Genomic DNA, 57671 nt, shown 5'->3' on the forward strand with positions numbered 1-57671 from the left:
TCTAAATTCACATTTGTAGCGGCAATCATTCTAACATTAATCCGTACTGGTTTAGTTCCGCCAACCCGAATAATTTCATTTTCTTGCAAAACTCTTAATAACTTCGCTTGAGTATTTGCTGAAAGTTCTCCAATTTCATCAAGAAAAATACTTCCATTGTTTGCTTCTTCAAATAAACCAATTTTCCCGCCTCTTTTAGCTCCTGAAAATGCCCCTTCCTCATAACCAAACAATTCACTTTCAAGCAATGATTCGGAAATGGCAGCAAGATTTACGCGAATGAATTTGTTATACTTTCGGTCGCTTGCATTATGTATAGCATGGGCAAATAATTCCTTTCCTGTACCTGATTCACCTCTTAATAAAACAGTTGCTGGTGTTTTAGCGCCAAGCATAGCTTGTTCAATTGCAAGGAGCATTTCTTCTGATTTTCCAATAATATCTTCAAATGTATATTTTGCCTCAAGTGTTCGAATTATTTGCCTTGCCCGATTTAATTCTATGTTTAATGCTTTTATTTCTGACATGTCATGAATGACGCCAACACTGCCTTTTAATTTTCCTTGAACAATAATCGGGGCTACATTAACAATGACTTCACGTTTGTTTGGTCCGACACGCATTGTTACTCCTCTAACAGGTCTTCGAGTTTGCAGGACCTTCATATGCATGCTTTCTCCCTCTGAAATATCCGCAGTAGCTGGTTTTCCAATGACTTGTTCTTCTGTCAGACCGGTTATACGGGTATAGGCAGGGTTTATTAAAATCCCGATCCCTTTTTCATCTACAACTGAGATGGCATCATCACTTGATTGGATAATGGCTTCCAACATCGTTTGTATTTCTTTTAAATCAGTAATTTCCTCTGCAAGCTTAACAGCCTGCGTACTATCTTTAAAAATTGCAAAAGCACCCAAAAGCCTGCCATTCTCTTCAATGATGGGAATTCTGCTTGTAATGATCTTTTTTCCATTTTTTAAAACCATTTCTTGATTTGATTCGGTTCTTCTTGTAGACAAGATTAGGGGAAGACGGCTCTCAAAAATCACCTCTGATACAGCTTTGCCAAGGGCCTCTTCTTTTTTTATCCCCATTATTTCTTCAGCACGTTTATTAAATAGGGTAATGATCCCTTTATTATTGATAACAACCATTCCATCATCAGTGGAATTAAAGATTAAATTGTGAATGACATTTTCCATCAGCTTCCCCTCCTGTACTAATATTTCATCTTTTAAGCAAGTTATTTCAAACTAAGAAATTTATTTCAAGGTTTTTCATACGAAATCTGCAGTTTTTTTCAAGAATTATTTTAACGTTTTTTTCGTTAAAAGGAAATACACATTTTGATTCATAAAAATATCAGACTTTAGATATAAAATAGATGGGCTGGTGGTCCAACCTGATTTATATTGACAAATTTAATAGGTAGTCTATTATTTTTATATGATGATTTTTGCGAATATTTTTATTTGAGAAGGGATTTATTTATGATACGGATTATTGCTTTGGTAATTTTATTAATCCCTGGTTTTTTAGCTGCATATGGAATTAAGCTGATGCGTGATATGACCTTTGGAATTCTGCAGCCGCCCTTTCCGTACTTATGGTTGCAATTTCTGCTTGGACTTTTGTTTTTTGTTGGGGGACTTAGTTTTGTGGCAGGATTCATTTTTTATCGGGACCGTAAACGTAATAAAGTACAAACAAGATTTCAAAATAAAAAATAAAAGAGACCGCTATTGGTCTCTTCTGACAGATTGTCGAGAAAGGTATTTTTCTCGACAATTTTTTATTTTATTAGTATCTAAACTAATTGTACCTGCAAATAGGCCTGTTGATTTCCACTCCGGGCACTCGCTTTCCGCGGGGAGGTTCTGGAGCCTCCTCGGCGCCTTGGCGCCTGTGGGGTCTCCAGTGACCTCTTGATCCCGCAGGAGTCGAGTGCCCTCCGCTCCAATCAACAGGGAGGTAAAAAAACCTAAATTATTTTGCAACACACTTTTTCTAACCTTGCTATGTTGCAGAGTTTTTTGTATTTTGACTGACTAAAGTTAGAAAAACCTGTTCGCTTGCATTCTTCAATCCCCGTAACCGACAGAAGCGAAGCCAATAAAGCACGTATGATTCTGTCAATCTTCCCTCTATTATTTCCTTTTCATATTTATTATGTAATTTTTGAATTAGTATGGTGGATCACTATCATCCATGAAATAAGGACGGGTCTTTCCAGAAGAAACATTTTTTATCTTTATTTCTTTAGCTAAAGGTCTATTGAAAACACTCTGTTGATTGGCACGGAAGGCACGAAGACTCCTGCGGGAGTACGGGGCTGGGGAGACCCCACAGGCGCTTCAACGCCGAGGAGGCTCCCCAGCACGCCCGCAGAAAGCGAAGTGCCTGGAGTGCCAATCAACAGACCTATTGAAAGTCATAAACCAATAATATTGTACAAGCTGGAGAGTTTTTTGACTTTCTGTAAAAAAAGACCGCTATTGGTCTCTTTCGATGCCTTTCCTTAATTTTAAGGCCTTTACAGGGTCATCCGTAATAATTGCTGAACAATTAAGGGTAAATAAATACTTCATATCTTCTTCGTTATTAATGGTGTAGGGTCTAACGGAAATGCCATTTTCAATTGATTTCCTAATAATATCATTCGTTAATCCTTTATAGTTGGGGTGAATCGCTTTTGCCTGAATGGACTTAGCGTAGATCCACGGCATAAAAATTCTTCCTGAATAGAGTGGGGCAATTTCTATTTCCGGAGCTAATCGGTAGCAATAGACAATGCTGTAATGATTAAACGAAGAAAAGATAATTCTTTCCTCCAGACCATAATCTCGAACTAGTTTAATCACTTTTTCCTCCATACCCTCATAAGGAAAAAATCCATTTTTTAACTCAATATTACAAATTAGCCTATTGCCTTGCATCCATTTGAGGACATCCTTCAGTAAAGGGATTGGCTCTTTAGCTCCACCAGATTTATTTGCATTCAATTTACTTATTTCTTTGTAAGAAAAGTCCTTTACGAATCCATTTCCGTTGGTCGTTCGATTTAATTTTTCATCATGAATAACGACCATTTCGCCATCTTTTGTTAATTGAACATCAAGTTCAATACCATCAGCCCCTGCTTTTTCTGCTTCCTTAAAAGCTTTCATTGTATTTTCAGCAAATGACGCTGCATATCCACGATGTGCAAATACTTGAGTCATCCTTCCTCATCCCCTAAAAGTCATGATCAAAAAGCTTCATCCACTTCAATCCTCGAGTTTACTTTATCATATGCTTTTGTTCGTTCCAAAATAATTCCATAATAAAAAGCGTCCATTTTGTAAACGAACAAAATGGACGCTTTTCATCTGCATTACTTTCCCATTTACGATGCCTTATGCTCAAGCCGAAGCTTATCTGCCACCATCGCAATAAATTCTGAATTTGTTGGTTTTGCTTTTGACATACTTACGGTATAGCCAAATAAAGATGAAATTGAATCGATGTTCCCACGGCTCCAAGCAACCTCAATGGCATGTCTGATCGCACGTTCTACCCGACTCGCTGTAGTGTTGTATTTCTTTGCAATATCAGGATATAAAACCTTTGTAATGGAGCCTAGCAATTCAATGTCGTTGTAGACCATCGAAATGGCTTCACGTAAATATAAATATCCCTTAATATGTGCAGGTACACCAATTTCATGAATAATACTGGTTATGCTTGCATCAAGATTTTTTGGTTTCTGCTCCGCTTGGGAACGGTAGGTTGTTGTTTGTTTACGAGTAATGGAACTGCTGTTTCCGCTTACCTGACGAATATGATTTCCCAAGTTTTCCATATCAAACGGTTTTAAGATAAAATAGGATGCTCCCAGCTCAACAGCCTTTTTAGTTACATCCTCTTGGCCAAATGCAGTCAACATAATAACATTAGGAAGAGCTCCTTTTTTCATTTCACGAAGTCTTTCAAGGACTGCTAGGCCATCCAAGTGCGGCATAATAATATCCAATACGAGGACATCTGGATCTGTTCCTTCTAACATTTCTAAGCAATCTTGTCCGTTATGAGCTGTTCCTACTACTTCCATATCATCTTGGGCTGAAATATATTCTTCTAGTAAGCCCACCAATTCCCGATTGTCGTCAACGACACATACTTTTATTTTCTTCAAATCCAGTTTCCTCCTCAATCGATTCAATATCTATTTTGCCTAGTCATCTCTATTTTCTATTTTAAATAAGAAATTCGACAATGCAACAAAAATTCCTTTTAATTTTTTAATTTTTCTCAAAAAAGCTGTAAAATCTTATCTTTCCTTTTATTTTCTTTTATTTTCGACGAATTTCGCTAGAATCGACATTTTCCATAAGATGGATATGGTCTTTTTGACAAAACAAAATAGGCATTTGCCTATTTTGTAAAACCATTAACTTGCTTTCTCCATTGGTTTATCATAAATATTGATTCCCGCATCATTTAACATCCACTCTATATGAACACCATACCCGGATGTTGGATCGTTAACAAAAACATGTGTTACTGCACCGACAAGCTTTCCATCTTGAATAATTGGGCTGCCGCTCATTCCCTGAACAATTCCTCCTGTTTTTTCAAGAAGTTTTGGGTCTGTTACTTTAATGACCATCCCTTTTGTTGCAGGAAACTTCTGTGGTATTGTACTGACGATTTCAATATTGAAAGCTTCCACCTTATCGTTGTTGACTACTGTTAAAATCTTTGCCGGTCCTTCTTTCACTTGATTGGATAAAGCTATTGGCAGTGGCTCGTCCATTATACCATTTTTAAGCTCTTTATTTAGTTTTCCAAAAATTCCAAACGGACTGTTCTTGTTAATATTTCCAACAATCTCTCGGTCTGAAGAGAATCTCGCCAGTTTTTCACCGGGATCTCCATTGCTTCCTTTTTCAATTGAAGTTACTGTTGAGCGAACAATTTGGCCATCATCAACAACTATCGGCTTTTTCGTATCCATATCAGAAATCACATGTCCTAAAGCTCCATACTTTTTCGAACGCGGATCCATAAAAGTCATTGTTCCAATCCCCGCTGCTGAGTCACGAATATATAATCCAAGTTTGTACATTTCTTCCCCTTTATCCTTTAAGGGAGTTAATTTAGTGGTAAATTTCCCACTTTCACGACTTATCACCATATTCAATGGTTGGCCATTTTGTCCTGCGGTTTGTACAAATGGGGCTACGTCTGACATTTTATCGATTTTTGTACCGTTGATTTCTGTAATAATATCGCCAACTTTTATTCCTGCAATCTCGCCAGGGGATTTTTTGCCTTCTTCGGTATTTACTAAGTGGTGACCGACCACTAATACACCGACAGTATTTAGCTTAACACCAATTGATTGTCCGCCTGGAATCACTTTGAAATCTTTTAATACATTTACATCGACCTGTTTAACGGGAATTCCTGCAAATTCCATTATCATTTCATTTTTTCCTTGTTCATTTGCGGACACGGAAATTGAATGTCTTTCCTGCTTTAGAGAGATACTTTTATTGTGCATTTGAACTTCGGCTGCAACCGGAGCAGCCTTTTGAATCGTATATTGTTGTCCTTTAAAAACAGTAATATTATTGGGAATTGAAAGGTATTGTTGAAAAGGGTGAAAAAAAAGTAAACTGCTTAATGAAACAAGGAGAATTCCACCAATGATTTTTCTAATCGTTTCTAATTTCAAATCTTTTCACTCTCCTCGCTTCTGTCCAATTCAATAAAGGCGGTGATGAGCAGAGCCAAGCTTACACTTATCAAATCGCAAAGTGGTGTTAATACCCACTGCCATCCGATGTAATGACTTTCTTTTGCGGCGCTCCGCCCCTTTTCCTTAAAAAGAAATGGCTACATCTTTAATTTTGCCTCGTTCCCGACCATTTATAACAGGAAGGCATATAAAAAAAGCTACCCAGAATGGATAGCTTTACAAGTTTTTTTAAAAATGAAAAGGTATAGTGTTTGTTTTCCTACAAGAGGCTTGCACTTTTTTTATTTTCTTCAGCAAGCTGCAATAATTCTTCAGCATGTTTTTTTGTTAAATCGGTTATTTCAGCGCCAGAAATCATGCGCCCAATTTCTGTGATTTTTTCATTTAATTTAAGTGGTGTTACAGCTGACTTGGTTCTTCCGCCCTTTGTAACCTTTGAAATAAACAAATGAGTATCAGCCATTGCAGCCACTTGAGGTAGATGCGAAATACACAAAACTTGCGAGTTGATCGCAACTTTGTAAATCTTTTCGGCTATTGCTTGCGCCACTCTGCCACTTACACCTGTATCAACTTCATCGAAAATAATCGACGTTACTCCCTGATGTTTGGAGAAAATACTTTTTAAAGCCAACATGATCCTTGAAAGCTCTCCTCCGGATGCGATCTTAGAAAGTGGTTTTAACGGCTCACCAGGGTTGGTAGAAATATAAAATTCTACATCATCCATTCCATCCCTTGAAAAGTTTCCTTTAGGCTCAAAATGAATTTCAAAAACAGTTTTTGCCATATATAGTTCTTTTAATTCTTTATGGATCAACTTTGTCAGTTTTTCAGCCCATTTCTTTCGAATATCCGTTAATTGATTTGCTTCAAGGCTTAGATCTTTTCTTAAGGAGGACAGTTCCTTTTCTAAATGATCGATATAGGTCTCTTTATTTTGCAGTGTTTCAATTTCCTCTTCAATTTTAGAAGCATATTCCAATATTTCCTCAATCGTACTTCCGTATTTCCTTTTTAAATGATTAATCTCCGTTAACCTGTCTTCAATTTCATTTAATCTATGCGGGTCGTACTCTAATTGGTCCATTTCATTTCGAAGAGATCTTGCTGCTTCCTCAAGTAAATAATAACTATTTGCTACAGCTTCGTACGTATTTTTATAAGCTTCATCAAGTGCTGCAGCTGCTTCAAGGTGACCCATGACCAAACTCACCCAATCAAGGCCCTTTTGCTCACCTTGCAGTGCAGTATAACTAGATTGTACAGCTTCGAAAATCCGTTCGAAATTGTTTAATTTTCTTTTTTCCTCAAGGAGTTCATCGTCTTCATTTAATTTCAAGTTTGCCTTTTGAATTTCATCTAATTGGAATTGAATTAGATCAAGCCGATGGGCTGTTTGCTGCTCGTTCTCGCTTAAGGCTTTTAATTTACCGAGGGTCTGTTCATATCGATGAAATACAGTTTGATATTCAGAAAGAGAGACGGAAATTTCCTTATATCCAAATTGATCAAGTAAGGACAAGTGGTGTGTGTCATCCATTAATTCTTGATGTTCATGCTGGCCGTGGATATCTACTAATGTCGACCCTATTTCACGGAGAGTCGATATGGTAACCAGTTTCCCATTGACTCGGCAAACACTTTTTCCTGAACGCGAAATGTCACGTCTCAAAATTACCATGCCTTCCTCGATTTCAATTCCAAATTCTTGTGCTTTTTGATAACAAGGATGACGATCATGATCTAAATTAAACAGTCCCTCGATTTCCGCTTTTTCTTCTCCATGACGAACAAATTCGGAGGATCCTCTTCCCCCTATTAATAAGTGAATCGCATCAATAATAATCGACTTCCCTGCCCCGGCTTCTCCTGTTAAAACAGTCAAGCCTTTATTAAATGAAAGTGAAAGAGCTTCGATGATAGCAAAGTTTTTTATTGATATCTCACTTAACAAGTTTCATTCCCCCTTAGAGCATCTCAAGGAAACGGTCAGTAATTATCTCTGTTTCTTCAGGGGTTCTGCAAATAATTAAGATGGTATCATCACCACAGATTGTACCGAGGATTTCTTCCCAATCTAAGTTATCAATTAGAGCCCCTATCGCCATTGCATTCCCAGGCAGGCACTTCATTACTAGCAGATGTCCTGCGGCATCAATTTTTATAAATGCATCAATCAAGGCCCTTTTCAGTTTTTGCAATGGATTAAAACGCTGGTCAGCCGGCAGGCTGTATTTGTACCGTCCGTCTGCTAAAGGAACTTTAACAAGGTGCAGTTCCTTTATATCTCGGGATACCGTTGCTTGTGTCACATTAACACCTGCATTTTTCAGCTCATCCACAAGGTCGTCTTGAGTTTCAATGTCATTATTGGCAATAATATCCCTTATTTTGATATGACGCTGTCCTTTATTCATCACTTTCACCTCATAAACGTTTAACAAACACGAATAAAAATATTGTCAGATATACACATATGTTAGCCCATTTTGAAGTTCTTGTACATTTATTATTTTCTCATAAATCATAAAAAGGATAAGCAGCCGCTTATCCCTGTTCAATATCGTTGCCTTTTTTTAATTCTGCATGAGCTTCTTTAACTATTGTTTCCGGATCAGCAGGTAATAAAACTTCGCCTGCTTCACACTCTCCCTTCCATTTTAAATGAAGAAGGAATTCAATATTACCATCGCCCCCTGTAATGGGTGAGTAGGATAAGTTCATAACATAGTACCCTTGTGCAACAGCAAAACCAATAATTTTATTGATTACTTCAAGATGAATCTTCGGTTCACGGACTATTCCTTTTTTACCAACCTGTTCTCTTCCTGCTTCAAACTGTGGTTTTATTAATGCCACAATATCACTTTCACATACTAAAAGATTTTTTAAGACAGGAAGGATTAATTTTAATGAAATAAAAGAAACATCAATAGATGCAAAGTTAGGCATCTCACCGCGTAAATCTGCAGGTGTTACATATCGGAAATTAGTACGTTCCATGACAATAACACGTTCATCCTGGCGAAGCTTCCAGGCGAGTTGATTGTAACCCACATCAAGTGCATATGACATTTTTGCACCATTTTGTAAGGCACAGTCTGTAAAACCTCCTGTGGATGCCCCTATATCTAAAAGAACTTTCCCATTTACATCTACGTCAAAAACCTTGAGGGCCTTTTCGAGCTTAAGACCTCCTCTTGAGACATATGGGAGTACATTTCCTTTAATGGAGAGCGGGATGTCCTCATTTACTTTTTCACCCGGTTTATCGAGCCTCTCTTCATTTGTATAAACAAGGCCTGCCATAATAGCCCTTTTTGCTTTTTCCCGCGTTTCAATCAAGCCTCGTTCGACAAGTAAAACATCAACACGTTCTTTTCTTGTTTTCATAATTTATGCCCTTCGTTGTTTTTTCCGAGCAAGGATCGTTAATCTTCTAACTACTTCCCTTGATGTTAAGCCAATTTCATCAAGCAAGGAATCAACATCACCATGCTCAATAAAGCGGTCAGGAATCCCCATTCTGTCAATGACCGCATCATAAAACCCTTGGTTATTGGCAAATTCAAGAACAGCACTGCCAAATCCCCCTTGGAGCACAGCCTCCTCAATTGTTAAGATTGGCATTTTTTCTTTCAACAGATTTAGAAGCACTTTTTCATCAAAAGGTTTGATAAACCTTGCGTTTATTACTTTTATCGATATACCTTGTTTCTCAAGCTGAGCTGCTGCTTCCAAGGCCATTGGAATCGTTGTACCGAAAGTAAGGATCGCAGCATCCTCCCCTTCTTTTAGGACTTCCCATGTCCCGATTGGAATGGAATGGAATGTTTCATCCATTGGTACCCCAAGACCATTTCCGCGTGGAAACCTCATTGCAATCGGCCCATCATCGTATTTTAATGCAGTATAAACCATATGCTGCCCTTCATTTTCATCTTTTGGCATCATAAGAACAATATTTGGAACATGTCGTAAAAAGGCTATATCAAAAACACCCTGATGTGTTTCACCGTCGGCGCCAACTAATCCAGCACGGTCAATCCCAATAAATACATTTAAATTTTGCCGACAGATGTCATGGACAACCTGATCATAGGCACGCTGCAAAAAGGTTGAATAGATAGCAAGAAACGGCTTCATTCCTTGTGTTGCTAAACCAGCAGCGACCGTTGCTGCATGCTGTTCAGCTATACCTACATCAAACATTCGATCTGGAAACTCCCTTGCAAAGCCTTCAAGCTTCGATCCAACTGGCATCGCTGGTGTAATGGCCACAATCCGCTCATCTTTTCGTGCTAGCTTTCTAACTGTTTCACTAACAAGACTGCTCCAAGCCGGGGGAGCATTTAATGGCTTAACAAAAGCACCAGTATCAGTTTTATATGGACCAGTACCATGCCAAGTACCAACTTTGTCCATTTCAGCTGGCGAGAAACCTTTTCCTTTTTTTGTAATAACGTGAAGTAAGACAGGTCCGGAAATTTTTTTTGCATGTCCTAAGCTTTCAAATAGGGCTTCAAAGTTATGACCATCAACAGGTCCAAGATAGGTAAATCCTAATTCTTCAAAAAAGATTCCAGAAACCAATAAGTACTTAAGGCTATCTTTGATTCTTTCAGCGGTAGCAGCTAATACGCCTCCAACGGCAGGAACTTTTTTAAGCAGATTCTCTAACTCATCTTTTGCCCATTGATACTTTCCGGCTGTCCGCAATCTGCCAAGAACAGAATGAAGAGCACCAACATTAGGAGCAATTGACATTTCATTATCGTTTAAAACAACAATCATGTCTTTTTTCTCATGGCCGATATGATTCAAAGCTTCAAGTGCCATACCACCTGTCAGTGCGCCATCACCGATTACTGGAACAACATAGGATTTTTCCTTTTTTAAATCTCGGGCGATTGCCATACCCATTGCGGCAGATAATGAAGTAGAGCTATGACCTGTCTCCCAAACATCATGCTCACTTTCCATTCGCTTTGGAAAACCGCATAATCCCTTAAATTTTCTTAATGTATCAAATTCGCTAGCCCTTCCAGTTAAAATCTTATGGACATAGGATTGATGACCAACATCCCAAATAATCTTATCCTGCGGACTATTAAAGCATTTATGTAAAGCAATTGTAAGTTCGACTACACCTAAATTGGGTCCAATATGGCCTCCAGTCACAGAAAGCTTTTCAATTAAGAATTGGCGGATCTCCTCACTTAGCTTTTCCAACTCATTATTTGTAAGGCCTTTTAAAAAGGAAGGATTTTTTATTGATAACAGATCCATTTGGACCACTCACTTTCATACTTTTCTTGGAGGATTTGTGTGCATTTTTTTCTCTGTAAAAAAACCGCTAACACAAACGTGATAACGGTTGAATTACGCTTTTTCAATATAAGCAATTATATCATAATTAAAAGTCTGCCTCAAATGTACTTTTAATGATCTCTTGAGGCAACCAAATCCGTTATTTCAAGCAGAATATTTGTGTTTAAATTTGTTTTCTTTAAGTACTGCTTAGCAGCTTCAATATGCTTGCATAATGCTTCTTTTGCACCATCCATTGTTAAAATAAGCGGATATGTGCTTTTATGATTAGCCGTGTCACTGCCTACAGGTTTCCCAATTAGGTCAACATTTCCCTCTACATCAAGAATATCATCACGAATTTGAAATGCAAGTCCAAGATGGTAAGCAAAACCTGAAAGATTGGTTAATTCTGACTCATTTGCTCCTGCAATAATGGCTCCTGCCATCACACAGAACGCTAAAATTTTGCCGGTTTTGTGAACATGGATATACTCAAGCTCTGAAAGAGACAAATCTTTCTCTTCACCTAACATATCAGCCACTTGTCCACCAACCATACCTTCTGTACCCGCAGCCTTTGCCATTTCTATCATCAGCTTAACTTTTTTCTCAGAAGATACATATTCATTCAGTGTTTTACCGATTACTTCAAAGCTATAGGTAAGTAAAGCGTCCCCAGCTAACACTGCTACGGCCTCACCAAAAACCTTATGGTTTGTGGGCTTCCCTCTTCTTAGGTCATCATCATCCATACATGGTAGGTCATCATGAATTAATGAATAGGTGTGAATCATTTCGATGGCACTACCTGCCTGCAGTCCATAGATCGGGTTAACTCCAAAGGCATCCAATGTAGCAAAAATAAGTAAAGGACGAATCCGTTTCCCGCCCGCCTCAAGTGAATATTGCATAGCTTCCTTTATAATCGGAGGAGCATCGAGACCATTTACTAAGTTTCGAAGTTCAGAATCCAGCAGCTGCTTATATTCCTTTGAAAATGAATCCAACAACTTAGTTCCCAATTTTTATTCCTCCTCTGTTATGGAAAAGCTCTCCTTGCGACCATCTTCCGTAATAATTTGTGCCAATTGTTCTTCCACATTTTTTAATTTGTCATGACAAAGTTTGGAAAGTTCCATTCCTTCTTTATAAATGGCAATCGCTTCTTCCAATGGAACGTCACCTTCTTCAAGCCGCTCTACAATTCCTTCTAGTTTATTCATTGCCTCTTCAAAGGATAATTTATTCTCTTCTTCCATTTTACTCATTCTCCTTAATATCTTCGACCTTGCACAGAAGACTTCCATCTGTAAGTTGAACTTGAATAGGTTCACTTTTATTAACCTGCTTAATACTCTTGATCAACCGATGTTCTTCGGTATATGCCAGGCTATAGCCTCGTTCCATTATTTTCAATGGACTTAAAGCCTGTAAAGCGGTAATGATGCGATCATACTTCGTTTGGTTATTAAGTAAAATTTGCTGCATCGCTCGTGAAATCTCTTTTTGAGAACGATTGAATCGATCATTCGCTCCCTTAAGTAGCTCATTGGGATGATTTCGAACAAGCCGTTTGAACAGAACATCTTGTTCACTTGCTTTAAGCATTGTTAACCGCTCTGTCCCTTTTACGAGCCTTTCTATCATTTTATCTGCTTGTTCAAGCTTCTGCTGATAAAGCCGCTCAGGATAACGGAATGCATAGGATTTTTTTAATCTGTTTAGCTGTTCTTTTTCAAACCGCAGTCGATCTTTAACTGCTCGAACCAGCCTGGTTTGGCGTTGAAGAACTCTTTCTAATAATTCATCGATATGGGGAACAGCAAGTTCTGCAGCCCCTGTCGGCGTAGGTGCTCTTAGATCCGCAACAAAATCAGCGATCGTGAAATCTGTTTCATGTCCTACTGCAGAAATAATCGGTATGGTTGAAGTAAAGATCGCACGGGCAACTAACTCCTCATTAAATGCCCACAGTTCCTCAATCGATCCCCCTCCACGTCCGACAATTAAAACATCTATTTCAGACAATTGGTTCGCTTTTTCAATTGCCTTTGCTATTGTGGGAGCAGCATTTTCACCCTGTACAAGGGCTGGAAAAACAAGGATATTGGCGATTGGAAATCGCCGCTTAATGGTTGTGAGAATATCACGAATCGCTGCGCCTGTCGGTGAAGTAATAACGCCAACTGTTTTTGGGAATAATGGAATGGGTTTTTTCTTCTCAATGGCAAATAAGCCTTCTGCTTCAAGTCTTTGTTTTAACTGTTCGTAAGCTAGAAATAGCTCACCAATCCCTTCTGGACGCATTTCTTTTACATAAATTTGATATTGTCCGCTCGGCTCATAAACTGAAATTTCCCCTCTTACAATGATCTTCATTCCATTTTCAGGAATGAACTTAAGGGTCCGAGAAAAGCTTGAAAACATGACAGCCAATATACGTGCTTTTTCGTCCTTTATGGTAAAGTACATATGTCCACTGGAATGACGCTTAAAATTGGAAATCTCCCCTTTTACGTAAATATCCTGTAAGTGGGGGTCATAATCGAATTTTCTTTTTATGTATTTAGTTAATGCATAAACGGACAAATATTTCGGCTCTTGCATAATCTTACCCCTTATTAGGACATAAAAATGAAAAACAGTCCTTATTCAAATTCGGCATTACTTTAACAAGAGTAATGCCAAACCATAAACGATGTAGAACAAGGACTAATGAAATTGATGTAATTTTTTTACTGCCTTCTTAGTTGGAAAACATGACAGAATTACTTTTCAACCATTTGGGCAGCTTTTAATGTATTAAACATCAGCATGGTGATGGTCATCGGTCCAACCCCTTTTGGAACCGGAGTAATGAAACCTGATTTTTCTTTAACTTCTTCAAAAGCTACATCACCACAAAGCTTGCCTGCTTCATTTCGGTTAATACCGACGTCAATGACAACAGCACCCTCTTTTACATAATCTGCTGTAATAAAATTGGCTTTTCCAATTGCTGCGACAAGAATATCTGCTTGCAAGGTATGGTATTTTAAATCTTTTGTTCTTGAATGACAGTATGTTACTGTTGCATTTTGGTTAAGGAACAGTTGTCCTGAAGGTTTTCCCACGATATTGCTTCTCCCCACAATAACAACATGTTTCCCTTCAATCGAAATTCCGGTCTCTTCTAACATGACCATCACACCATATGGAGTGCATGGTAAAAATGCATCTTGTCCAGTCATCATTCTGCCAATGTTAATTGGGTGAAAACCATCTACATCCTTTAAAGGTGAAATGGCTTCGATCACCTTCGTGTCATCAATATGCTTTGGCAATGGGAGTTGTACAAGAATACCGTGAATGCTTTGGTCCTCATTTAATTCATAAATTTTATTCAGCAATTCTTCTTCTGTTATGCTTTCAGGGAATTCTACCAATACTGAATGCATGCCAAGCTCAAGGCAGTTTTTTTGTTTGCTGGTAACATACGTTCTGGATGCTTGATTATTTCCGACTAGTACAACTGCAAGCCCTGGTGTAATTCCTTTTTCTTTAAGTTTTTTAACTTCTTCTGCAATTTCCAACTTTTTTTTCTTTGCTATTTCAGTACCACTTATGATTTCCGCTGTCATTTTTTCTTCTCCCCTTTTATTGTTGGCTGTGTTAAATTTGTCTGTTGATTTCCGCTCCGAGCACTCGCTTTCCGCGGGGAGGTCCGGGAGCCTCCTCGGCGCCTTGGCGCCTGTGGGGTCTCCAGTGACCTCTAGATCCCGCAGGAGTCGAGTGCCCTCCGCTCCAATCAACAGGGTTAAAAAATCAACAATGTCCTTTAACACAGCCTTATTATTAAAAAAGGTGCTGTTTCACCTTTGATAGTACCCCATTGATAAATTTGCTTGATTGATCATCTCCGTAAAGCTTGGCAATTTCAATTGCTTCATCAAGTACAACCTTTTCCGGCACTTCGTCATGTTCGTATTTTAATTCAAATACAGCTATTCTAAGTAAATTGCGATCAACTGTAGCCAATCGCTCTAATGACCATTTTTCAAGATGTGCTTTTATTAATTGATCAATTTCGTCAAGGTGTTCTATCACACCATTAACAAGTTTTGATAGATAATCGTCACTGCGCTCCCCTTCTAAAACATGTTCAATTGCAGCAGAAGGCTCTGTACTGCTGATATCAATTTGAAAAAGAGCTTGCAATGCCTTTTCCCTTGCTGTTCTTCTTTTCATTACATTTAACTCCTTTATGTATATTTATTATCCTAAATGTACCATCTTGCAACTTTCATGCCAAACTGTCTATAGGAGTTTTTATTCATAAAAAGATAATAGCATAACTTTACATTGTTCGCACTGCACTGTGAAATTTTTTTACAAGAGAAAAACCAAAGGAAAAAATTCCTTTGGCTTCTTAGACTAGATCTCTTGTTCAACTTCAGTTTCCGCTTTTTGGTTTTCAAATTGAATACCAACAATATGAATATTTACCTCTTCAGCCTCTAAAGCTGTCATATTAAGCAAGGTTTGCCTAATGTTATCTTGGATTTTTTGAGCAACAGAAGGTATTGAGACTCCAAACTTCATCACGCAATAAACATCAACTTTAATACCTGACTTTGAAAGGTCTACTTTTACACCTTTCCCATGGTTTTTCTTCCCTAAACGCTCCACCACACCTGCAGCAAAATTGCCGCGCATTTGTGCGACACCTTCAACTTCAGAAGCAGCAATCCCTGCAATTACTTCAATTACTTCGGGAGCGATTTCTACCTTACCGTGTCCATCGTTTTCTTGATTCATCTCTAAGACATTATTCTCGCTCATTAAGACACCTCCAGATATTAGCTAAGAATTCATCACATCATTCAATTCAAGGAATTTAGTATTGAACTGTCCTTCAACGAACTTTTTGTTTTCGAGTAGTTTTAAATGGAATGGGATGGTTGTATGAATCCCCTCAACCACGAATTCACCTAATGCTCGTTTCATTCTTGAAATAGCTTCTTCTCTACTGCTTCCATATGTGATGACTTTCGCAATCATTGAATCATAATAAGGTGGAATCGAATACCCGGGATAGGCTGCGGAATCAATCCGAACTCCTAAACCGCCAGGAGGTAAATACATTTTAATTTTCCCTGGTGAAGGCATAAAGTTCTTTAGCGGGTTTTCTGCATTAATCCGGCATTCAATTGCCCATCCATTAAATGTTACATCATTTTGCGTCATAGACAATTTTTCACCGGAAGCAACCTTTATTTGCTCCTTGATTAGATCCGTACCTGTAACCAACTCTGTTACTGGGTGTTCAACCTGAATCCTTGTATTCATTTCCATGAAATAGAATTTCCGATTGCGATAATCATAAATAAATTCTATCGTGCCTGCACCTGAATAATCAACTGCTTTTGCAGCTTTTACAGCCGCATTTCCCATTTCTTCACGAATCTCTCCGTCTAATGCCGGTGAAGGTGATTCTTCAAGTAATTTTTGAAGCCTGCGCTGGATGGAACAATCTCTTTCACCCAGATGAATAACATTGCCATATAAGTCTCCAAGGACTTGGATCTCAACATGACGGAAATCTTCAATATATTTTTCAATATAAACCCCAGGATTTCCAAACGCAGTCGCTGCTTCCTGCTGAGTAATATTGATTCCTTTGATTAATTCTTCCTCATTTTTGGCAACGCGGATTCCTTTACCGCCTCCACCAGCGGTTGCTTTAATGATAACCGGATAGCCAATTGAATTGGAAAGTTCAATTGCTTCGTCGATACTATTAATAATACCTTTTGAACCAGGTACGATTGGAACACCTGCCGTACGCATTGTTTCCCTGGCAATATCCTTTGTCCCCATTTTAGTAATGGCTTCAGGGCTTGGCCCAACAAAGATAATCTTACATTCACGACATAGTTCTGCAAAATTTGCATTTTCCGCCAAAAATCCATATCCTGGATGGATGGCATCACAGCCGGTATGCGTAGCTACACTAATAATATTGGTGAAATTCAAATAACTATCCTTAGATAGTGTTGGTCCTATGCAATAGGCTTCGTCTGCGAGCTGGACATGTAGAGCTTCACGGTCTGCTTCGGAATAAACAGCTACAGTCTCTATACCCATTTCTCGGCAAGCCCGAATAACCCGAACTGCAATTTCACCTCTGTTTGCAATTAACAGTTTTTTAATCATCCTGTTATCTCGCTCCTTATTCTGCCTTTACTAAAAATAAAGGCTGCCCATATTCTACTAACTGTCCATTTTTAGCAAGGACTTCAACAATTTCTCCGTTTACTTCTGCTTCAATTTCATTAAATAATTTCATTGCTTCAACAATACAAACGATCGAATCTTTCGATACCTTTGAACCAGCTCTTACATAAGCATCAGTATCTGGTGATGGAGAAGCATAGAACGTTCCAACCATTGGAGAAGTAATCTTATGTAGATCTGATGTATCTACTTGGTTACTTACTTCTACTTTGGTTTCTACTGCAGCAATTTCTTGTTTTGGTGCTGGCGGTGCTGCAACTGGTGCCACCGCAGCAGGTGCAACACTAACTGGTTGGGCCTGAACGGCATGGACCACTGGTTTTACCGCAGCTACTGTGTCTACTACACTTTTTTTCATACTAATTTTTGATCCTTCATGCTCGTAAACGAATTCATCGATGTTTGATTGATCTACTAGTTTAATCAACTCTCGGATCTCTTGCACTTTTAACATTGTTAAACACCCCTCGTCTCTTGTGTATGTGACTAGCTACTAATACTATACGATAATACTTTGTTATAGTTCAATGATGATAAATAACCGCTTAGCATTTTCAGCTTTTCATTCCAATTACATATTAATATGTTTTAAGCAAAATGTGAACTTAAAACACATAATTTTTTATAAATTTGTTATATAACACCGAAAATTGGAGATTTTTGTCATTGAACTTGATAAAAAAAAGAAAACCAGCTCATTTCTCTGCTTGTTGAGAATTGTTTTTTTCTCGGCATTTTTTTATTTTGTCAGAAAGCTAGATAACAAATTTAATGATTGTCCCTGCAATTAGTCCCGTTGATTTCCGCTCCGGGCACTCGCTTTCCGCGGGGAGGTCCTGGAGCCTCCTCGGCGCTAAGGCGCCTGTGGGGTCTCCAGTGACCTCTGATCCCGCAGGAGTCGAGTGCCCTCCGCTCCAATCAACAGGGAGGTTAATAAACTTAAAGTATTTCAACACACTTATAGGAATATGTGGAGCAGTAGGGCGCCCTTTATCATCGCTGTGTTAAAGGACGGCCCTTTTCAAGAAAAAACAAAAAATTATTATATTTGTTATAAACATTGATTTCACCACTTATTCTTATTAATAATTAGTTGAGCCGAAGGTCTTTATTGAAAACACTCTGTTGATTGGTGCGGAAGGCACGAAGACTCCTGCGGGAGTACGGGGCAGGGGAGACCCCGCAGGAGCGCAGCGACGAGGAGGCTCCCCGGCACGCCCGCGGAAAGCGAAGTGCCTGGAGCGCCAATCAACAGACATGTTGAAAGCCAATATACTAATAATTATATACGTGGTGAATTATTCAATTATCGAATAAAATAAGAGGCTGCCGATGGTTCCGACAGCCTGAATAAGCATAGCTTTCTTTAAAAGTCTTTTTGCAAATAAATTCTATTTAGTTGGCTGGAATTCTACCGCCACGTAGTTTGTTTCACCGATTTCTTTCTTTACCAATTGGATAATATCATTTGCAGCAGATGGTGAATGTTTTTTCTTTGATTTAACAGTAATATTCACTTTTTCCCCATCGGCACGAACAAGAGCATCATCATAGCCCATTGTTTTAATTAACGTTTCAAGCACTTCTTCCTTTTGAGCTGTTTCACTTAACTTTTGCATTTGATCGTATGCTTCACTTCGCTTGTCAGCAGGGAGATTGGTCGATGCAACCTCTGCCTCTAATTCTGCCTTCTGCTTACTGCGCTCGTCTTCTAGCTGCATCCGAAGCTCATCAAATGCACTGTCTCCAGCAACCGTCGTAACAACCGTATTATTGCTCTTTGTATCTGTCTTTTTACTCACCGATGTATTTTTAGCTGCCGTTTGATCTTTTGTCTTTTGCTCCACGGCAGCCATATCATTCCCTTTTTGTTCGGGGAGGTAATATAGTAAACTGACAAAACTACCACCAAACTTAACATTGTTAATAACCATACAGTTTGTTTTTTCAAAAGCATCTTTTATGTCCTCCTTTTATTTTTTCGGCATTACAGCTACACGATAACTCGGAACGTCGAGTACTCTTGTTACTGCATCAACAATCCATTTCTTCACCTCAATATTCTCCGCCCCTTTGGCAACGACAAGAACTCCACGAATTTTTGGCTTTTTTGTTTGTACAACAATTGGGACTTCTTGATCCCCATTTCGAATAATAACCATCTGTTCATCAGTAGAAGAATCCTGTACTTTTCGCTTACCGCCATTTGTATCTGTTTCGTTTGTAGTTTGATTTTTTGAGTTCTTATTGGTCTGAAGTACTTTTTCTTCTGAACTATCTACATTCACGACTACCCTTGTGTCTTTAACACCTAACATCTCATCAAGGGACGTTTTCAATTGGCTTTCATACTGCCTCTCGTAATCAGTGATATCTTTATTACCTGTACTCTTACTAATGCCAAAAGCCGGCACATCTTCCCCGCTTGATTGTGTCATTTTTACTGCTGGCTGACTTGGAGCTTGTGCTTGTCTCTTATAAAAGATATTTCCAGCAAGCATGAAGGCTGCACCAATACATAAAACAAGTATCATATAACGATATTTACCAGCTTTATTTTCTGGCTGATCTTTTAAAATCCATTTTTTTAAACGTGTAATTGGACCTTGTTTTTTATCCATTCTTGTTGGCGTCCCCCCTTCAATCGAAACTTCAATTGTTTTTTCATCTACATTCCATTTTTTCGAAAGAAACGCTGAGATTTCTGCGCTTTTCTCTACCTTTTTTTTAGATGAAAGAGGTTTTTTCGTATTAATCTCAATAGGCTTAACAACTTCGACTGTAAGGGCATTGTCCGCTGGTTGTTTAAGATGCACAGTTAACTTTTGCAGGTTTTTAGGGAATGTTTGATTACTTTTTTCATTGGTTGAAATTTCGACTTTATCAATTTCTAAACTGTACTTTTTCATCAACTCCTCTGCTACGCCCTTTTTCAGTTGGACAGCCATTTGTTCTAAAATATATGCATGTTCAGTCGCTTGTATTTCTTTTTTCTTCATTTCTATTGAATTTTTCATATTATTTTCATTTACTGAACTAAAATTGGGCAGTGAGGCTAGCATTGATTCAAAATTCGTAGAGGTTAGTTTAAGAATAGGTGTCAAGATGATTGCGATTAATAGTAAGCCGGTAACTAGTTTGGTATACTTCTGCATGCTTGAGTTCGGTAAAAGCATATCGATCACAGTAGCAAGAAGAATAAATAGAATGATATTTGTAACCCATTGTATTAAAAAAGACATGTCCAACCCCTACCTCATCATCATTGTTACATTGCCCGCTGCAATGATCACCGTTATGCTTAAAAAGAACATGAGTGAGACGATTGCTAAGGCTGCAAACACGTATATAACACTTTTGGAAATAATATCTAAACACTTAATAATAGGCCCTCCGCCTAAAGGTTGGAGTAGTGCAGCTGCAAATTTGTATATAAAGGAGATCATTAAGATCTTTATGGCTGGAAACGCAACAATAATTAATAATATGGCTACACCGGCAATCCCTACTGAATTTTTTAGAAGGGCAGATGCGCTTATCACCGTGTCTGTTGCATCTGTAAACATTCTTCCGATGACAGGAATAAAATTCCCTGTAATAAATTTGGCAGTTTTGATCGTAATTCCATCTGCAACTGCTGTTGAGGCACCTTGAACCGAGATCACACCAAGGAAAACGGTTAAAAATAGTCCCATCAACCCAATACTCCAATTACGTAATAAACCAGCTAACTGAGTGACCTTGTAATTTTCACTAATAGTACTTACGATACTTAATAACGCTCCCAAAAATAGTAAAGGTAAGATCACATATTGTATTAAAATCCCGCTCGTGTTCATTAAAAATAAAATAACAGGGTGAAAAAAAGAGGCAGATACAATCCCTCCAGATGCTGCCATTAGGGCTAGTAATAAAGGGATTAAGGCTAGCACAAAGGAAATCATTGTGCCTATTGTTTCATTGGTATAATCCATAGCAATATGAAAACTATTTAAGGCCAAAATCACCAGAACCATATAAACGATTGAATAGGCCACCTTACTTACTGTGCTTTTTTCAAATGAGTTTTGTAAGGATTGCAAAAACATACTAAACACAGTTAACAGTATTAATGAACCTAATAATTTTCCATTTGCGACAAATTCCTGAAAAACAAACTTTAAAAGTCCCTGCCCCCACTGGTTAAAAGAAAAATTCTTCCCCTCTTTGATAAAATCATAAAGACTTCCTTTTTGACTTTCAGGAAGAAAACCACCATATTTACTAGTAATATCTCCCCAAAATTTTTTCAACTCCGTCAAGTCTAGTGATTTTAGCTGAGTATCAACTAATGATTGGGGAGAAGGATTCGCCGCCACATTCTGTTGGTCCCCGGCAGCTTGTACTTTGGGAATCAATAGAAAAAAGAAAAGAAGAGTAATAATAGAAATAAACTTAAACCGCTGCTTCATTAATTGATCCACCCCGTTTTATATAGAAAAAATAGCAGGTTCTAGCTGGGAATTAGTTTTATTACTGTTTCAATCATGACTGTTAAGATCGGAATTGCCATTGCCAGAATGATGATCTTTCCGGCCAGTTCGATTTTGGATGCTATTGCACCCTGTCCTGCATCTTTTGTTATTTGTGAAGCGAATTCAGCAATGTAAGCAATGCCAATAATTTTTAAAATTGTTTCTACATAAACCATATTCACTTTGGCATTAATAGCTAACTTTTCAAGCATATTAATAATTTCGTAGATTTTGTCTACTAAAAACAGAAAAATGGTGCAACCGACAAATACCACAAGGAGAAAAGCAAAATTTTGTTTTTGCTCCTTAAGAATTAAGGCAAGAAATGTTGCTACCAGAGCTATACCTACTATTTTGATGATTTCAATGGCCGGCTCCCCCTTCCTATTGAAATAAAAAAACAGATTTTATTTTTTGAAAGAGATCATCTACGATTGAGGCAACCTGAAAAAGAATGTAAATAAAACCGAATAAAGTTACCCATTGGGCGTACTCTTTTTTTCCTACTTGATCAAGGACAGTATGCAAAAATGCAACAACGATTCCAACACCGGCAATTTTAAAGATAATATCCACATCTAAGCCCATAGCTTTGCCCCCTAAATAAATAAAATAATCAGTAATAATCCCGCAAGAAACCCGATACTTTTTACCATCTTTTCGTATTTCATTTGCTTATCTCGGGCATCCGCTTCTTCGCTTTCTAAGTGAGTGAGGGTAAGCATAATCTGTTTTTGCTGGCTCAAGCGATCATGCCTGCCGAGAGTTTCCCCAAATTGTTTCATGATTTCAAACTCTCTCTGTTTCAAAGCTGTTTGCTTCCAAACTTCTTTTAAACTAGTTTCCCACGCTTCCCGAACTGTTGTTTCTGTATCCGTTAATTTCCCGGCAAATTCTGCAAAGAAACGTGATAATGGTTTTGATAGCTGTTCAGCCAGCCTCAGTGCAGCCTCATGTAATGGTGTATGTCCATACATTATTTCTGCTTCAAGCGACTGGAGTGCAGATTTTAATAATCTAAGCTGTTTCGGACGTTCGCTTAAATGCCTCGATGCCTCAAAGCCGGTCCAAGTGGTTGCAGTTATGATCAAAATAGCACCGATTAGCTTGATCATTTTAAGTCACACTCACTTTTTGATTCATTTCCTTGCCCTGTCCATCAAAAATGTGGGCAATTGTTCCAGGTCCCTGTTTTCTACTTAAAACAATAAATCGTTGGAAAATATCTTGTTCAAGGATCTCCCTTAAGGACGGCCGTTTTTTAATATCATCTAGACTATTTCCATGTATGGTCATCATTAACTTTATCCCGGCATGTACAGCTTCAAGGATCGCTTCTGCATCTTCCTTTCTCCCAATTTCATCAACTATTAGAACATCTGGGCTCATCGAGCGGATCATCATCATCATTCCCTCTGCTTTAGGACAAGCATCGAGAACATCGATGCGATTTCCAAAAGTCAAATTGGGTATCCCATTTACACATCCAGCAATTTCAGAACGTTCGTCTACAATCCCTACCTTTGCTGCCTGAATCGCCTTTTTGGATTCACCTGTTGAAATGACTCTAGCTAAGTCCCTTAAAAGGGTCGTTTTTCCAGTCTGTGGCGGACCAATAATCATCGTATGCATCCATCCATCCCTAAAAACAAATGGGATGATACCGCCAGCAATTCCGATTTTTTCCTTGGCAATTCGAATATTAAAAGATGATACATCTCGAATTGCTTTTACTCTTCCTTCTTCAAGAATGACTTTTCCGGCAAGGCCAATTCGATGTCCACCTGAAACCGTAATATAACCTCTTCTTAATTCTTCCTCGATCGCATAAATAGAAAAGTGACTAATTTTATTCATTAAATGGAACGCATCTTCCTGTTGGACAACATATGGTAAAAAAGCGATTCTTCCATTCATGGAAATTTCAATTTGCCTGTTAATCCGAATTCTAATTTCTTCTATTTCTTCTTGCTGGGAAGGAGGAATCCGATTTAATATGTCTGCAATATTTTTAGGCAGGAAATTTATCACTGTATTCAAATAATTACCTCCTTGCTGCTTGTCTCATTAGTTAAAATGTATTCCTAGTTACAAACATTATGACTTTGAATTCGTGGAAACTCAGGTATTTTCATGATGAAAACATCGTATTTTTTAAGTAGGAAAGCCTTAGGGGGATGATCATGTATTATCAACAGCAGCCAATTAACCTGTCTAATTACCTTCAGCCATATTTGATTGAAGTTTCGGGAAATAATGAAATGACGGTATCACCAGATATGGGGACAATTAACTTGGGTGTGATCACAGAAAATCAAGAATTACTTCAAGCACAGCAGCAAAATTCGCTTACAATTAATAACGTCATTCAATCGCTATTGTCTAATGGAATTCCAAAGGAAAAAATGAAGACGTTTGATTACCGAATTGATTCAGAATACGATTTTGTGGAAGGCAAACAGATCTTTAGAGGATATAAGGTGACTAATCTTTTACAGTTAACAGTTGACGAGTTATCTAAAATAGGAAAAATCGTTGATGAAGCCGTCCACCATGGGGCTAACTATATTGCTAACGTTCAATTTTCCCTTAAGAATCAAGATACTCAATATCAAAAGGCCCTCTCCATGGCAATAAAGGATGCAGCGAATAAGGCGAGCGAGATAGCAAATACTCTAAAAGTTCATCTACAGCCAATTCCAGTTTTAGTGATAGAGGATGCCAGAACAGAACAACCTATTCCAAGCCTAGGGGGGACATATGTAAAAGGACTCAGTACTACAACCTTTGAACCAGGACAGCTGAAGATCAAAGCTAAAATCATCGCACACTTTCGCTACTATGTCTAAAAGAAAAAGGATTAAACCCGTTAAAATAGGTTTAATCCTTTTGATTAATTATTTATCATATTTTTTCACAAAATCATAGATCTGGCCTTCAGACAGCGGGCCGTTATAATGTTCTCGAATGATACCATCACGGTCAATAATGAAAGTTTCTGGCTGGCCGGTAACATTATAAATTTTCCCAACGGTTGCATTATAATCAAACAAGAACGTTGCTGTACTTTTATTTTTTTTCAAAAATTCTTTGACATCGTCCTTTGTTTCTCCGCGGTCAATCATAATGAGAGGATATTTCTTGCCATAATCTTTGGCATATTGCGCTAACTCCGGTGCCTCTTCCTTACACGGCTCACACCATGTTGCAAAATAATTAATTACTATGGTTTTACCTTTATAATCAGATAATTTTGTTGTTGAACCATCTAAATTAGGTAGCGAGAAATTATATGCCTTGTCACCTGTATCCGTCTTTTTACTTTGATGTATCATGCCATAGGCAAAATAACCAAACATGCCGATTAAAAGAACTAACACAAGTGGTCTAATAAATTTCTTAGTCTTACTATTACCATTTTGTAATTGCTGAGAGTCGTCTATTAATTGTTCAGATTCTTTTGGATTCAAATTATTCATTCCGCTTCCCCCTAACACCAACGGGTAAACTTGTTATTTGTCTAACTGCTTAAGGAATTCAATTTCCTTTTTAAGATCTTTATGACGTTTACCTAAAATGATTAAGTATCCAAAAATGATTAACCAAATTGCGGAATATGCTGCCCATACGAAAGTCATAATAATCTCCTCCTACTTTTCTAAATCTTCGCGTAGTTTTTCTTTATATTGATTTACTTTAATTCTCATATTCTCAAAAGCTACTCCCCTGTTTAGAAGGTACGCATAAAGGAATATCAAGCCAAAAATAGAAAACATTAAAGCTACCATCATATTTCCTTCAATTCCCCCGCCCTGCTGGCTAACACCGTTTCCGAAAACAATCGGATGAAGTTTTGTCTGCCACCAGCGAATCGCAAAGAATACGATCGGTACATCGGCAAATCCCAGGATTCCAAAGACAGATGCTAGTCGTGCTTTTTTATCCCAAACCCCGTCCATTTGGCGGATCATGACATAAGCAACATAGATAAACCAAAGGATCAGTGTGGTGGTTAAGCGCGGTTCCCAAACCCACCATGTATTCCATGCTGATTTTGCCCAAATTGGACCAGTAACTAAAACTAATGTCGTAAAGACTAAACCTATTTCAGCAGAAACATAGGCATACGTATCAAAAATTCTTTTTCTTTTAATTAGATATAAAATGCTAAAAATAAAAGTTACAAAGAATGCTGTAAATGCAGTAGCTGCTGAACCGACATGAAAGTAAAATATTTTTTGAACGATACCCATTGTTTTTTCAATGTGTGCATACATAAAAATCAGATAAATAGCAGATAAAATTAAAACGACAGCACCGCCAAACAAAATTTTCGGTAAAATTGAACTTTTTGTCTCAAGCGGTTTTGACTCGGGGAGGGTTATATGCTCCCTTTCAAGATTCATACTCATCTCCTACACCTCCAACACATATTCTATAAGTAAGAAACAGAGAACAAAAAAGATAACATCATAGGCGGAAACTAATTGGATCCACGCCAATGCACTCTTAACCTTATCCATATTTGTTAACGTAATTCTTGTTGCTTGTACAACACCAATTAAGATTGGGCTGGTGATTGGAAAAAGCAACAAGGGCAAGAGCATTTCACTACTTTTTGAATTTGCGGCCAAGGCCGCCAAAAATGTACCGATACTAATAAAGCCAAAGCTTCCAATGAATAACACTAAAATGAATAATGGCACACTTCCAAGGATTTTAAAGTTAAATAGTAAGAAAAGAAACGGTACTGAAATACATTCAACCACCAGAATCATCGCAAAGTTCGCCAACAATTTTCCTAAAAAAATACTAGTAGCATCCATCGGAGCGATCATTAAGCCCTGCATGGTATCGTTTCTTTGTTCCGAAATAAAGGAACGGTTTAACCCCAAAATTCCTGAAAATACAATGATTACCCAAACAACTCCTGGTATAACTTCTTTTGTGGTATTATTGGCCGGATCAAAAGCAAAACTGAAAACCAGGATGACAAGTCCTGCAAAAATAATCATGGTAGCAAGAACTTGTTTTGTTTTTAACTCTGAATATAGATCTTTTTTCGCAAGTATGAGGGCATTTCTTATTAATGTCATGATACTCCCTCCACTTGAAGCTGATATTTATCATTCAAAAGATCTAAATTTCTTTCCTTCAGTTTAAAGTCATCCACAATTTTGCCGTTTTTCATGATCAAAATTCGATCACATATTTCAGCCGCCTGTTTAAAATCATGGGTAACCATTATTGTTGTTGTCCCTTTTACTTTCATGGAAACTATTACATTATTTAGAATTGCGATTGCACCTTGATCGAGTCCTGTGTGTGGTTCATCCAAATAGAGAATTCTCGGTTCATGGACAATTGCTCTTGCAATGGCTATTCTTTGAATCATTCCACGTGAGAAGTTTTTTACCGGCTCATTTAGGAAAAAGGACAGCCCCACTTCTTTTACTAGCTCTGTTGCTCTTTTTTCAGGATTATTAACTCCATATAATTCACCAAAGAAAACTAGATTTTCTAATGGTGAATATTGATCGTAAAGCAAGCTGGAATGGGGTAAATAGCCGAAAAGCTTTTTAATTTCAAGCTGATTCTTTTTTAAATTTAAACCATTAATCATTACTTGGCCGGTTGTTGGTTTGATCAGAGTTGATAACACCTTAAGTAGGGTGCTTTTACCTGCACCATTTGGGCCTAGTATTGCGACTGTTTCCCCTTGTTTGATGGAGAGGTCAATTCCGCGTAAGATTAATTTATTATCTGCTTGTTTTGTAAGACCCTTTATGTCAATCACTGCAGTCCCTCCCATTCCAACGACTACTCTACAAATTGCCGTAAACTCATTTTCACCTGTACTAGGTGTTCTTTATAGGCTGCAAGCTTTTTATTAAAATCTGCTTCTGATAATTTGCCATCTCCATGTGTTTCTTCGAGTTCAATAATTTTTTCGAGAATGGCCTTTTGCTTTGACATTAATAGTTTGAAAGCTTGTTCTTCCTTATCTGCTCCAATCCTTGCTTCCTCTTTTTTTGACTTCCTTCTAAAATAGATAAACGAAAAGATACCAGCCAAAATGATTGCAATAAGTACAATCAAAAAGATATGCGGATTGAAGTTACTTAGTGCTGATTCTTCCCACATCCGAATATGTCCTGGATTATGAAAAGCTGGAGCCGCCTCTGTTACTGAGCTTTTACTATCGCTTGTGCTTTTGGTACTTGCCTGAGAGGAAGCACCCGCAGGTTGCTTATTTTTGTCGTAAGTCATGGAAAAACTTTGATCTGCTTTTATTCCCGAAATGTTATACCCTTCATAATTTTGACCATCAAATTGAAAGGACCCTTGGTCTGCTGCATCTACACCTTTGAAGGCCACACTGCCCATCCCTTGTGGAACCAATACTTGCATCTGCCCCACAGCGTAATCAAATTTTAGGTCAACGCTTTTTCCCTTCGGCATTTGGTAACTATATGGCAGTACTTCCGTACCATTCGCTTTTATTGGCTGTGTGGCTATAAACCCGAAATCCGTTGTTTTTGTTGGGATTGTACTGTCCAAAAATTTAAAACCAGTTGCGCCAACTGGTAGCGTTACTTTTAATACAGCCTCACTCGTTCCATCACCTGTATACTCCTTAGCTGACGGATTCGTATAGTTTGCCATAATCATCATGTTGGTAGAACCATCATCGGTTGGACTTACAACAAGATAATACGTATCGATTGAGATTTCCGTGTTTGATGCTGCCAGGCTCGTTGTTGGGAGCAACAGCATCAAACCAAGGAAGAAAATCGTGATTAATTTTTTTATCACTTTTTATCCCCCTTTTTTGCTCCATGGCTTTTTATTGCAGCGGCAATTTCTCGTTCAACCTCAGCCATTATGTCTTTATCCATTGGTTTTTTTGTTAGCTCTTCCTCTTCTTCCTTCATGAGGACAGCGATTTGTTCTTCATATTGTCTTTTTAAATTCTTGTAGTCGACTTGTGAGATTTTATCCATTTTATATTCGAATTCGATTTCATTTAGAGTCGATAATAGCGTTTCTTTCGTTTGGACTAGGTCCTCAACATTTGCACTTAGCTTAAGATAGCTGTCCCATTTAAACAATGGGGAGATCGCAAGGAAGAGGCAGCCGAGAATCAGAACCGCTGTAAAAATCACTGAAATGATTGAAATATCATGCATTATGTTCACATCCTAAAGATACTTTTTACGTTCCTCGTCGATTATGGAAGAAAGGATCTCTCTTTCTACTTCATCTTCTTCGTTATCATTTTCAATGATAGGTTCATCTGTTGCTTTTCTCTTTACCCATTTTTTAATAACAAAGAATATAGCTACTGCCGCTGCAGCAAGTGCCACGAAAGGAAGAATCCAGGCTGTTAAGCTAAATCCGCTTTTTTCGGGAGCCGTTAAAATCGACTCCCCATAAATATTGATATAATACTGACGGATTTTATCTTTGTCCCAGCCTTTATTCATCATCTTAACAAGGTCTTTTTTAAAATTCTTTGTCAGGCTGCATGTATTTGGGTCACATTCATAATGATCCTGACCACAGCCGCAGGTACAGGCAAATTGTGATGCAACTGCTTTGAATTCAGCTGATTTATAGTCGATTGTTTTCGCTTCAACTTGTAAAAAAGAGCCTTGAAAAATAAAGAGTAGAACAAGGAGACCCATAAAAACTTTTGTCTTCACATCAGGCCACCTCTTTACGTACCCCTGTGTAACGAGGAGTAATATTTTGGTATTTCCCATTCCAAATGGCAAACAATGCACCGATTACAATCATAAAGGAGCCAATCCAAATCCAGTCCATCATTGGGTTAACTTTTACTAAGAATGTAGCCTTACCGTTTTTATCCCAAGTACTTAAGACAACATATAAATCCTCTTTCAGTGAAGAAATGATGGTAACCTCTGAAGAAGGCTGAGAATCTGTTTGGTTATAAAAGATTTTTTCAGGTTCGTAGGTACCAAGCTTTTCTCCATTCTTAAAGACCGTTATATCTGCATAGACAATATCATTGTTGTTTTCTTTTTTCTGATCCAAACGATCGTAATTAATGCGATAGGATCCCAATTCGATTGATTTTCCTAATGAAACTGTTTTCATTGTTTGTAAATCATAGTTTTGGGAACCAATAATCCCCATTGTAATACACGCAATCCCAAGATGAACAAGGTATCCGCCGTAACGACGACGGTTCTTAACCATTAAGCGATAAAGTGCCACAAAAGGATTTTCATTTGTCATCTTTCTTCTTGCTTTTACCCCTCTATAAAACTCTAAAAAGTGAGTGATTAATAATAGAGTAATAACCCCATATCCAATAACTGCCCAGGCTTTTTGCATACCCAAAACAACCATTAATGCCATCGCAACGACGGCGATTATTGCAGGAATCAAGAAGTTTTTCCTTAAGTTTTTTACAGTTGACCGTTGCCATGCTAGCAAGGGGCAAACCGCCATCACAAACATCATACATAAAAGAATCGGTGCCTCAACTGTGTTAAAGAAAGGAGTTCCAACCGTAACCTTTGTTCCCTTTACAGCTTCAGAAACTAATGGGAAAATGGTTCCCCAGAATACTGCAAACGCAGCACCTACCAACAAGAGGTTATTAATCAAGAAAGAACTTTCTTTTGAAACAAATGATTGAAATTCTCCGGCACTTCTTTTTAGTAAACTATATCTACTCATCAGAATATATAATGAAGCAATTACAGCAACACCCATGAAAATTAAGAAGTATAGCCCCAAATTTGAATTTGCAAATGCATGGACAGATGTGAGAACTCCGCTTCGTACTAAGAATGTTCCAAAAAGGGTTAAAGCATAAGAGATGATGATTAAACTGATATTCCAAACCTTAAGCATATTTTTTCGTTCTTGGATCATAACAGAATGTAAAAACGCAGTAGCGGTTAACCATGGCATAAAGGATGCATTTTCAACAGGGTCCCATGCCCAATAACCACCCCAGCCAAGCTCTACATATGCCCACTGACCGCCAAAAATATTTCCTAAGCTTAAGAACAGCCAGGCAATGATCGTCCAGCGTCTTGTCATTTTGATCCAGAAGTCGTCCATATTTTTCATGATTAAGGCAGCCATTGCAAAAGCAAATGGTACAGCAAGCCCAACATAGCCTAGATATAAAGTGACAGGGTGGATAATCATCCCTGGATTTTGCAGCATTGGATTCAAGCCTCTTCCATCTGCAGGTACAGTTGTTAAAACCTCAAATGGTTTAGCGACAAACCCAAGAATGAAGAAGAAAAATACTGCATTTGCCATTAAGATTGATACGATATACGGAATCATTGGATTACCCTTCATTTTTCTGGAATAGGTAATCATAATGGAATAGAGTGCTAAAAAGAATGTCCATAACAGCAACGAGCCGGAGTTACTTGCCCAAAGGGCTGTTAATTTGTAAATCAGCGGCAAGTCTTTGCTCGTATAATCAGTGACCGTAGAGTATTGAAATTGGGAAGTCCCTAATAAGTAAAACAAGGAAATCATGGCAAGCGCTGCACAAATGAATACCGCAATTGTTCCGCCTTTACCGCTATTAATATATTTTTGATTTTTTGTACTGATCCCAAGTGTCATGATCAGAAGTGAATAAATTGCAAGAGCTAAACCTAGATAGATGGTCGCATTAGCAAATAAAAACATTTTGTCACCTTCTTTTTAGATGCCTATTATTTTTGAGTAGTAGTTGAATTTGCTGGTAAATCTTCTTTGTGTGTCTCAGGATTATAGTTTTTCGGCATATCCTTAACATCCTTACCTTCATATTTCGAAGGGCATCTTGTTTGTACACTTTCAGCTTTAAATTGATTATTTCCCAGTGGTGCCCCTTGAAGAATAGTATCAATGTTATCAGTAAAGTTATCTGGTTTTACTCCGTGATAAATAACATGCAGGGTTTCTTTATTCTTCTTGTTTTTATCTTTGATATCAAATTGCAACTCAACTTTCTTTGCATCCCACTTTATTGATTTTTCTATTAATAAACCTTCAACAGTGACATAATCCTTTTTGTGTTGATCCTGTGTTGCAATAAGCTGTTTGAGCGGAAGTTCAACCCCGCTTGAACCTGGGGTTGCAGCCATTAGAAGGAATACAATTGCTCCAGCGATAATAAAGCCGCCTATTAAAACCATTGTGTTTTTTTTCACACCATACACCCTCTTTAAATTAATTTCTTCATCTCTTCTTCATATGTTTCCTGATCAATCTTCCCGTTTAAAAGCTTCTTACGGAGTTCTTTCTTCTCCTCGGAGTTTGCCAATTTATCTATTTTTTTAGAAGTTGGTTTACCAGGTTGGTTCTTGGTTGATTTATTGGAAGTTAAAGAGGATGCTTTTGGAATTCTTCCTCTCAAACTAAAAAAGATTAATAATCCAGCTAGGATAATGGCTATACCAATAATAGAGGCTCCTCCGATTCCAATAATCGGCTGCTTACTTTTATCTGTACTACTTGTAGTTTTAGTTCCGTTAACTCCTGAATGAGTTGAATCATTTGGCGGCTGCTCTTTATTAATTACTGATAATGAAGATACATTATCCTTTTTGGTATAAGTAAATGAGTAATTTAGAGTGTTTCCTGGTTTCACATTTTTGTATTCGTAATAATACAGATCTTCTTTATAGTCACTTTTAGATGTGCTCTGTGCCTTTGGCTCTAATGCGATATTTTTGGCATTCATAGGTGCATAGAATACAACATCTAATGTTTTAATGTCTGCTTGGTTTGTAAATTGATAGTTAAAGCTTTTTTGATCACTTACATTAATAGAGTTTATATAGTATTCAATAACGTAACGGTACGTATCACCGTTTTTAATTGCCTTACCAGGCTTCCATGTGATGGTGCCCTTGTCCTTATTTACTTCATATGGGCGTTGTACTTCTGATTTATTTACATCAGGAAACTCAGCGACAAGATTGACCTCAAAATTTTTATCTTTGGCTGGAACAGGAATTTCGATATTGCCGCTATAATCCTGTCCACTTTTATTTGTAAAAGTCCCATACTGGCCTACTAGTACTGAGGGAGTATCCTTTGGCCAGTCAGCCGGATAATCAAACTCTGGCATAACTTGGAGCTGCATGTCTTGGTATGGAAATTTCTCTGCCTGAAAGGGAGCTTCGGCATTTGCATTTTTAATGACAAAACTTGATAAGAATGTTGTAATCACGAATAAAGCCAACAACTTCTTTCGCATATTAAGCCTCCTATTAATCTTCTGAAAATGGGGAGAAACTGTATTAAAAATACTTTTTCACTATAATCCTCTTTGAAATAAATATAATATTATTCCACCCTTTATAGTTAAATCACTCTTGAACATTTTGTTAAAGGGAATAAATCGTTGCGTTTTTGTCAAAAAAACAACACAGAAAGTTCACATTTACAAGTAGTCATTTTTGGTTGTTTAACGTAGGCATTTAGTATTGGTTATGATTCTTGTTTTCGGGATTATGTACTTATTTTATAGTTGGATAGATATTACAAAGCATTTAGAAACCCTGTAACGATTTACATTGTTACAGGGTCATTCATTGTTTACTATTTTTTCTGGAGCGACCGAATATAACTGACAATATCGGAGACATCATTTTCCTTTAGCTGCCGTACACCTTCCTGGCCTTTTAAGGATGGTCCCATCCTGGTGTCTTCACGGCCGTACGCCGTGGTAATCCAGATTTGCTCGTCACTTGTATATTTCAAGTATTCGGCATTTGATAATGATGGTCCCATTTTTTGCATTCCAGCGGCATTTTCACCATGACAGGTTAGACAATAGGTTTTGTAAAGACGAATACCATTTTGAACATTACCTTTAATATTCTTTGGTGTAGAAAGTGTTATGTTTTCAGTTTGCCAATTTCTAATATATGTAACAAGATTATTCATGTCCTTTTTCGAGATGGATTGATAACTCGGCATCTCTGTGCCAGTTAGGCCATACTTGATATAGTTTTTTAAATCCTTGTCCGATATGGTATTAAGGAAGTGTTGATTGTTTAATGCAGTCCCAGTCTTCGTGCCTTCACCTTTTCCCGTTTCACCATGACAGGTGATACATTGCTGCCCGAAAATCTTTTCTCCAGCAGATACAACTTTATTTTTCTTTTCTTTAAGATCATTACTAAACAGCAGGGTAAAAATCCCAACTATAATAATAAGATAAAGCCCTATTAATACTTTTTTCACGGGGCACCTCTTACTTTTTTGGCTCAGGGGTTGGAGTTCCTTCACCAAGATCTCCGTATTTCTGGACGATTAAATCATAAGTTTCCTTTGGACTTTTCCCACTATCATGCATTTGTATCGCGTCACGCGCGATATTTACACAGGTGTCTCACGTTATACCATGCTGATCCCATGCTTCAACTGCATTATTTGGACCCATTTTTTGTACAAAGCAATTTAGGTTACTTTTATGCCCATCAGCTACACAGCCGCAAAAACATGGCACCTGAGAGAGGACATTAGGATTATTAGAAGCCATAATATATGTTTCTTGAACTTTTGATGAAGAATTTAAGACGTAATTTGGTAATGGCTGATGTTTTTTGTTTAGTGTTAAATCTTCCTTTTTTGTCCCACAGCCTGCCACAATAACAGCCAAGGCAACAATGGTTATTAATATAAAAGAAAAACGTTTCATTATCTTCCCCTCCTTTCAAATCTTAGATAGCTTCGTTTTCATTTTAGCAAACCCATTTCAACTAATTTGCTTATAATTTTTACTATTTAGTGAAGTTTGTAATGGTAGCAATTGTAAAAAATACTTCTTGCTTTTTTCTATATATTTTGGAGCCAGCCTTCTTGAAGAGCAAAAGTAGCTGCTTGCACACGATTATTCATTTGCAATTTTTCCATAATATTTCTAAGATGATTTTTTACCGTATTTTCGGAAATATAAAGTGAGGCAGCTATTTCGCGATTGGTATAGCCTTTAATCACATGCATTAATATTTCCTTTTCTCTTTTAGTTAGTATGTCTGTTTTCTTCAAAGTTCTTACTGATTTTAGTTCAGATGGCTGATGACTTGTTATAAATTCGACGATTTTTCTTACAATCGGTCCTGTAATGATGCTCTCACCTCGGTAAACCATGTGTATAAATGTTAACAATTCATTAGGTAGTAAATTTTTTAACAAGTAACCTTTTGCGCCTAATCTTAGTGCTTCAAATAATTGATCTTCAATTTCATCAATGGTTAACAAAAGTACTTTTACTTCCGGCATATTCTCAGAAATCTTTCTCAATACCTCTAATCCATCGATATTTGGCAAATTTACATCCATTAATAGAACATCAGGTTTATATTGTTGTACCAATTCATAAGCATCATGGCCATTTTGAGCTTTACCAACGATCTCCATTGTTTCATCATCAGAAAGAATACTTTCTATTCCGCGGATAAACATATAATGGGCATCGGCTATTAAAATTTTGACCTTATCCATTTAGCATCCCTCTATTTACAGATAAAATAAAACTCTCCCATTTCTTTTTCATTTTAGACGTAAAAAAATATGCTTACTAGGCATAAAGAATTAGTTTTATAAATTGTCAAAATTTAAGAGGAACATTTTCACAAAACGCTCATATATTTGTGATTTTTGTGAAGAAAATTTTTCTGAAATAAAAAAAGACTGAGTACCATAAAAAGTACTCAGTCTTTCATTTCAAATTATGCACGTGAAACGTATGTACCGTCTGTTGTGTTAATGATTAAACGGTCACCTTGGTTTACAAAGAATGGAACCTGAACAACCAGACCGGTTTCAACTGTTGCTGGTTTCGTTCCTCCTGAAGCTGTATCCCCTTTAATTCCAGGTTCAGTTTCAGTTACCTCCAACTCAACCGTATTTGGAAGGTCTACCCCAAGGACTTCTCCTTGATACATGACAATAAAGACTTCCATATTTTCTTTTAAGAATTTTAGTTCATACTCAATTCTTGTTGCTGGAAGTTCAATTTGCTCATATGATTCATTGTCCATAAACACATGTTGATCACCGCTTGCATAGAGATATTGCATTCTGCGGTTATCAATCTGTGCTTTTTCAACTTTTTCACCAGCACGGAATGTTTTTTCTTGAATTGCTCCTGTGCGAAGATTCCGAAGCTTGGAACGAACGAATGCCGCACCTTTACCTGGTTTTACGTGTTGGAAATCAATGACGCGCCATATGCCGTTATCAACTTCAATCGTTAAGCCTGTTTTAAAATCGTTTACTGAAATCATAAAATCCTCCTAAATTTGTTATTACAGAATAATAAGTTCTTTTGCTGAATGCGTTAATGCTTCATTATGATCTAAAGTAATCCTTGTATCATCTTCAATGCGAACACCGCCAAGACCTGGGATATAAATTCCAGGTTCACAAGTTACAACCATTCCTGGTTCTAAAACCATTTCAGAACGAGAAGAAACAGCCGGACCTTCATGAACCTCAAGACCAATCCCATGACCGGTTGAATGACCAAAATATTCGCCATAACCCTTTTCAGTGATATAATCCCTTGTTAAGGCATCTGCTTGTTTACATGTCATACCTGGCTTATACCCGTTCATTCCTCTAAGCTGTGATTCGAGGACAATTTCATATATTTCCTTTAGCTTAGGATCAGGTTCGCCAACAGCGATGGTTCTAGTGATGTCGGATACATAACCTTTATAATAGGCACCATAATCAAGCGTTACAAAATCCCCTTTTTCAATCACTTTTTCAGTTGCCACCCCATGTGGTAGGGCAGACCTAAGTCCTGAAGCAACAATCGTATCAAAGGAAGATGATGTTGCCCCCACTTTTCTCATAAAGAACTCCAATTCATTCGAAACCTCAAGTTCTATTTTCCCAGGACGAATGAAGTCTAAAATATGCTTAAATGCAGCATCAGCAATATCTGCTGCTTCCTTTAATATCTTAATCTCTGCGTCAGTCTTAATCAAGCGTAACTTTTCAACCAAGCCCGAAACAGGAACTAGTTCAGCATGAATGACTTTTTCATAAACTTTGAATGAAGAGAAGGTTACATCATCTTCTTCAAACCCAAGTCTTTTAATCCCTAAATTCTTTACCTGCTTAGCAACCTCATCAGGAATGGTGCCAACATGCTTTACAATTTCGAAACCTGTACATTGTTTTGAGGCTTGTTCCACATAACGAAAATCTGTGATAAATTGGGCTCTATCCGCACTGATTAATACGATTCCTGCCGTACCAGTAAAGTTAGTCATATAACGGCGATTATATGGACTTGTAATCAGTAAGCCATCGATCCCAGCAGCTGAAAAGTTTGTTCTTAGCTTCGCTAATTTTTCCATAACAGTATTCTCTCCTTTGCTCCCAAAAAGAGCCCGTATTGGGCTCTTTGATAGCTTTATTTTATCACAATACATTTTTTTCACCTAATATCGTGTTATGTTTCCATTTCTTCCTTTACAAGCATATGATTTTGATGCTCATAACTAATTGAATAACCGATAAACAACCCATATACAATGTATAAGCAAATGCAGGTGATTATGGTATCCCTGCTTAACTCATTAAATGGTCCCATGCTCGGTAACAATGGATTTAAAACAATAAAAACGAGCAAGAACAGGACAATACCATAGATGATGCCAAGCCAAAAGCCATTAAACCTTTTTAAGACCAGATAATATAAAAAAGACGCACCTACGGAAAAGATCCCAATTAGGACTAATGAAATAATGATACCAAGCCAGCCTGTTTTCCAAGCTCCTACAGTCCATGATTCCAGTATGATACCAGGACTGATTTCGATAAAATTAAATGCGTAAGCAAGATAACCCAATTCCGGACCAAAATATTCCTCCAAATAGCCCAGTCCAAAAAACAAGTGCTATAATTGACATGGGTTGTGGATATTTTGATTTTTTTTCACTCTCATCAAATGCCATCGCTGCTACCTCCATCACCATTATGTAAGCATAATCACTCTATAGTTCCTCACGAATAAGTAATCAAAGCATTATTTTTCTGCATTATTATGCCCGAAGTTTTATTTCTTTACATACAAAAAATCCAAACAAAAATTATCTGGTATTTTTATGTCATTCCTAGAGGTTTTTTCTTGTTTTTAGTAGAATAGAATTAAGTACATACAGTTATTTTTTACTGATGTGCAACTTTGATATTAGGTTGGTGTTTACTTACATGTCTGAAACTCAAAAACCTGTTTATGGCGGCCAAGCGGTTGTCGAAGGCGTAATGTTTGGCGGAAAGCATCATTATGTTACGGCTATTCGCCGAAAAGATCAGTCAATTGAATATTTTCAGGTGCCTCGAAAGCCAAATCCCGCTTTTTCATTATTACGAAAAATTCCATTTGTACGTGGAATTGTCTCTATAATCGAAGCAAGCGCAAATGGTTCCAAGCATTTAAACTTTTCTACTGAAAGATATGATTTAAATCCAGAAGAAGATAATACCATTAAAGAAAAAGAACCTTCTAAGCTGTCGATGTACCTGGGAGTTGCTGCGATTGGTGTCATTTCCTTTCTGTTTGGGAAATTTATCTTCACATTGGTACCTGTCTTTTTAGCGGAAATGACTCGGCCGATTTTTAAATCAGATTTTGCTCAGGTATTAATTGAAGGTTTATTTAAGCTATTACTGTTGCTATGCTACATTTATTTTGTTTCGCTCACCCCGCTGATCAAAAGAGTGTTTCAATATCATGGAGCAGAACATAAGGTCATTAATACCTTCGAAGCAGGTAAAGAATTAACTGTTGAAAATGTACGAGAACATTCCCGTCTTCACTACCGCTGTGGCAGCAGCTTTATCCTTTTTACTGTTGTTGTCGGTATTTTTGTCTATATGATTGTTCCAACAACACCACTTTGGGTACGGGTCCTTGATCGTTTAGCACTCATTCCTGTTGTTTTAGGAATCGCTTTTGAGGTCCTTCAGCTAACGAACAAATTAAGGAATATTCCTGTTTTAAAGTACTTGGGAATGCCTGGTTTATGGCTGCAGCTTCTAACAACGAAAGAACCAAACAGTGATCAAATTGAGGTAGCAATTCTTTCCTTTAATCGATTACTAAAAATGGAAAAAGATGCGGAGGCAGAAAATAACGCAGAAGAAATTGTTTAAACTTTCAAATTTTGGGTTTAAAAGAAATTAAAAATGCTTATGATGCTCTTAAGGAGGTGGCTCTCTTGAAAAGTCGGTCAACAGTTCTTATCTTTGGTGCGATATTTGTTCTTGCTTTAATCGGTGTCTCCGGCAGTTTATTTTCCAATCCATCCGGTTTTCTTCAGGGAATAGCTGTGTTTGTCGTGATCGGCATAGCAATATATGTAATTTTACGGCTTATGGGTAAAACAAATCCTCAGAAAAAAGAGCAGCGTGCATTTGTAAAAGCAGCAAAACAATCGAAAAGACGATTGCAAAAGAAAGATACAAAAAGCACCACACCTGGAACACTGGCTACATTAAAAAAAGTAGCCAAGAGAAAGACAAAGAAAACGGCTCATTTAACGGTTATTGATGGAAAAAAAGGGAAAAAGAAAAATCGAGCATCCTTTTAGGTGCTCGTTTTTTTTGGTATTATTTAGTAACACCAGGTCCTAAAAAATTGCTCTGCCTGCTGCCTTCCAATTTCATATATTGCCTTTTTCCTTTCAGTAGTTAACTCAGATTCGATTGGAAAAATTCCATCTGTTGGAATAAAAATGATGTTTTTGACGTGCCTTTTGGAGATATATCTTGCATCATGGGCATCCTTCATCGTTTCAAATAGAGCGGAAAATAACTGAATGGCATTGTCAATTCGATGTTTTTCATGTTCATATTCATTTGGACTTAGCTTAACCCCTAAAACTGGTCTAACCTTATGTCTATCATCCTTATCAAACAGCCAAATTGGAAAGTTACTAAGAACTCCCCCATCTACAAGGATATTAACCCCATCTACCCCGCGCAATTTTACTGGCTCAAAAAAATAAGGAATGCTGCAGCTCATTCGGACAGCCCTTGCAACAGAGAATGATCCTGGAGAGATCCCATACCTCTCCAAGTCGTCAGGTAGAACAATCATTTGGCCATTGCTGATGTCCGAAGCAATAACCCTAAGTGCTTGGGGAGGGAGGTCAGAGAATGTCTTTATCCCTTTAGCTTCAAGTATTTGCCTTAGCCAATTTTCTAACTCATTCCCTTTATATAAACCTAGCTTCCAATATAAAAAAAGCCATCTTGCAAAAGGAATGAATGATTTTCTTGCATCCATCATTTTATTAAATTCAAATTCATCCATTAGCTGAAACATTTCTTTACTTGTATATCCTGCTGCAACTAAGGCTGCAACAATTCAGCCGGCACTAGTTCCTGCAAGTCTTACAAAGTGAAAGCCTCTTTTTTCAATTTCTTCACAGGCTCCAACGAGTGCAAAACCTCTGATTCCTCCTCCAGAAAAAACGCCGTCTATCTTCATGGCTGCCACTCCTAAAGATGTATTTACTGATACACTTTAAGCAGCCTGACAAGAAAATAGTACCTTGGATAAAGGAAAATTTTTAAGTGAAATATTGGACAACAGCGTTGGGAAAGAAAGTATCTACATATCTGCGAATCGTCGTTTCCAAATCCTTTGCTTCATCATCAGGATAGACATATTTGCCGATGCCATATCTTCCCCATTTGTATTTACGCTTTTCTTCGTCCATTTCCAGTTTTGTTTTTGGATACCGTTTTTCAATCACTTTTTTTGCTGGCTTTGTGAATCGATGCTGAATTAGTTCAAACGTTAGGTTCGGCAAATCAAGACCTGCTAGATGTTCCTTCAACCGATCAAACAACTCACGATATCCATCTTCCCAATCCTCATGCATATAGATAGGGGCAATGATAAAACCTAGCGGATACCCCGCCTTTGCGACTTTACGGGCGGCGTCTAGTCTTTCATCAAAAGAAGAGGTACCTGGCTCGAAGTTTTTAATTACGTATCGTGAATTGACACTAAACCGAAAACGAGTCTTTCCGTTATGTTCAGCATCAAGTAGATGGTCGACATGATGGAATTTGGTGACAAAGCGCAGTCGGCCATATTCCGTTTTTCCAATAAACTCAATGGTCTTTTTTAAAGAATGGGTTAAATGATCTAATCCCACAATATCAGAGGTACACGCTGCTTCAAAGCGTGTGATTTCGGGTGCTCGCTCATCCATGTATTTTTGCGCTTGTTCAAAAATCTCTTCTAGATTTACATATGTCCTTATATATGGTTTACTGCCCAAGGTTGTTTGCAGGTAACAATAGTGGCAATGGCCCATGCATCCTGTTGCAAGCGGTATGGCGTATTCTGCGGATGGTTTGGAGGTGTCAAACTTCAATGTTCTTCTTACACCTACAACCAGAGTCGATTTTGCATTGCGGTATTGCTGAAGTTCATTTTCACCCGGAATTCCCCTAACTTGGTTATGGGAGGTGGTTTCCCGTATTTCGAGTCCTAACTTTTCAAATTTCTCTTTCAGCTCGCAGCCAAGCGGATATTCCAATGCTTGCGGTTCGATGTAAACTAATTGAGGCATAAAAGGATCCATATGTATTTCCTCATTTCATAGTCACTTTTTTGTAGTATGAGCATAAAAAAACAAAAGAGGATAGAAAGTTTTTTCCATCCTCTTTTGTGCATTTTTTATAGCCCGCATTTTAATTGCGTACCGCAGTTTGTACAAGTGTTGCAGCCGCCAATTTCTTTTACTTTTCCTTTGCGGCAGACAGGACATGTGTTGCCCACTTCTGAACCGATTGTAACATCTGTTGACCGTAAATCGCTGATTGTATCAACTAAGACAACATGTTGTTTTGGTTTTTCCTTAACATGCTTTACGTCTTCCTGAGTGTTCTCTTCTGCTTTAAGGGTTAGTACTTGCGAGTCGCGGGAGCCATCTACATAAACTGTTCCGCCTTTTGCTCCGCCGCGATATAGGCGCTCATATACTTTTTCAACTTGTTCAACGCTGTAGCCTTTTGGTGAGTTAACAGTTTTACTAATGGAGCTGTCAATCCAGCGCTGGATCACACATTGTACATCTGCATGTGCTTCAGGTGCAAGTTCCATTGCTGTAACAAACCAGCTTGGAAGATTGTCTTTGTCAGCTTCTGGATGCTGTTCAAGGTATTCTTTTACGATATCCGCATTGACCTCGATAAATTTACCAAGGCGTCCGCTGCGGAAGTAAGAAAAGGAAAAATATGGTTCAAGCCCAGTAGATACCCCTACCATTGTCCCAGTGCTTCCAGTAGGAGCAACAGTAAGTAAATGAGAGTTCCTGATTCCATATTCTAAGATCGAGCTGCGAATTTCTTCAGGCATTTTTTGCATATAACCTGTTTCGATGAATGCTTCTCTTAGACGATTGGTTTCGTCAGAAGTTTCGCCTGTTAAGAATGGGAAGCTTCCCTTTTCTTTTGCCAATTCAATGGATGTTTTATACGCAGTGGTTGCGATTGCTTCAAATACTTGATCAACAAGCTCGTTGCCTTCTTCTGAACCATACTCAGTTTCACAATAAATGAGCAGGTCATGAAGTCCCATAACACCTAGACCAACACGACGCTCGCCTAGGGCCTGCTTTTTATTTTCTTCTAGGAAGTATGGAGTAGCGTTAATAACGTTATCCTGCATCCGTACTCCGACTTCTACCGTTTGCTTTAATTTTTCGAAATTCACCATTTTTGTTTCTTTGTCTGCCATTTCCGCTAGGTTTACAGCAGCAAGGTTACAAACGGAAAATGGTGCAAGGGGTTGTTCCCCACACGGATTTGTTGCAACTACTTTTTGTCCATATGCTTTAGCATTTGTCATGTCGTTCGCATTATCGATAAAGAAAATGCCTGGTTCTGCAGAGTAGGTAGCACAAATATTAATTAAGTTCCAAAGTTCTTTCGCACGAATCTTTTTGTACACCCGTATTTTGTGTCCTAGTTTTTCCCACTCACGAACATCGCCATATTTATGCCATTCTTCGTTGTAAGCTTTCATTTCTTCTTCGTTGTAAATCTCAACATATGGAAAACGCAATTCATATTCAGCATCATTTTCAACTGCATCCATAAATTCCTTTGTCAAACAAACAGAGATGTTTGCACCTGTTAGGAATTCAGAATTGTGAACAGAATAATTTCCGCCTTCTTCAAGCTTTTCTTCAGCAGCTGCGATGATTTCTTCACTGAAACCTCCGGACCCTGGAATATCTTTGTATCGAACAATGCCTTGATACATATCCCTTTCTTGCTGGGTCAATGGAGTGAATTTTAATTTATCTTTTGCAAGCTTTTTAATCGTTTCATCGCTTGTATTTTCAATTAAGAATCGTAGAATTCTTGGATTTTGCATCTTAGAGATAATGAATTCAATAATGTCAGGATGCCAGTCCGAAAGCATGATCATCTGGGCACCTCTGCGCGAACCACCTTGCTCAACTAAATGCGTCAGTTTCGCAATGTCATCAAGCCATGAAACAGACCCTGATGATTTTCCATTTACGCCCCTTGCCAATGTATTGCGTGGACGCAATGTTGAACCGTTCGTTCCGACACCGCCGCCGCGGCTCATGATCTCCATAACCTGCTTGCGGTGATCAGAAATACCTTCACGAGAATCAGCTACAAACGGCATGACATAACAGTTAAAGTACGTAACATCCGTTTCAGCACCTGCACCATAAAGAACACGTCCGGCAGGGATAAAGTTTAAGTTTACTAATTCCTCATAAAACTTCTCAAACCATTCCTGACGCTTTTCTTCCGTTTTCTCAACAGCTGCAAGTCCAGTTGCATTCCGTTTGGCAATCTGCTCATAAAAAATTTCCAGAGGCTTTTCTATCACATCCAAAGAACGGTTGATAATGCCATCTACAGCTTCTTGCGGATCAAGTACTCCTCTAAACTCTTCTTCAACTACGACAGTTGCTTTTTTCTTCTCCCAGTCAATTTCCATAATGTAGCCCAGACCACGTGCAGGGAATTTTGGATCTTCTTTTATAGTTAAAACAACGAAGTCACCTTGTGTGAGCGTAATTTTTTCTGTGTCCTTAAACGTATAACGGTCCAGCATAACTAAACGCGAAACACCCTTATGTGTAATTTTCATGTCCGGGGTGATCGGGTGTACTTGAGGAAAAAGATGAATATCCTCGTTTAGTCTTTCAATATCAATATTCAGTTTTGGTCTAAAAACAACTGACATGGGAACAACTCCTTCAAATATGTGTTTCACAAATGCTCTATTCTAGTTAGTTCATTGCTAGATCTAGATGTAAATTTAATATCTTTAAGTTACCACATGAGTTTATAAAACACAATCAAAAAATCTATATGTAGTACCGAAAATATTTTCGACACCACCATATATTGTATTTACAGCAAATAATAAAAAATTTGTCAAACTCAAAATAAAATAGATTTTGAAGTAAATCCAAGATTTCGACCGTTTTTCTGCCGAAAATCATAAATTTCAACAAAATCCACCACTTGCACTTTTATATGACTAGGAATATGTGAGGGGTTGTTTAATAGCTAATTTGTTCTCTTACTTCCATCCTTTCAATAAAAAGAAAAAGCCGCAGCGGCTTTTCCTTTACCTTTTAAAATTCCATTCTTCTGATTCATATCTATCATTAGCAATCTTATCTACATATGCTAATTCTTCTTCTGTTAACTGATATGGCTGCAATTCGATATTTAATCCTTCAGCAAACCCTTTATAAAAAGCGTCTTTCGCCTCTTCAAGTGTGATTCGCCTTGGACTGATTTCATTGATGGCAACAGCTTTACTCTTAAAAGCTTTCCTCATTCGCTCCTTTACACGCTCATTAGGGTATTTAAATAAGCTGAATAACTTTTCTTCGTCTAAATCTAGAAGAATCGATCCATGCTGCAGGATCACACCCTTTTGTCTTGTTTGAGCGCTGCCTGCAACCTTACGTCCTTCGACAACAAGCTCATACCAGCTTGGAGCATCAAAACAGACAGCAGAACGAGGAGACTTTAATGCTTCTCTTTCTTCCTTCGTTTTTGGTATGGCAAAATAAGCCTCAAGCCCTAAATGATGAAATCCTTTTAAGATTCCTTCTGATATTACTCGGTATGCCTCAGTAACTGTCTTAGGCATTTCTGGATGCTCCTCAGAGACAATGACACTATATGTAAGTTCATGATCATGAAGAACCCCCCTGCCCCCAGTCGGCCTTCTTACAAAGCCTAAGCCATATTTTTTTACCGCTTCTAAATCAATTTCCTTCTCAACCTTTTGAAAATAGCCGATTGAAAGTGTGGGGGGATTCCAGCCATAAAAACGAATGACGGGAGGAAATTTACCTTCACTATGCCAATTAAGCAATGCCTCATCTAAAGCCATATTAAAAGCCGGAGAACCGTTTCCGGAATCAATAAAACGCCAAATTTCTTTTTCCATACTATAAACCTCGTTTTTATATTGTTTATTCCAATCATAAATTAGTCTATCAAAATAAGATAAAAAAACAAAGAAACCTGTTTTGGTATAATTTTTTTAGTCTTGCATAAAAGAATTTTTGTGAACAACCTTTACCATTAATGATAGGACTTATATAATTAATTCTGTCTGATGCAGCAAAGCTTTGAAAGGAGTAAGAAAAATTGAGTACACTTTATTCATTAATCGTTATGATCGTAGTCGTAGCTGCCTATTATGGTGGTTCCTGGCTTTATCAGCGAAAAGTAGTTAAAACGGTTACAGAAGAGGAATTTCGTGCTGGCTATCGAAAAGCACAGCTTATTGATGTACGTGAACCAAATGAATTCGAAGCAGGACATATTTTAGGTGCCCGTAATATTCCGCTTACACAAATGAGAATGCGCATGAAGGAAATTCGTCCTGATCTTCCTGTTTATTTATATTGCCAAAGTGGCATGCGCAGCGGTCGTGCCGCAACACAGCTATATCGAAAAGGCTATAGAGACCTTACCCATCTAAAAGGTGGCTTTAAAGGCTGGACAGGCAAAGTAAAAACGAAAAAATAACTAATAAAAGAGCTGATTCTCCGAATCAGCTCTTTTATTACCCTATTAACTATTTTGATAACGCAGAATCGGTTTGCGAGCCGCAGTGGTTTCATCTAAACGACCGACTACGGTTGTATGGGGTGCTTCTTGGACAATTTCCGGATTTTCTTCAGCTTCTTTTGCAATTTGGATCATCGTATCAATAAAGGAGTCCAGTGTTTCCTTCGATTCTGTTTCTGTTGGTTCAATCATGATGCATTCTTCCACATTTAGTGGGAAGTAAATGGTTGGCGGATGGTAGCCAAAATCAAGGAGACGTTTTGCGATATCCAAGGTACGTACTCCTAATTTTTTCTGACGTCTGCCGCTTAGCACAAATTCATGCTTGCAATGGCGATCATATGGAAGATCATAATAATCGGCAAGTCTTCTCATCATATAATTTGCGTTTAGCACCGCATATTCCGTTACAGCTTTTAGCCCATCAGGTCCCATTGAGCGGATGTACGTATAGGCACGAACATTAATTCCAAAATTACCATAATAAGGTTTTACTCGGCCAATCGATTGCGGACGATCATAATCAAATACATATTCTTCCCCTTGCTTAGTGATAACAGGCTTTGGAAGGAAAGGGATCAATTCTGCTTTAACACCAACCGGACCTGAACCTGGTCCGCCGCCGCCATGAGGGCCTGTAAAGGTTTTGTGTAAATTTAAATGAACTACATCAAACCCCATATCTCCAGGACGAGCTTTTGACAGAACAGCGTTCAAATTCGCACCGTCATAATAAACTTTTCCTCCTGCTGCATGAACAATTTCTGCCACTTCCACTATATTTTCCTCAAATAAGCCAAGTGTGTTTGGATTGGTTAACATTAAAGCGGCCGTATCTTCCCCGGCAACAAGTTTCAAATCTTCCAGATCAATAAGACCATTTTCATTCGATTTTACTGTGACGATTTCTAGGCCGGCTACTGTTGCGGAAGCAGGGTTTGTGCCATGAGCAGAATCAGGAATAATGACCTTATTACGATTTGTATCACCATTTGCTTCATGGTAGGCGCGGATTAGCATTAGTCCAGTCCATTCCCCATGCGCACCTGCCGCAGGCTGTAAAGTGACTTCATCCATCCCAGTAATCTCAACTAAATGCTGCTGCAGATCATACATCAGCTCGAGTGCTCCTTGAACAGAACTTTCATCCTGAAGCGGATGTATATGAGCAAAACCATTATAGCGGGCCACATTCTCGTTCATTTTTGGATTATATTTCATTGTACAAGATCCTAGTGGATAAAATCCTGAATCCACACCATGATTTCTTCTGGATAAAGCCGTATAATGACGCATGATATCGAGCTCTGATACTTCAGGAAGCTGAGCATCTTCATCACGCAGATACCCTTCAGGGAGCAAACTTTTTATATCTACTTCTGGTACATCCATTTCAGGAAGACTATAGCCAACACGTCCGAAAGTACTAGATTCAAAAATAAGAGGCTGATCTTGATTATTCATGTAAATCCCCCAATTCTTTCACGAGAGTATCAATTTCTTCCCTTGTTCGAAGCTCTGTTACACAAATGAGCATATGGCCTGCTAATTCAGGATAATTGCGTCCCAAATCATATCCGCCAATAAACCCTTTTTGCAAGAGCTGGCGATTTATTTCTTTAATCGGTTTATTCACTTTAACAACAAATTCATTAAACAATGGTCCCTCAAAAGCAATTTTGAAACCATTCGCCTTAAAAGCAGTCTTAGCATAATGAGCTTTTTGTAAATTTGCTGTAGCCATCTCCTTAACACCTTGTTTTCCTAATGCTGTCATTGCAACAGAAGCTGCTAAAGCATTTAAGGCTTGGTTGGAACAAATATTAGAAGTGGCTTTATCGCGCCTTATATGTTGTTCCCTTGCTTGCAGGGTTAAAACAAAACCGCGTCTGCCTTGATCATCAATTGTTTGCCCGACAAGGCGGCCAGGAACTTTACGCATTAGTTTACTAGTAACAGCAAAATAGCCACAATGCGGTCCTCCAAATGCAGTAGGAATTCCAAATGGTTGCGCATCACCGACAACAATATCAGCACTAAACTTCCCTGGAGGTGTAAGAACGCCTAAGGATAATGGATTGCTGGAAACAACGAACAATGATTTATGAGCATGAGTCACTTCTTCGATCTCTTTTAATGGCTCAATTTGGCCGAAAAAGTTTGGATACTGCACAATAACAGCTGCTATTTCTTCATTTACAAGCCCTTTTAGTTCATCTAAATCGGTCACACCGTTTTGAGCCGAAACTTCAATTACTTCAATACGTTGACCCTTTGCATATGTTTTAACAACCTCTCTTGCTTCAGGGTGAACAGCGCTAGAGATGATAATTTTTTTCTTTTTGGTATGTCCTGCACTTAACATCGCAGCCTCAGCAAGAGCTGTTCCACCATCGTACATCGATGAGTTTGCCACATCCATGCCCGTCAATTCACAAATCATGGTTTGAAATTCAAAGATCGCTTGAAGCTCTCCTTGGGAAATTTCAGGCTGATAGGGTGTGTAGGCAGTGTAAAATTCGGAACGGCTTAAAACATGATCAACAATCACAGGTATATAATGGTCATATACTCCCGCACCCAAAAAGGATGCATTTTTCTTAAGATCAGCATTTTTTTCAGCCATTCTCGCAAGTTCTTTCATTAAGGAGGACTCTGATTTGGCAGGCTTAATATTGTATTCGCCTTTAAATCTTACGCTTTCTGGTACATCATTAAAAAGCTCGTCAATGGAAGATACGCCGATCCTCTCGAGCATCGCTTTTTTATCTTCCTCTGTCATTGGTAAATAACGATGTTGGTTCATTCCCCTTGCTCCCTTCCGTTATTTCGTTCTTTTGTAAAAAGGTGTCGGAACAACTTTAGCTTTTAATTTCTTCCCGCGGATTTCAACTTCAACTTCCTGATCAAGCTGGGAATACTCCGTTTTAATCAGTGCAAGACCAATATTTTTCTTTAAGGTTGGAGATTGTGTTCCAGTTGTGACTTCACCAATTTGTTCATCCCCAGAAAAGACTAAATAACCGTGGCGGGGAATTCCGCGCTCAATCATTTCAATTCCAACAAGTTTTCTGGTAAGCCCTTCTGCTTTTTGCTTTAATAATGCTTCTCTCCCTAAAAAGTTTGCATCCTTGTTTAATTTAACAGCGAAACCAATTCCAGCCTCAAGCGGAGAAATATCCCTCGATAATTCCTGACCATATAGAGCTAAAGTAGCTTCAAAGCGCAACGTATCTCTTGCACCAAGCCCGCAAGGCAGAACACCCTCACTTTCTCCAGCTGTAAGAATTTCTTTCCAAAGCAGTGTGGCAACATCAGCATCACAATAGATTTCAAACCCATCTTCACCCGTGTAACCAGTTCGGGAGATAAGTGTTTTTTGACCACAAATATCTACATTTTGTTGAAATTTAAATGTGCCAATCCCGTTTAAATCTGCCCTAGTGAGTTTCTGTAGGACTGCTGCAGCTGCTGGCCCCTGCAGTGCCAATTGTGCCGTTTTTTCAGAAAGATTTTGAAGCTGAACATCGCCTTCTACATGTTGAACAAGCCACCCAAAGTCCTTTTCAATATTAGAAGCGTTAATGACAAGGAGATAATGGTAATCCGCTAGTTTGTAGATAAGCAAATCATCGACTGTTCCGCCATTTTCATAACACATTGCCGTATATTGGGCACCGCCCGTTTGCAGCTTAGCTACATCATTGGTAACCATTTTCTGTAAATAGTTTAAACTTTCCTTCCCTTTAACCTCGACTTCTCCCATATGAGAAACATCAAAAAGTCCTGCTCTTGTTCTGACGGCCTCATGTTCCTCTTTTATGCTAGAAAATTGGACAGGTAATTCCCAACCTCCAAAGTCAATCGTTTTTCCGCCGTATTCCTTATAAACTACAAAAAGCGGTGTTCGTTTCAATTCAGTCATTCAAATTCCCCCTTTTTTCGACTTATTTTGCCCACTAAAAAAGGACAGAAACCTCCCTTTTTAAAAAAGTAGGTCTCTGTCCTTGCACCTGAAAGTTTAACCAAAATGGCTTTCCCCTTTGGTGGCTGCATGACTAATGAAGCACTCTCCAGAGCTGCGTCAAACAAGAGTTCTTTTGCCTGAGAGATTCACAGTCTGTACTGCTTGCTCCTTCGGCGCTACATACAATCTTGTAGTCTCTCCCCTTGTTATCATCCGCATTTATAAAATTTAGCGAATTGGTCATACTAAAACAAACTCTAAAGATTTTACGTAATTAAAAATATTTCAAACTTTCAAAGCTACTTTCATCCTACATGAAAATGCTTACTTGAGCAATAAATTTTTATCTAAAAGGAGTTAATACGATGTCGGTCCAAATTGATTTTGATTCCTCCTGGCAGGATGGTTTACTGCATAGAATTGACCACGATGGACCATGGGGAAATTGGGAACTTTTTAAACTCGCAGTGGACATTGAAAGGCATTTAGTCATTCCTGAATTTGAGGGCCTCCAAGCCCCTAAGCATCTTCCAAATCTAACTCCGCTTCCCCATCAGCTTGAAACAGCAAAGCAAGTAATCGAAAACATGAATGGCAAAGCCATTCTTGCAGATGAAGTTGGACTAGGAAAAACTATTGAAGCCGGTTTAATTTTAAAAGAATACATGATACGCGGATTAGTCAAAAAGGTGCTGATACTTGTACCGGCCTCGCTTGTGACCCAATGGGCATCTGAATTAAATTCAAAATTCTTCATTCCAGCCGTTACACAGAGAAAAAGCTATGTTTGGGAACAATATGATGTCGTTGTTTCCTCCATTGACACAGCTAAGCGAAGCCCGCATCGAGAGATCATTAATGGGCTGGACTATGATCTAATCATTATTGATGAGGCCCATAAATTGAAAAATAATAAAACAAAAAACTATGAATTTGTCCAAAACCTAAAAAAGAAATTCTGTTTACTGTTAACTGCAACACCTATTCAAAACCGAATTGAAGAAATCTTTAACTTGGTCTCTCTTCTAAAGCCCGGACATCTAGGAAGTGAAACAGCTTTCTATGAAAAATATAAACGGGATTCCCGCTCCTTAAATGATGACGAGCATTTAAAAGAACTAGTGAATAAAGTTATGATCCGAAATCGTCGTGCTGACACGGGAATAGAATGGACAAAGCGAAAAGTAGAAACAATCCCAATCGAAATTACCGAGCAAGAAAAAGAATTATACAATGCGATAACCGAACTAAAAAGTGAAGGTGATTGGACGCAGGGTAGTGCCTTTTCTGTCATGACACTGCAGCGTGAAGCATGCAGCAGCAGGGAAGCTGTCTACCATACTTTGAAAAACATGCTAGAAAAACAGGAAAACCCAAGTCAAGCCTACAAGGATAAAATCCAATATTTAATTTCTAAAGTAGAGGCAGTCGGGCAAAATTCAAAGGCCAAAAAAGCACTGGAGCTGATACAATCCATTGATGATAAGGTCATCATTTTTACCGAATATCGGGCTACCCAACTTTATTTACAATGGTTTTTAAAACAACATGGTATTACATCCGTCCCTTTCCGCGGAGGATTTAAGCGCGGGAAAAAGGATTGGATGCGCGAGCTGTTCCAAAAACAGGCCCAAGTCTTAATAGCAACTGAAGCTGGTGGTGAAGGGATTAACCTGCAGTTTTGTCATCATATTATTAACTTTGATTTGCCATGGAATCCAATGCGCCTTGAACAGAGAATTGGCCGGATTCATCGGCTTGGCCAAGAAAAGGATGTTATGATCTATAATTTTGCGATTAAGGATACGGTTGAAGAACATATCTTAAAACTGTTATATGAAAAAATTCATCTTTTTGAGAAAGTAATTGGAGAGCTCGACGATATCCTAACAAAGCTTGAATTTGGCAATATTGAAGATCACTTAATTGATATTTTTAGCGGGTCATCTTCAGAAGGTGAAATGCGAATCAAAATGGAAAACCTCACTTCAATGATTGAGTTTGCCAATGATTTAAAAAAGGAGGATTTACATGCAGCAGCAGGAAATACATCAATTTCTTGAACAGTACTTTCTAGCAAATAATTGTCAATTTATGCAAAATGGGCCTGGATTTATGAGTGTCCAATTAACCGTGGACCTTGATAAAGAACTAATGAACCGACCATTTTATTGGCATTATTTAGAAAAACCGGTGGTATCCCAAACCCAATGCAGCTTACTTTTATAACAGATCAAAATAAGGCTCCTGATTCAATAAAAGGGGAGACGATTCATTTTGGTTCGCCCAGACTACATCAAATTTTTCAATCAACTAAAAGCCTTGCGGGCTATATTCGCCTTTACGAGAATCATAACTATAGCAATCAGCAAACCCCCTTATATCCTTGGCTATGTCTGAATTTAAAAATTTCTTACAAATGTGATCGTAAATGCGATATCTTTAGGTCAATTGGTTTGCAGTTGATTACAGGTCAAATGGTGGAAGATTTCCATACCACGTTATTGACGGTCCCGTTAACACCAAAGATTCCAGACTACTCTTTTACTCTTTCACCCCTTATTAAGCCAGTGAGCGGAATAAATCGGATCGAAAAATTTATCAAGATGGGAATCAATAATGAAGATCATAATTGGGCAGAGGAAGCTAGAAACCGCTGGGAAAAGGACCTACAGTTGTTAGATCATTTTTATGAAAACGAGGAAAATAAAAACGAGAGCTATGAAATAGAAAAAAAAGCTCTACAAGAACAATATGAACCGAAAATCATTATTTCATATATTAATGGCGGTCTATTTTACTTAACTCAAAAGTCTTTTTAACTTCTTGACTGTTCCCTTCATTTTTTAAAATTTTTTTCTAAAAAATGAAGGGATAGACGGAATTCTGTCGAATAAACTTATATATTCATGAAAGGTGGTGTTTTTTATTGTAAGCGCTACAGAAATATTAGCCAATCGAATTATCTCAGATGCCGTTAGAAACCAAGCAACAGATATTCACATTATTCCTCGAAGAACAGACACACTCATCCAATTCCGTTTAACAAACAAGTTAATTCCTCGTTTATCACTGCCAATTGAAGATTGTGACCGACTTATCTCCCATTTTAAATTCACAGCTAATATGGATATTGGCGAAAGAAGACGTCCGCAGAATGGTGCCTTTATTTGCGAAATCAACGGTGAGTTGCTTGGACTGAGACTCTCCACTCTGCCCTCCAACAGTCGAGAAAGCCTCGTCATTAGGTTATTGCCGCAACAAGAACAAATCCCCTTCCATCAGCTATCCTTATTCCCATTAATGACCAGAAAGTTGCTTGCACTTCTCAAACATGCCCATGGCTTAATTATTTTCACAGGTCCCACTGGAAGCGGAAAATCAACTACCCTCTACTCTCTTTTAAATGAAACTGCACACCTTTTTCACCGTAATGTCATTACCCTTGAAGATCCAATCGAAAAAAATTATGATTCCGTACTACAAGTGCAAGTGAACGAAAAAGCAGGCATCACGTATGCAACTGGTTTAAAAGCGATCTTACGACACGACCCAGATATTATCATGGTTGGGGAAATCAGGGATAGCGAAACAGCTAAAATTGCTGTACGTGCTGCCCTAACCGGTCACCTTGTCTTGACAACCATGCACACTAGGGATGCCAAGGGGGCTGTTTATCGTCTGCATGAATTTGGCGCCAATTGGCTTGAAGTCGAACAGACCTTGGTCGCAGTCACTGCACAAAGGCTGGTTGAGCTAACATGCCCTTTTTGTGAGGATGAGTGTACACCGTTTTGTTACACGGAGGGAAGATGGAAAAGAGCAAGTGTTTTTGAACTTTTATCAGGAAAAAATCTTCATTTGGCGATGAAGGAAGCAAAGGGGGCTAATGTCGATCTAAATTATCGGACATTAAAGGATGTTATTCGAAAAGGAATTGCCCTCGGATATATTAAAGAAAGTGAATACGAAAGGCTTGTATATGATGAAACAACGTAAATGGACCTTGATGGAGCAAGCAACTTTTTTAAAAAGGATTGGTGAGTTGTTAGCAAGAGGATATCCGGTTGCAGAGGCAATGGAATCCGTTTCCTTTCAATTATCCCCTTCAAAAAAAGTGGAGTTAGTAGAATGCTTAGCTGCATTAAAAAAAGGACTTACCTTTCATGAGGTATTAGCCACCCTTGGATTTCACAGTGATTTGATCGGCTACGTCTATTTCGCAGAACAACATGGGAGCTTTGCCGAAGCCCTTTTAGAAGGAAGCGGACTTGCATTAAGAAAAGCAAAAGATATGCATTCCTTATTAAAACTCCTACAATACCCCTTAGTCTTAATTATGATCACTGGCTTTTTATTTCTCTTTGTTGAAAAAATGTTATTACCTAAATTTACCTCGTTATTTAAATCAATGAACCTTGAAGCAAATTTTTTCACAAAAATTGTTTATGCATTTGGACAATTTTTTCCAACAGTCATTTTTGCCATGTGCATGATCCTCGTATTATTAGGAATCTACTACTGGTTCATTTTCCGAAAAATTTCCGTGCTCCAACAAAAATCCCTCTTGTCCAATCTTCCGCTAATTGGAAATTCCCTCAAATTATTGTATACTCACTATTTTTCCACACAATTAAGTTTTCTATTATCAGGCGGGATTTCCTTTTCTGAGGCACTCTTGTTATTTGAGAAAAATAAGAACCAGCCCTTATACAGTGAGCTGTCTAAACAAATCAAGTTAAAACTGGTTACAGGTGAACACCTAGAGTCAATTTTGGGCAGTTTTCCATTTTTTGAAAAGGAATTTCCACTAATCGTTAAACACGGCCAAGAAAATGGAAAGTTAGATCAGGAATTACTGTTTTACAGCAAGCATTGTATTGTCCTTTTAGAAGAAAAGGTGGAAAAAAGTTTAAAAACCATTCAGCCCATTCTCTATTTATTTATTGGTTTTCTCGTTGTGTCAATGTACTTAGCAATCCTATTACCAATGTTCCATCTAATGGATGGAATCTAAAACGGAGGAAAATAGATATGAAAAATGAAAAGGGTTTTACGTTAATTGAAATGATGATTGTCATGCTCATTATCTCTGTTTTGTTAATCATTACAATTCCAAATATTACGAAGAATAATTCCAATATCAATAACAAAGGCTGCAGTGCTTTTAAAAAAATGGTAGAAGCCCAGATCCAATCATATGAAATGGAAAATGACCAACCACCGACATCGATCAAGGAACTTATTGATGACAATTATTTAAAAACAGATAAATGTCCTGACGGGACACCTGTTGCCATTCAAGCAGATGGAACTGTTGAAACTGTTGTAGTCCAATGAAATCTGAACAAGGCTTCACGCTCATAGAAGCATTGTTTGTATTAGCAATTTTCCTTATCATTGCCACGGTTTCTGCTATTTGCTTTAAACCGCAACATGAAACGATGGAAAGCGAAGCATTTCTATATCAGCTTCAGTCAGACCTATTTTACGGCCAGCAATATGCGCTTTCCCACCAGCATACCGTTTCCGTCGTTATCTATCCGGATCAGCATTATTACATTTTACGCTACACCCCAACATCAAAGCCCTTTTTAACAAGGTATTACTCCAATTTAATAACGATTTCCCCTGTTACCCTTTCATTAGTTTTCGATTTTACTCCAAGTGGGTCTGTGAATAAGTCTGGTTCTATTGCGCTCCAATGTGGAGGTAAACATTACCTATTAACCATTTTGATTGGAAAGGGCCGTTTTTATGTGGTTAAAGAATGATGGGCTAATATTGGCCGAGCTTCTGCTGTCATTATCATGTTTATTAATGCTTGGCTTGTTTTTCATCCCTTTGATCATTGATTTTAAGGTAAAAGACCGTTCTCTTCAGGTTGAAAAGCAAGCATATCAACTTTTGTACGATGAGTTATACACTTTTACCAACAATCCCCTTTTAACTTCCAATCATTCAGTTATTATTAATGAAATTGAATATCAGATTTTTTGGCAGGAAATAGCTGATTCGGGGCAAAAGGAGGTGTGCGTTAAGGTTGAAAAGAATCTTTTTCAGATTGAAAAAAGCATTTGCAAAACACCTGAATGAACATGCCTTTACACTTGTTGAAATGTTATTTGCCTTTTTGGTTTTTACAGTCATCATCTTTTTTATTTCACCACTTTTGGGTGTCATGGTTCAACATAATGCCCCTTCCATAAGGTTTCAGGAAATGGAGTGGGATGTATTTTCCAGCCAAATTAAAAAAGAAATTCGAATGAGCACAAAAGGGCAAGTTGTTAGTAACCGTCTAATTTTAACGGAAGATGGCGGCAGTATTTCTTTTGAAAAATATGAAAATATTCTCCGAAGGCGGGTAAACAATACAGGACATGAAGTTTTGCTTCAAAACGTTGCAGAAGTAAATTTTACCCTTTTTCCTAATATGGTAAGAGTTGATGTAAAGGCTTTAAATCATCGAGAATATCTTTTAAATGTTCCCACATTTCTCAATTGGAGCAGTACACCATGATGAAAAATCAGAGGGGATTTACTTACCCATTGACACTTTCAATCCTTTTATCGTTTCTCATTTTCTTTTCCATTCAAGTAGACCAGCTTTTGGCAGATGAAAAAATGTTCCACGAAACAAAGAACATTTTATTGGAAGAGTATTATATGTTCATCTCAATAAAAAATGTTGAGGGAAAACTTCAAACTGGTGAAACCATTGCACAAAAAGGTACCTTTCCATATCTTAATGGGTATATCAGCTACCAAGCAGATTTACCATCAGGCAGTACGCAAAAAATAACGTTCACACTTCAGCTTCCTAGTGGAGAAACCATTGTTGGTATTGGATATTTTGATAAAAATTTAAAAAAGTTAACAAAATGGGTCGAAAAAAACTAACTAAGAACCTTTTAGCATGGATCATGGGTGTTTGTTACGGTTTTAAACTGGACATACTTATCTATAATAGGTTTTAGGTAGGTGTGTCCATGAAAACGAATGATTATGTAAAATATATGACACAAACATTTGTAAAATTTATTGACCAGCCAAGAGAAGAGCGCATGCGGCAAAGACAGGAAAGACGAGAAAATAAAGCGGCGTTTTGGTTTCGTTGGTTTGGTATTATGCCTTATATACTGTACAGTGAGGTAAAAAAGAGAAAAAGATCGTGAAGGAACAGGTATTCCTGTTCCTTTTTATTTCTGTCAACATTTTTTTGTGATTTATTTCTCATTTTTTGAACATTATAAGACTGTAATTGTGAACATTTTCTAAACATATAGTGTTTATATTGTTAACCTCATTCCCTAGCTCTAAAAACTGTAATATAATTGAAAATATTATGGGGGTCAGAGGTGAACTAGATGGAACAAACATTAAAAATTACAAACGTATTATCAGATCCAACACGTTATTACATCTATCAATACATTACTAATCGTCATCAAGAAGTAACTGTTCAAGAAGTAGCTGACCATTTTAACATTCATCCAAATGTCGCGAGGCTACATTTATCAAAACTAGAAGATGTAAATATGCTTGCTTCCGAAACAAAAAAAACAGGAAAAGGCGGCAGACCAAGCAGATTGTACCGTCTTTCAGATGATGTGATCCAACTTCACTTTCCATTCCGCGATTATATGCTTTTAGCAAAGGTTGCGATTGAGACAATGGTTTCACTTGGTGAAGCAGGAAAAACAGCACTATACCATACAGGAAAACG

The 57671-nt window shown here is 37.9% G+C and carries 60 protein-coding genes, 3 pseudogenes and 1 riboswitch (2 of these 64 cut by a window edge); of the genes and pseudogenes, 16 read left to right on the forward strand and 47 right to left on the reverse strand.

Translation table 11 applies throughout. From position 1 onward, the window contains the following. Positions 1 to 1202 carry the 5' portion of a sigma-54-dependent Fis family transcriptional regulator gene (locus RCG17_RS04795; protein ID WP_308174122.1) on the reverse strand. Its footprint begins 517 nt before the window's first position, so 1202 of the gene's 1719 nt are visible here — the first part of the coding sequence; its start codon is at positions 1200 to 1202; its stop codon lies beyond the left edge, outside the window. A gap of 288 nt (positions 1203 to 1490) precedes the next feature. Here RCG17_RS04795 and RCG17_RS04800 point away from each other — a divergent pair, with 288 nt between their 5' ends. After that, positions 1491 to 1730, forward strand: a complete 240-nt coding sequence (locus tag RCG17_RS04800; protein WP_308174123.1) for a DUF2627 domain-containing protein — start codon at positions 1491 to 1493, stop codon at positions 1728 to 1730. Between the two features lie 762 nt (positions 1731 to 2492). Here the strand turns inward: RCG17_RS04800 and RCG17_RS04805 are convergent. The 22 genes and pseudogenes from RCG17_RS04805 to spoIIIAA all read right to left on the reverse strand — a co-directional run bounded on the left by RCG17_RS04805 (position 2493) and on the right by spoIIIAA (position 23889). Next, on the reverse strand, positions 2493 to 3221 hold the full coding sequence (locus RCG17_RS04805; RefSeq protein ID WP_308174124.1) for a glycerophosphodiester phosphodiesterase: 729 nt from the start codon (positions 3219 to 3221) through the stop codon (positions 2493 to 2495). A gap of 164 nt (positions 3222 to 3385) precedes the next feature. Then, positions 3386 to 4174 (reverse strand): sporulation transcription factor Spo0A, encoded by a 789-nt coding sequence (spo0A, locus tag RCG17_RS04810; protein ID WP_308174125.1) that lies wholly within the window; start codon positions 4172 to 4174, stop codon positions 3386 to 3388. Between the two features lie 255 nt (positions 4175 to 4429). After that, positions 4430 to 5719, reverse strand: coding sequence for a SpoIVB peptidase (gene spoIVB / locus RCG17_RS04815; protein ID WP_308174126.1), 1290 nt, complete (start codon positions 5717 to 5719; stop codon positions 4430 to 4432). Between the two features lie 283 nt (positions 5720 to 6002). Continuing rightward, positions 6003 to 7700, reverse strand: a complete 1698-nt coding sequence (gene recN / locus RCG17_RS04820) for a DNA repair protein RecN (protein ID WP_308174127.1) — start codon at positions 7698 to 7700, stop codon at positions 6003 to 6005. Between the two features lie 13 nt (positions 7701 to 7713). Continuing rightward, positions 7714 to 8163, reverse strand: a complete 450-nt coding sequence (gene ahrC, locus RCG17_RS04825) for a transcriptional regulator AhrC/ArgR (RefSeq protein ID WP_308174128.1) — start codon at positions 8161 to 8163, stop codon at positions 7714 to 7716. 130 nt (positions 8164 to 8293) lie between these two features. Then, on the reverse strand, positions 8294 to 9139 hold the full coding sequence (locus RCG17_RS04830; RefSeq protein WP_308174129.1) for a TlyA family RNA methyltransferase: 846 nt from the start codon (positions 9137 to 9139) through the stop codon (positions 8294 to 8296). Positions 9140 to 9142: 3 nt separating this feature from the next. Continuing rightward, the gene (gene dxs / locus RCG17_RS04835; RefSeq protein ID WP_308174130.1) at positions 9143 to 11035 is read right to left on the reverse strand and encodes a 1-deoxy-D-xylulose-5-phosphate synthase; all 1893 of its coding nucleotides are present in this window, start codon (positions 11033 to 11035) and stop codon (positions 9143 to 9145) included. Positions 11036 to 11187: 152 nt separating this feature from the next. Then, complete coding sequence (locus RCG17_RS04840; RefSeq protein WP_308174131.1) at positions 11188 to 12081, reverse strand: polyprenyl synthetase family protein; 894 nt, start codon at positions 12079 to 12081, stop codon at positions 11188 to 11190. Between the two features lie 3 nt (positions 12082 to 12084). Next, positions 12085 to 12318 (reverse strand): exodeoxyribonuclease VII small subunit, encoded by a 234-nt coding sequence (locus RCG17_RS04845; RefSeq protein WP_308174132.1) that lies wholly within the window; start codon positions 12316 to 12318, stop codon positions 12085 to 12087. A gap of 1 nt (position 12319) precedes the next feature. Further along, positions 12320 to 13666 (reverse strand): exodeoxyribonuclease VII large subunit, encoded by a 1347-nt coding sequence (gene xseA, locus RCG17_RS04850; RefSeq protein WP_308174133.1) that lies wholly within the window; start codon positions 13664 to 13666, stop codon positions 12320 to 12322. A 161-nt stretch (positions 13667 to 13827) separates the two neighbouring features. Next, positions 13828 to 14679 carry a bifunctional methylenetetrahydrofolate dehydrogenase/methenyltetrahydrofolate cyclohydrolase FolD gene (gene folD, locus RCG17_RS04855; protein ID WP_308174134.1) on the reverse strand — a complete coding sequence of 284 codons (852 nt, stop codon included), beginning with the start codon at positions 14677 to 14679 and terminating at the stop codon, positions 13828 to 13830. 214 nt (positions 14680 to 14893) lie between these two features. Continuing rightward, complete coding sequence (nusB, locus tag RCG17_RS04860; RefSeq protein WP_308174135.1) at positions 14894 to 15286, reverse strand: transcription antitermination factor NusB; 393 nt, start codon at positions 15284 to 15286, stop codon at positions 14894 to 14896. A gap of 186 nt (positions 15287 to 15472) precedes the next feature. Further along, positions 15473 to 15880 (reverse strand): Asp23/Gls24 family envelope stress response protein, encoded by a 408-nt coding sequence (locus tag RCG17_RS04865; protein ID WP_308174136.1) that lies wholly within the window; start codon positions 15878 to 15880, stop codon positions 15473 to 15475. Between the two features lie 21 nt (positions 15881 to 15901). Beyond that, positions 15902 to 17254 (reverse strand): acetyl-CoA carboxylase biotin carboxylase subunit, encoded by a 1353-nt coding sequence (accC, locus tag RCG17_RS04870; protein ID WP_308174137.1) that lies wholly within the window; start codon positions 17252 to 17254, stop codon positions 15902 to 15904. 16 nt (positions 17255 to 17270) lie between these two features. Continuing rightward, positions 17271 to 17789, reverse strand: coding sequence for an acetyl-CoA carboxylase biotin carboxyl carrier protein (gene accB, locus RCG17_RS04875; protein ID WP_308174138.1), 519 nt, complete (start codon positions 17787 to 17789; stop codon positions 17271 to 17273). A gap of 937 nt (positions 17790 to 18726) precedes the next feature. Beyond that, positions 18727 to 19292 (reverse strand): annotated as a pseudogene (locus RCG17_RS04880) (SpoIIIAH-like family protein). A gap of 16 nt (positions 19293 to 19308) precedes the next feature. Beyond that, a complete protein-coding gene (spoIIIAG, locus tag RCG17_RS04885; RefSeq protein WP_308174140.1) occupies positions 19309 to 20577 on the reverse strand; it encodes a stage III sporulation protein AG in 1269 nt (422 codons plus the stop codon). 9 nt (positions 20578 to 20586) lie between these two features. Continuing rightward, on the reverse strand, positions 20587 to 21786 hold the full coding sequence (gene spoIIIAE / locus RCG17_RS04890) for a stage III sporulation protein AE (RefSeq protein ID WP_308174141.1): 1200 nt from the start codon (positions 21784 to 21786) through the stop codon (positions 20587 to 20589). Positions 21787 to 21827: 41 nt separating this feature from the next. Next, positions 21828 to 22217: a stage III sporulation protein AD gene (gene spoIIIAD / locus RCG17_RS04895; protein ID WP_308175765.1), complete on the reverse strand. Its 390-nt coding sequence runs from the start codon at positions 22215 to 22217 to the stop codon at positions 21828 to 21830. A 16-nt stretch (positions 22218 to 22233) separates the two neighbouring features. Beyond that, on the reverse strand, positions 22234 to 22437 hold the full coding sequence (gene spoIIIAC, locus RCG17_RS04900; protein WP_173070597.1) for a stage III sporulation protein AC: 204 nt from the start codon (positions 22435 to 22437) through the stop codon (positions 22234 to 22236). Between the two features lie 11 nt (positions 22438 to 22448). Further along, positions 22449 to 22964: a stage III sporulation protein SpoIIIAB gene (gene spoIIIAB / locus RCG17_RS04905; RefSeq protein ID WP_308174142.1), complete on the reverse strand. Its 516-nt coding sequence runs from the start codon at positions 22962 to 22964 to the stop codon at positions 22449 to 22451. Position 22965: 1 nt separating this feature from the next. Further along, positions 22966 to 23889 (reverse strand): stage III sporulation protein AA, encoded by a 924-nt coding sequence (spoIIIAA, locus tag RCG17_RS04910; RefSeq protein WP_308174143.1) that lies wholly within the window; start codon positions 23887 to 23889, stop codon positions 22966 to 22968. 143 nt (positions 23890 to 24032) lie between these two features. Here spoIIIAA and RCG17_RS04915 point away from each other — a divergent pair, with 143 nt between their 5' ends. Next, the gene (locus tag RCG17_RS04915) at positions 24033 to 24698 is read left to right on the forward strand and encodes an SIMPL domain-containing protein (protein ID WP_308174144.1); all 666 of its coding nucleotides are present in this window, start codon (positions 24033 to 24035) and stop codon (positions 24696 to 24698) included. A gap of 48 nt (positions 24699 to 24746) precedes the next feature. On the opposite strand, the gene RCG17_RS04920 is transcribed toward RCG17_RS04915, so the two are convergent. The 17 genes from RCG17_RS04920 to RCG17_RS05000 all read right to left on the reverse strand — a co-directional run bounded on the left by RCG17_RS04920 (position 24747) and on the right by RCG17_RS05000 (position 37741). After that, on the reverse strand, positions 24747 to 25328 hold the full coding sequence (locus RCG17_RS04920; protein ID WP_308174145.1) for a TlpA family protein disulfide reductase: 582 nt from the start codon (positions 25326 to 25328) through the stop codon (positions 24747 to 24749). 33 nt (positions 25329 to 25361) lie between these two features. Continuing rightward, on the reverse strand, positions 25362 to 25487 hold the full coding sequence (locus tag RCG17_RS04925; RefSeq protein WP_308174146.1) for a CcmD family protein: 126 nt from the start codon (positions 25485 to 25487) through the stop codon (positions 25362 to 25364). 12 nt (positions 25488 to 25499) lie between these two features. After that, positions 25500 to 26261: a cytochrome c biogenesis protein gene (locus tag RCG17_RS04930; protein ID WP_308174147.1), complete on the reverse strand. Its 762-nt coding sequence runs from the start codon at positions 26259 to 26261 to the stop codon at positions 25500 to 25502. A gap of 3 nt (positions 26262 to 26264) precedes the next feature. Beyond that, positions 26265 to 26945, reverse strand: a complete 681-nt coding sequence (locus RCG17_RS04935) for a heme exporter protein CcmB (RefSeq protein ID WP_308174148.1) — start codon at positions 26943 to 26945, stop codon at positions 26265 to 26267. Further along, positions 26942 to 27646 carry an ABC transporter ATP-binding protein gene (locus RCG17_RS04940; protein WP_308174149.1) on the reverse strand — a complete coding sequence of 235 codons (705 nt, stop codon included), beginning with the start codon at positions 27644 to 27646 and terminating at the stop codon, positions 26942 to 26944. The genes RCG17_RS04935 and RCG17_RS04940 overlap by 4 nt, the downstream gene beginning before the upstream one ends. Positions 27647 to 27669: 23 nt before the next feature. Beyond that, positions 27670 to 28665: a hypothetical protein gene (locus RCG17_RS04945; protein WP_308174150.1), complete on the reverse strand. Its 996-nt coding sequence runs from the start codon at positions 28663 to 28665 to the stop codon at positions 27670 to 27672. Beyond that, positions 28662 to 29039 (reverse strand): hypothetical protein, encoded by a 378-nt coding sequence (locus tag RCG17_RS04950; RefSeq protein ID WP_308174151.1) that lies wholly within the window; start codon positions 29037 to 29039, stop codon positions 28662 to 28664. Before RCG17_RS04950 ends, RCG17_RS04945 begins: the two co-directional genes overlap by 4 nt. A gap of 12 nt (positions 29040 to 29051) precedes the next feature. After that, the gene (locus RCG17_RS04955; RefSeq protein WP_308174152.1) at positions 29052 to 29555 is read right to left on the reverse strand and encodes a cytochrome c-type biogenesis protein; all 504 of its coding nucleotides are present in this window, start codon (positions 29553 to 29555) and stop codon (positions 29052 to 29054) included. Position 29556: 1 nt separating this feature from the next. Beyond that, positions 29557 to 31542, reverse strand: a complete 1986-nt coding sequence (locus RCG17_RS04960; RefSeq protein WP_308174153.1) for a heme lyase CcmF/NrfE family subunit — start codon at positions 31540 to 31542, stop codon at positions 29557 to 29559. Positions 31543 to 31568: 26 nt separating this feature from the next. Further along, positions 31569 to 32048: a cytochrome c maturation protein CcmE gene (locus tag RCG17_RS04965; RefSeq protein ID WP_308174154.1), complete on the reverse strand. Its 480-nt coding sequence runs from the start codon at positions 32046 to 32048 to the stop codon at positions 31569 to 31571. Positions 32049 to 32062: 14 nt separating this feature from the next. Then, positions 32063 to 33100 carry a hypothetical protein gene (locus RCG17_RS04970; RefSeq protein WP_308174155.1) on the reverse strand — a complete coding sequence of 346 codons (1038 nt, stop codon included), beginning with the start codon at positions 33098 to 33100 and terminating at the stop codon, positions 32063 to 32065. 344 nt (positions 33101 to 33444) lie between these two features. Then, a complete protein-coding gene (locus RCG17_RS04975; RefSeq protein ID WP_308174156.1) occupies positions 33445 to 34092 on the reverse strand; it encodes a c-type cytochrome in 648 nt (215 codons plus the stop codon). 10 nt (positions 34093 to 34102) lie between these two features. Then, on the reverse strand, positions 34103 to 34549 hold the full coding sequence (locus tag RCG17_RS04980) for a PCYCGC motif-containing (lipo)protein (RefSeq protein WP_308174157.1): 447 nt from the start codon (positions 34547 to 34549) through the stop codon (positions 34103 to 34105). Positions 34550 to 34686: 137 nt separating this feature from the next. Next, complete coding sequence (locus RCG17_RS04985; RefSeq protein WP_308174158.1) at positions 34687 to 35355, reverse strand: response regulator; 669 nt, start codon at positions 35353 to 35355, stop codon at positions 34687 to 34689. A gap of 227 nt (positions 35356 to 35582) precedes the next feature. Continuing rightward, the gene (gene efp, locus RCG17_RS04990; RefSeq protein ID WP_308174159.1) at positions 35583 to 36140 is read right to left on the reverse strand and encodes an elongation factor P; all 558 of its coding nucleotides are present in this window, start codon (positions 36138 to 36140) and stop codon (positions 35583 to 35585) included. 21 nt (positions 36141 to 36161) lie between these two features. Next, complete coding sequence (gene pepQ / locus RCG17_RS04995) at positions 36162 to 37223, reverse strand: Xaa-Pro dipeptidase (protein WP_308174160.1); 1062 nt, start codon at positions 37221 to 37223, stop codon at positions 36162 to 36164. Between the two features lie 95 nt (positions 37224 to 37318). Continuing rightward, positions 37319 to 37741, reverse strand: a complete 423-nt coding sequence (locus RCG17_RS05000; protein ID WP_308174161.1) for a YqhR family membrane protein — start codon at positions 37739 to 37741, stop codon at positions 37319 to 37321. Positions 37742 to 38079: 338 nt separating this feature from the next. On the opposite strand from RCG17_RS05000, the gene RCG17_RS05005 reads away from it, so the two are divergent. Both RCG17_RS05005 and RCG17_RS05010 read left to right on the forward strand, forming a co-directional pair. Beyond that, entirely contained in the window at positions 38080 to 39024 is a 945-nt protein-coding gene (locus RCG17_RS05005; protein ID WP_308174162.1) for a DUF1385 domain-containing protein, read from the forward strand. Positions 39025 to 39080: 56 nt separating this feature from the next. Beyond that, the gene (locus RCG17_RS05010) at positions 39081 to 39461 is read left to right on the forward strand and encodes an SA1362 family protein (protein ID WP_308174163.1); all 381 of its coding nucleotides are present in this window, start codon (positions 39081 to 39083) and stop codon (positions 39459 to 39461) included. Between the two features lie 23 nt (positions 39462 to 39484). Here the strand turns inward: RCG17_RS05010 and RCG17_RS05015 are convergent. The 4 genes and pseudogenes from RCG17_RS05015 to RCG17_RS05030 form a co-directional block, all read right to left on the reverse strand. Next, a pseudogene (locus RCG17_RS05015) lies at positions 39485 to 40363 on the reverse strand (patatin-like phospholipase family protein). Between the two features lie 82 nt (positions 40364 to 40445). After that, the gene (gene splB, locus RCG17_RS05020; RefSeq protein ID WP_308174164.1) at positions 40446 to 41471 is read right to left on the reverse strand and encodes a spore photoproduct lyase; all 1026 of its coding nucleotides are present in this window, start codon (positions 41469 to 41471) and stop codon (positions 40446 to 40448) included. A 95-nt stretch (positions 41472 to 41566) separates the two neighbouring features. Further along, positions 41567 to 44122 carry a vitamin B12-dependent ribonucleotide reductase gene (locus tag RCG17_RS05025; RefSeq protein WP_308174165.1) on the reverse strand — a complete coding sequence of 852 codons (2556 nt, stop codon included), beginning with the start codon at positions 44120 to 44122 and terminating at the stop codon, positions 41567 to 41569. Positions 44123 to 44512: 390 nt separating this feature from the next. Beyond that, positions 44513 to 45349, reverse strand: coding sequence for a lipoate--protein ligase family protein (locus tag RCG17_RS05030; RefSeq protein WP_308174166.1), 837 nt, complete (start codon positions 45347 to 45349; stop codon positions 44513 to 44515). A 230-nt stretch (positions 45350 to 45579) separates the two neighbouring features. Here RCG17_RS05030 and RCG17_RS05035 point away from each other — a divergent pair, with 230 nt between their 5' ends. After that, complete coding sequence (locus RCG17_RS05035) at positions 45580 to 45936, forward strand: rhodanese-like domain-containing protein (protein ID WP_308175766.1); 357 nt, start codon at positions 45580 to 45582, stop codon at positions 45934 to 45936. A gap of 45 nt (positions 45937 to 45981) precedes the next feature. Here RCG17_RS05035 and gcvPB read toward each other — a convergent pair whose 3' ends face one another. From gcvPB to gcvT, 3 genes are read right to left on the reverse strand one after another with little or no spacing between them, the layout of a single operon-like run. Next, the gene (gene gcvPB, locus RCG17_RS05040; RefSeq protein WP_308174167.1) at positions 45982 to 47442 is read right to left on the reverse strand and encodes an aminomethyl-transferring glycine dehydrogenase subunit GcvPB; all 1461 of its coding nucleotides are present in this window, start codon (positions 47440 to 47442) and stop codon (positions 45982 to 45984) included. Beyond that, complete coding sequence (gcvPA, locus tag RCG17_RS05045; protein ID WP_308174168.1) at positions 47435 to 48784, reverse strand: aminomethyl-transferring glycine dehydrogenase subunit GcvPA; 1350 nt, start codon at positions 48782 to 48784, stop codon at positions 47435 to 47437. The genes gcvPB and gcvPA overlap by 8 nt, the downstream gene beginning before the upstream one ends. Positions 48785 to 48802: 18 nt before the next feature. Beyond that, complete coding sequence (gene gcvT / locus RCG17_RS05050) at positions 48803 to 49903, reverse strand: glycine cleavage system aminomethyltransferase GcvT (RefSeq protein ID WP_308174169.1); 1101 nt, start codon at positions 49901 to 49903, stop codon at positions 48803 to 48805. A gap of 157 nt (positions 49904 to 50060) precedes the next feature. Next, a riboswitch (glycine riboswitch) is annotated at positions 50061 to 50158 on the reverse strand. A 152-nt stretch (positions 50159 to 50310) separates the two neighbouring features. On the opposite strand from gcvT, the gene RCG17_RS05055 reads away from it, so the two are divergent. The 11 genes and pseudogenes from RCG17_RS05055 to RCG17_RS05105 form a co-directional block, all read left to right on the forward strand. Beyond that, the gene (locus RCG17_RS05055) at positions 50311 to 52008 is read left to right on the forward strand and encodes a DEAD/DEAH box helicase (protein ID WP_308174170.1); all 1698 of its coding nucleotides are present in this window, start codon (positions 50311 to 50313) and stop codon (positions 52006 to 52008) included. Continuing rightward, a pseudogene (locus tag RCG17_RS05060) lies at positions 51977 to 52767 on the forward strand (YqhG family protein). The gene RCG17_RS05055 and the pseudogene RCG17_RS05060 overlap by 32 nt, the downstream one beginning before the upstream one ends. A gap of 97 nt (positions 52768 to 52864) precedes the next feature. Continuing rightward, the gene (gene comGA, locus RCG17_RS05065; RefSeq protein WP_308174171.1) at positions 52865 to 53944 is read left to right on the forward strand and encodes a competence type IV pilus ATPase ComGA; all 1080 of its coding nucleotides are present in this window, start codon (positions 52865 to 52867) and stop codon (positions 53942 to 53944) included. Continuing rightward, the gene (gene comGB, locus RCG17_RS05070; RefSeq protein WP_308174172.1) at positions 53928 to 54962 is read left to right on the forward strand and encodes a competence type IV pilus assembly protein ComGB; all 1035 of its coding nucleotides are present in this window, start codon (positions 53928 to 53930) and stop codon (positions 54960 to 54962) included. Before comGA ends, comGB begins: the two co-directional genes overlap by 17 nt. Positions 54963 to 54979: 17 nt before the next feature. Then, on the forward strand, positions 54980 to 55285 hold the full coding sequence (gene comGC, locus RCG17_RS05075; RefSeq protein ID WP_308174173.1) for a competence type IV pilus major pilin ComGC: 306 nt from the start codon (positions 54980 to 54982) through the stop codon (positions 55283 to 55285). After that, positions 55282 to 55719, forward strand: coding sequence for a competence type IV pilus minor pilin ComGD (comGD, locus tag RCG17_RS05080; protein ID WP_308174174.1), 438 nt, complete (start codon positions 55282 to 55284; stop codon positions 55717 to 55719). Before comGC ends, comGD begins: the two co-directional genes overlap by 4 nt. After that, the gene (locus tag RCG17_RS05085; RefSeq protein WP_308174175.1) at positions 55703 to 56041 is read left to right on the forward strand and encodes a hypothetical protein; all 339 of its coding nucleotides are present in this window, start codon (positions 55703 to 55705) and stop codon (positions 56039 to 56041) included. Before comGD ends, RCG17_RS05085 begins: the two co-directional genes overlap by 17 nt. Then, on the forward strand, positions 55989 to 56465 hold the full coding sequence (gene comGF / locus RCG17_RS05090) for a competence type IV pilus minor pilin ComGF (RefSeq protein ID WP_308174176.1): 477 nt from the start codon (positions 55989 to 55991) through the stop codon (positions 56463 to 56465). Before RCG17_RS05085 ends, comGF begins: the two co-directional genes overlap by 53 nt. Next, positions 56462 to 56845: a competence type IV pilus minor pilin ComGG gene (comGG, locus tag RCG17_RS05095; RefSeq protein ID WP_308174177.1), complete on the forward strand. Its 384-nt coding sequence runs from the start codon at positions 56462 to 56464 to the stop codon at positions 56843 to 56845. The genes comGF and comGG overlap by 4 nt, the downstream gene beginning before the upstream one ends. Before the next feature lie 89 nt (positions 56846 to 56934). Then, positions 56935 to 57120, forward strand: a complete 186-nt coding sequence (locus RCG17_RS05100; RefSeq protein ID WP_308174178.1) for a YqzE family protein — start codon at positions 56935 to 56937, stop codon at positions 57118 to 57120. A gap of 192 nt (positions 57121 to 57312) precedes the next feature. After that, positions 57313 to 57671, forward strand: the 5' portion of a protein-coding gene (locus RCG17_RS05105; RefSeq protein WP_308174179.1) for a helix-turn-helix transcriptional regulator. Its footprint extends 343 nt past the window's final position; only the first 359 of its 702 coding nucleotides appear in the window; the start codon lies at positions 57313 to 57315; its stop codon lies off the right edge, out of view.

The organism is Neobacillus sp. PS3-12 (genome assembly GCF_030915385.1).
GTDB lineage: Bacteria > Bacillota > Bacilli > Bacillales > Cytobacillaceae > JAEVLT01.

Bases quoted from the DNA above. Each gene is read 5' to 3' on its own strand.
- comGC (WP_308174173.1), top strand. From the start codon at position 54,980: ATGAAAAATGAAAAGGGTTTTACGTTAATTGAAATGATGATTGTCATG.
- comGD (WP_308174174.1), top strand. From the start codon at position 55,282: ATGAAATCTGAACAAGGCTTCACGCTCATAGAAGCATTGTTTGTATTA.
- RCG17_RS05025 (WP_308174165.1), bottom strand. From the start codon at position 44,122: ATGTCAGTTGTTTTTAGACCAAAACTGAATATTGATATTGAAAGACTA.
- dxs (WP_308174130.1), bottom strand. From the start codon at position 11,035: ATGGATCTGTTATCAATAAAAAATCCTTCCTTTTTAAAAGGCCTTACA.
- pepQ (WP_308174160.1), bottom strand. From the start codon at position 37,223: ATGGAAAAATTAGCGAAGCTAAGAACAAACTTTTCAGCTGCTGGGATC.
- RCG17_RS04935 (WP_308174148.1), bottom strand. From the start codon at position 26,945: ATGACATTAATAAGAAATGCCCTCATACTTGCGAAAAAAGATCTATAT.
- gcvT (WP_308174169.1), bottom strand. From the start codon at position 49,903: ATGACTGAATTGAAACGAACACCGCTTTTTGTAGTTTATAAGGAATAC.
- RCG17_RS04960 (WP_308174153.1), bottom strand. From the start codon at position 31,542: ATGTTTTTATTTGCTAATGCGACCATCTATCTAGGTTTAGCTCTTGCA.
- RCG17_RS05035 (WP_308175766.1), top strand. From the start codon at position 45,580: ATGATCGTAGTCGTAGCTGCCTATTATGGTGGTTCCTGGCTTTATCAG.
- efp (WP_308174159.1), bottom strand. From the start codon at position 36,140: ATGATTTCAGTAAACGATTTTAAAACAGGCTTAACGATTGAAGTTGAT.
- RCG17_RS04830 (WP_308174129.1), bottom strand. From the start codon at position 9,139: ATGAAAACAAGAAAAGAACGTGTTGATGTTTTACTTGTCGAACGAGGC.
- RCG17_RS04930 (WP_308174147.1), bottom strand. From the start codon at position 26,261: ATGAGTATGAATCTTGAAAGGGAGCATATAACCCTCCCCGAGTCAAAA.
- spoIIIAC (WP_173070597.1), bottom strand. From the start codon at position 22,437: ATGGGCTTAGATGTGGATATTATCTTTAAAATTGCCGGTGTTGGAATC.
- splB (WP_308174164.1), bottom strand. From the start codon at position 41,471: ATGGATCCTTTTATGCCTCAATTAGTTTACATCGAACCGCAAGCATTG.
- spoIIIAE (WP_308174141.1), bottom strand. From the start codon at position 21,786: ATGAAGCAGCGGTTTAAGTTTATTTCTATTATTACTCTTCTTTTCTTT.
- RCG17_RS04985 (WP_308174158.1), bottom strand. From the start codon at position 35,355: ATGGATAAGGTCAAAATTTTAATAGCCGATGCCCATTATATGTTTATC.
- RCG17_RS04845 (WP_308174132.1), bottom strand. From the start codon at position 12,318: ATGGAAGAAGAGAATAAATTATCCTTTGAAGAGGCAATGAATAAACTA.
- RCG17_RS04950 (WP_308174151.1), bottom strand. From the start codon at position 29,039: ATGCATGATATTTCAATCATTTCAGTGATTTTTACAGCGGTTCTGATT.
- RCG17_RS04805 (WP_308174124.1), bottom strand. From the start codon at position 3,221: ATGACTCAAGTATTTGCACATCGTGGATATGCAGCGTCATTTGCTGAA.
- comGG (WP_308174177.1), top strand. From the start codon at position 56,462: ATGATGAAAAATCAGAGGGGATTTACTTACCCATTGACACTTTCAATC.
- RCG17_RS04970 (WP_308174155.1), bottom strand. From the start codon at position 33,100: ATGCGAAAGAAGTTGTTGGCTTTATTCGTGATTACAACATTCTTATCA.
- ahrC (WP_308174128.1), bottom strand. From the start codon at position 8,163: ATGAATAAAGGACAGCGTCATATCAAAATAAGGGATATTATTGCCAAT.
- spoIIIAB (WP_308174142.1), bottom strand. From the start codon at position 22,964: ATGATCAAGCTAATCGGTGCTATTTTGATCATAACTGCAACCACTTGG.
- RCG17_RS04915 (WP_308174144.1), top strand. From the start codon at position 24,033: ATGTATTATCAACAGCAGCCAATTAACCTGTCTAATTACCTTCAGCCA.
- gcvPB (WP_308174167.1), bottom strand. From the start codon at position 47,442: ATGAATAATCAAGATCAGCCTCTTATTTTTGAATCTAGTACTTTCGGA.
- RCG17_RS04925 (WP_308174146.1), bottom strand. From the start codon at position 25,487: ATGACTTTCGTATGGGCAGCATATTCCGCAATTTGGTTAATCATTTTT.
- spoIIIAG (WP_308174140.1), bottom strand. From the start codon at position 20,577: ATGTCTTTTTTAATACAATGGGTTACAAATATCATTCTATTTATTCTT.
- RCG17_RS05085 (WP_308174175.1), top strand. From the start codon at position 55,703: ATGTGGTTAAAGAATGATGGGCTAATATTGGCCGAGCTTCTGCTGTCA.
- RCG17_RS05030 (WP_308174166.1), bottom strand. From the start codon at position 45,349: ATGGAAAAAGAAATTTGGCGTTTTATTGATTCCGGAAACGGTTCTCCG.
- RCG17_RS04800 (WP_308174123.1), top strand. From the start codon at position 1,491: ATGATACGGATTATTGCTTTGGTAATTTTATTAATCCCTGGTTTTTTA.
- accC (WP_308174137.1), bottom strand. From the start codon at position 17,254: ATGATTAAAAAACTGTTAATTGCAAACAGAGGTGAAATTGCAGTTCGG.
- folD (WP_308174134.1), bottom strand. From the start codon at position 14,679: ATGACAGCGGAAATCATAAGTGGTACTGAAATAGCAAAGAAAAAAAAG.
- xseA (WP_308174133.1), bottom strand. From the start codon at position 13,666: ATGCAAGAGCCGAAATATTTGTCCGTTTATGCATTAACTAAATACATA.
- RCG17_RS05055 (WP_308174170.1), top strand. From the start codon at position 50,311: ATGTCGGTCCAAATTGATTTTGATTCCTCCTGGCAGGATGGTTTACTG.
- gcvPA (WP_308174168.1), bottom strand. From the start codon at position 48,784: ATGAACCAACATCGTTATTTACCAATGACAGAGGAAGATAAAAAAGCG.
- accB (WP_308174138.1), bottom strand. From the start codon at position 17,789: ATGTTAAAAGTGCAAGAGATCCGAGAGTTGATTAAACTAGTAGATCAA.
- RCG17_RS04920 (WP_308174145.1), bottom strand. From the start codon at position 25,328: ATGAATAATTTGAATCCAAAAGAATCTGAACAATTAATAGACGACTCT.
- RCG17_RS05100 (WP_308174178.1), top strand. From the start codon at position 56,935: ATGAAAACGAATGATTATGTAAAATATATGACACAAACATTTGTAAAA.
- RCG17_RS05005 (WP_308174162.1), top strand. From the start codon at position 38,080: ATGTCTGAAACTCAAAAACCTGTTTATGGCGGCCAAGCGGTTGTCGAA.
- comGB (WP_308174172.1), top strand. From the start codon at position 53,928: ATGATGAAACAACGTAAATGGACCTTGATGGAGCAAGCAACTTTTTTA.
- nusB (WP_308174135.1), bottom strand. From the start codon at position 15,286: ATGAAAAGAAGAACAGCAAGGGAAAAGGCATTGCAAGCTCTTTTTCAA.
- RCG17_RS04865 (WP_308174136.1), bottom strand. From the start codon at position 15,880: ATGAGCGAGAATAATGTCTTAGAGATGAATCAAGAAAACGATGGACAC.